The sequence below is a fragment of the Leptospira adleri genome (assembly GCF_002811985.1).
GTDB lineage: Bacteria > Spirochaetota > Leptospiria > Leptospirales > Leptospiraceae > Leptospira > Leptospira adleri.
Genome location: NZ_NPDU01000004.1, coordinates 1 through 57,671, shown reverse-complemented (window position 1 = coordinate 57,671; position 57,671 = coordinate 1). Strand labels below are relative to the sequence as shown.

Below are 57,671 nucleotides of genomic sequence, written 5' to 3'. Positions count from 1 at the left end.
AAAGGCGCGGCCTTACTCGCCTCTTTGAGTCGAGAAGACGAGTTCGGAGTCTGCGATCTCGCCTACAAGGCCGGAGTAAAAACGCCGAGACCTTTTTGGCTGGAAACGGATCGTTCCGTGACGGGAAGTCCGTTCTATTTTATGCAGAAAATTTCCGGTAAGGCGACTGGAAGATATATCGTAAAAGATCCTTCGCTTAACAAAATCCGAAATCAGCTTACGGTTGAACTCGCGGAAAACCTTGCGAAGATCCATTCCGTAAGACCGGAGAACTGCAAGGACGAGAAGTTAAAAAAAGTTCTTTGGATGGGACAGGATCCGAAAGACAAAATGGTCGCGACCGGCTCGATCCATTCTCTTCGGTTGGAATTGGAAAAGAAGGCTGAGAGTTATCCCGCTATGGAAATGATTCTCAACTGGCTCGAAAAAAACGCAAAACCTTCGGAAGACGTTGTTCTGATCCACGGCGATTTTAGAACCGGAAATTTTATGGTAACTCCGGACGGTCTGCAAGGAATCGTCGATTGGGAGTTTGCACACTGGGGAGATCGCCACGAAGATCTTACCTGGCTTTGTATGAGAGATTGGAGATTCGGAAAATTGAATAAGGAAGCGGGCGGTTTTGCAGACCGGTCCTCATTCTACGAAGCCTATGAAAAGGCTTCGGGTATTGCTCTGGATCCCGCGATGATCACTTATTGGGAAGTGATGGGAAATCTTCGGTGGGCGATCGGTTGTATCGGCCAATCCGAAAGACATCTTTCCGGAAAGGATAAAGGAATCGAACTCGCCGCGATCGGAAGACGGGCCTGCGAGATGGAATACGAAGCGATGAGGATCATAGAAAATGCAAGATAAACCGAGTTCGACGGATCTTCTGGAAGCGATTCAGGATTTTCTAATGAAGGAAGTTCTTCCCCAGTTCAAGGATAAGGATCTTTTATCCTATAAAACATTAGTAAGTTGGAATATGCTGGGAGTGATCTCGCGGGAAATCCGTTCGGGAGAAGAATTGCTCGACAAGGAGCTGACCAGGCTTTCCAAACTTCTGAAAAAGGAAGTTTCGTTTCCCGCGACCCTCGATGAAAAAAAGAATCTCGCGAACGTTTGGAACTTCGAACTCCGAGATAAGATCAGAGAGGAAAAGTTATCCATCGAAAACTCGGAATACTGGAATCACGTCAAGGAAACGGTGAGAGAAAAGGTAGAAGTCACCAATCCTAGGTTCACGACGGAAAGTTAAGTAAGAATTCATGTCAGTAGTTTATCTCGTTCGCCACGGTCAGGCAAATTCGCAAGGATCGGATTACGACCTTCTTACCGCGCACGGAAAAAAACAGGCCTTTCAGTTGGGGCGATACATGGCGACTAACGGAGAAATTCCGGATCGAATCATAACCGGAACCATGCGCAGACATTTGGAAACCGGAGAATCTTTTTTGGAAGGCGTGAAATCGGTCGTGGGAGAACAGGAAAAATTCTCCTTGGATTCTTTTCTGCAAAGAGACGCTGGATGGAACGAATTCTCGCCGGAGCTCTGGGCCTCTTATTCCAAGTTGATCGCGTCTCAGAGAGCCGAGTTTGAAAAGACGCTCGTTCAATTCGGTAAAGTCAGACTCAAGGGAGGGATTCGATCCGCGGCGTTGTTCTTCAAATTGACCGAGGAAATTCTCAAGGTATGGAAAGAGGGGAAGGAAACTCCGGACGGAATCGAGACGTATCGGAATTTTGAGAGTAGAGTATTCCATTCTTCTAATATTTGGTTTTCGCCGTCCGATAAGGAAAGAAATTTCATTTTCACTTCGGGAACTCCGATCTCCCTGGTGTTGAACCGTCTCTTGCTTCAGAACGAAGATAGTTTTGCCTGGATGCCCTGGATCTGGAACACTTCGGTCAGTACGTTTCGTTGGGTGAGGGGAAAGTATCTTCCTGTTTCGATCAACGGCGTCCCTCATCTGTTCGAAAAAAGCGACCGCACTCTTTTTTAATTTACAGCCCGCCCAAAACCTTGTTTTGTTTTGTCAAAACGATCAATGCTGCAAGGCTCTGTCCCGGTTTTGGGCCAAAATCTTATATAGAAATCATTCGAGATAGAATTTCCTTTCTATGAGAAAATGGATCGACGTAAAGGGCGCTTAACGTCTATACTGTCTGTCGTTTGTGAGCGATTGATGACAATACAACCAAGTCATTCTCGACCCTCGATTCCCAAAGTCGGAATTTGGACGTTTTGGATCAGTACGGTCCTTGTGTTCGTTTCCTTTGCGGCGAATTATTACTATGAAGATAGAAACACAGATAGACTTATAGACAATATTCATTGGACGATCTCCTATGTTTGCGCCGCCGCACTTGCTTGGATCGGTTATATCGCCGCCGAAGGAGGAATTCACCGTTTTCGGTTTTGGTTCGCGCTCGGCCTTTCCGCGAACGCGCTCGGACAACTTTCCTGGGCGATTCAAGTTTATCTGGATTACTATGTCACTCCGACTCCGAGTGATTATCTTTTTCCTTTGGTCGCTCCTTGTTTTATCACCGGATACTCTATTATCGTTATTGAATGTAATAAGGAAAAAATCAGAGCCGTCGTTCTCGACGCGCTCGGCCTGACCACCGCGATTCTTACTCTTTCCTTGGCCCTGTATCTGCCTCAGAGGGAGGGCGTCAGCATTCCTCAACTTCTTCCTCTGATCAATCACCCGGTTTCGTTTCTTACCGCCGCCGCGTTAGGCGTTCTTTTGATACCGCTTCTTCGGCTTCAACCGGATCGTTACTGGTTTTTGTTTTTATTGGGAACCTGGGGAACCGGTTTTTGTTGGCTTGTATGGAACGCGCTTTTTATATCCGATATTCCGCCGGACGGAACTGCGCTTAACGCTTGTTTTTCCGTTTCCGCTCTTGTGATGGGTTACGGTTCTTTGACTTGGTTTCCGAAGTTCAACGAAAGTCCGATTTGGGAAAGAAGATACGAAGCCGCGCTTCGGCTTTTACCTTTGTTCGAGGTCGTGGCAAGTTCGATAACGATCGTGTTGGCCGGAACTCTTCCCGGTTTTCCTCAAGGCGTTAGAATCGTTGCGTGGACCGGAACCACGATCGTAGTCGTGATTGCGAGCGTGCGGCAGAGTTTTCTGGTAAGCGAAATGACCGAGACCGAACAAAAGATCCGTTCCATCAACGAAGGTTTGGAAGGAATCGTCGCAAAGCGTACGGAAGAATTAAGAACCGTAAACCAATACCTCATTTCTAAGAACGATCAAGTCCTGAACGCGATGGAAGAATTGAGAAACGCGCAGAAACAACTCATTCGCTCCGAAAAGATGGCGGTCCTCGGACAATTGGTCGCCGGGATCGCTCACGAACTCAACACACCGCTCGGTGCGATCGTTTCTTCCAATGAAGGGATTCGTTCCGTGTTGCACAATTCGTGGGAAGGATTGCTGCGAGATTATTCCGGATTTACGGAATCGGAAAAATCGATCTGGGAGAAATTATTTTCCAAAGGAATTTCTCCGAGAGAATTTTACGATACGAAGGAAGAAAGAAGTAAAAGAAAAAAAATCTCCGTTTTGTTAAGCGAACAAGGAATCGGGGAGGCGCTGCGTATCGCGGATATTCTTACCGACTTGGGTTTGAGTCCCGAAGACGTTTCAGAAGTTTCGAAAAGTTTAAACGTAAAGGACAATCTTCTTTTGATCGCTCAAAACGCTCTTTCCCTTTCTAGTTTGGCGAGGGCGAGTTTTACGATCGAAAAAGCGGCCGAAAAAGCCTCTCTCGTGATTCAAGCGCTGAAAGAATACGCGTATAAGGATCGATCGGGAACCGTGATGGCTTCGGTTGATATTCGAAAACAATTGGAGACCGTCCTCACTCTTTATTATTCCAAATACAAAACGGACGTTGAAATCGTAAGAGACATGCCGGAAATTTCGATCGCCTGGGGAAACGCGGAAGCCCTAACCCAAGTATGGACAAACATCATCGGTAACGCCCTCTATGCGATGAATTATAAAGGGAAGATGAAAATTTCGTGCAAGGAAACTCCGACGAGTTGGGTCGTATCGATCTCGGACAGCGGAGGCGGAATCGAAGATACGATTCGTGATCGAATCTTCGAACCTTTTTTTACCACAAAACCTTCCGGTGCGGGGACCGGACTCGGTCTGGATATTTGCAGAAGAATCATAGAAGACCACAACGGAAAAATTTCCTTTGAAACCTCGGAGAAGGGAACCACCTTTCACGTGGTTTTACCGATTCGGAACCAGAGTTCCGAATCGATCTAAATTCTATTTTCCTAATATAGCTTGACCTTTCTTTTTGAGTTCTTCCTCGTCTTTTTTGTATTCCACTTTGTTAGGAATGTCTTTTCCTTTTATAAAAGCGGGGCGTTTCGCCAATTCTTCGTCCCAGCGTTTTAGATTCGGGAATTCATCCAATGAAATTTCAACCCAGTCGTGGACGTTGACCCAGGGCCAGGTCGCAATGTCGGCTATGGAAAGTTCATTTCCGCCGAGGTATTTCGTTTCTCCCAATCTGCGATTTAAAACCGAATAAAGACGTTTTGTTTCGTTTTGATATCTTGCGATCGCGAACGGAATTTTTTCGGGAGCGTATTTTAAAAAGACTCCAGCCTGGCCTTGCATCGGACCGACTCCTCCCATCTGAAACATCAACCATTGGATCGCTACGCTTTTTTCTTTCGGATCCTTCGGCAAAAGTTTGCCCGTTTTTTCGGCGAGATATATAAGAATCGCGCCGGATTCGAAAACCGCGAAGTCTCCGTTGTCCTTATCGATGATTGCGGGGATTCTTCCGTTCGGATTGATCTTTAAAAACCATTCTTCTTTTTGTTCCAATTTTCCGATATCGATGGGATGAACTGTATAAGGAATTCCTAATTCTTCCAACATGATGGAAGCCTTTCTTCCGTTGGGCGTCGAGGCGGTGTATAATTCTATCAATGTTTTTCTCCTTTGTTTTTGGAAATTAGTTCGTGTTGGTATTAGACTCCGGCGAGCGCAGTTGTATTTTAAAAAGTTACAATTCCAAAAAAATCTTCGAATCTTTTTTCAAAGATGCCGTCGTCAACATGGATTGTCCGATCAACAATGACTTGTAACCCGGACTTCCGATCGGAAATTGGAAAGATGGCTTGGATCTATCTCATCGTCGCTTCCGTTTTTGAAATCGGATTCACTACTTGTTTGAAACTTTCGGAAAATTTTTCAAAGCCGTTGTGGACCGTCGGCTTCGGGGTTTCCGCGGTTTTGAGCCTTGCCTTTTTAAATAAGGCGGTTCAGACGATTCCGATGGGAACCGGTTACGCGGTTTGGACCGGGTTGGGCGCGGTAGGAACCGTTTTCGTCGGCATTTTACTTCACGGCGAACCTTTGGATTTTTGGAGAGGCTTTTTTCTTTCCACCCTGATTCTTTCCGTCTTGGGCTTGAAGTTTTTAGTCGCCGAATGACTTATCTTGAACTGTGAACGAATCCGTTTAGAAATATTTGTATTTTAGAATATTCTTAAATTATTAAATTCCCTGGATTTATTCGCCCGTTTACGGCGCTAATCCTGAAACCCAGACGAAGCGGAAACACCGTTGTTTTATGAATTCCGATCTTTGTGTGAGTTCCTACAAATTGGGTCTCATAGGCCTTTCGTAAGATTTCGGATCGTTTCGCATCATTGCAAAAGCGTATGAGTTCCCGCATCTTAGGACAAATTCAAAACAAAACGACCGGCCCTGCTTTTGAAAGCCGGAACTAATCTATCGAGAGATCGTATGCTTTTTTTGAAAATTCCTAAAAGAATCGAATCTGAGTTCTTGCCTAAGAGGAAACGTTATGCGAGATCTGGCTCGGACTTTTATCCGCTCATTCCGATTGTTTGAGTTCCGCGTTCGCTTTTTGACGTTTGAGTCGTTTTCGGATTTCTTTCCCTCGTTTCTGGTTTACTTCCAAAACTTGGAGGAGAGTATCGATCGGAAAAACGGTTCCTTGGAACATTCTTCGCATCGTCCTTTCCGACATATCGTACCAGCGCGCTTTTGAAGAGACTAAGAGTTCTCCCGTCTTAGAAAGATGAATGGTTGATTTTGTATAGAGTCTTCTTCTTCGAACCATCGTCACCCAACAACGGACTTCCACTTCTTCCTGAAGAGGAACCGCTTTGTGATAGCGCATATACAATTGATCCGTCATCACAAAATGACCGAGATGAAAACAGAGAACGCCTTGCGCTTCGTCGAGAAGAGTCGCGAGAACTCCGCCGTGCGCGTAACCGGGTGCGCCTTCGAAGGCTTTTTCTATTTTAAAAGGAAATCGAACCTCTCCGCTTTCTTCGTGAAAAGGAAAACTCGCATGAATTCCCTTCGGATTATCGGGACCACAACCGAAACAGTTCTTATGATGCCAGTCTTGTCCGTTCTGACTGGCTTTGATCTCCCGGTAGATTGTATCAGGTTCCATCTTTTTCCTCCGGAAGGAATTTGGATTCTTTCGATCGATCCGAATTTTACAAAGGATCCGATTCTTCTTCCATGAAAAAATCGGAGGGTTTGGATTCAAGTGAGAAACGATCGGAAATTCCGGAGCGGCCGTTTCCGTTCGTTCGCGGAAGAGGTGGTAGAATTTCGATTCTTTATCAATATACCTTGACTGAGAGCTTTACGATCTTATTCTACGTTGCGTTTCATCAAGGGAGAATTTTTTATGAAAGCCGCAATCTTAGAATCCGGAAAACGAAGTTTAGAGATCCGCGACGTCTCGGTTCCGAACGTCGGTCCCGGACAAGTAAAAGTTAAAATCAAAGCGTGCGGAATTTGCGGATCGGACGTACATCTTGTCGTTCACGGAACTCTCAAGTGCAAACACTTCCCGAGAGTTCCCGGTCACGAATCGTCCGGAGTCGTCGAAGAAGTGGGCGAGAATGTAAGTCGCTTTAAAAAAGGAGACCGAGTCGTGATCGCCGCGGGCACTTCCTGCGGAGTCTGCGCCTATTGCAAAGCGGGTCGTGAGAATCTTTGCAAAGAACTCGGCGTTTTCGGTTTTGATAGAGACGGAAGTTTTGCGGAATACAACGTCGTGGAAGATCGTTATCTTTATCCCTTACCGGATGCGATTCCTTTTGATCAAGGCGCGATTCTCGCCGACGCGGTATCCACTCCCTATCACGCGATTCGATATCGCGGGAATATAGTCGACGGGGACACGGTGGCTATTTTCGGATGCGGAGGTTTGGGGATTCACGCGGTCGCAGTGGCAAGGGCACTTACGAGCGGAAAGGTAATCGCACTCGACGTCGACAAAGGTCCTCTTGAGAACGCGGCGAAATACGGAGCAGACGAAGTGATCAATCTCAAGGAAGTGAGAAATCCGGGCAAGGCTTTGAAGGAAGTCAGTCAAGGCGTGGATCTTCTCGCGGACTTTTCGGGTTATATGTCCAATATCGAAGAATCTCTGAGGGCGATGAATCCGGGCGGGAGAATCGTTCTTGTCGGAATCGGAAGACAACCTCTCAAATTTCAGATCCCTTTTATACTCATCGAGAAAATGATTTCGGTTTCCGGTTCGTACGGTTCGGACAGAAGGGCGATCCCGGAGTTGATCGATCTGTATTTGAAAGGCAAGATCAATCTGACACATTCCATCACTTCGCATCATCCATTAGAAGAATTGAATGAATGTTTGGAGGCCCTGGATGAAAGAAAAGGGAACCCGATTCGATTTATCATCGAGCCGAGTTGAAAAACCTTCGGAATCTTTGGAAGAATCGAATTCATTCGGAATTGCTTGGAAAAGCGGGTTTCTCCGCAACCTGAGCATTTTCTGAAAAGTAGGAACTCCTTCTTTTTTCGGGTTCACGGCCGATGCCTTTATTGTAGCGATCGTTATAAAAATCTTGCTTTTTAAAAATCAGGATCTACGGTGGGAAGAATTCTTCCGTAATATATATCGGTTGTTATTTAAAGGTGATTTTGTGAAAACTCAAATTCGAAAACTCGTTCTTCCGGGCCTCGTCCTCTTTTCCATTCTTCTCGTATTGCCGGTCTTAGGTGCGTTCTCCCTCAAGGATATTCCGCATTCGATCGGACCGGACGGCAGAGAACTTTCCAAACAGTTTCTCGGACTTTTGAGAGGGGCGGCAAAAAAGGTCCAGTATGACGGAAGAGCATTAGAATTTCATAATTATATCGAGGCCTCTCTGGAGAAGTTCGAGTTGAAAAAACTTTATCATTCGGAGTTTCTTCAGAAGGAAGAGGACGGAACTCATTGGGTGAGTTACAAGGGCAAATTTTCGTCGGATGGTTATAAGATCAGCCTGGAAGACAAACGGATGAAGACGATTTCGGTTTCTTCGTTCGGAGATTTCAGCGCCGAATTCGATTTGAAACATAACCCGAAACCTCTTTTTAGCGGAACTTCCTATTCCGGGAATTTGGATCTGACCACTCATTTGGGTCCTTTTACCCACAAACACGCGGTTACGGCGATGGAATCCTCGCTCAAATTTTTGGATCCTCAGAACGTTAGACATATCGACGCGCCGGCCTCGCTTATATTCAAAAAAGTGAATGATCCGGAAGCTCGAAAAGTGTTAAACGACTTGTCCAAATCGTTTCCGGATCTGGCAAAATTCTTAAACTACTACTTCGGCTTGGAATCTCTTCTGGTCTTAAGCGAAGACAAGGCGACTAACGGAGAAGGGGCGATCACTAAATTCAATTTTAAAGGCTCCATTTCCAGAAATATTTCGGACGACTACGAGGAATTGGGGGATTATCTGGATTCCATCAAATATCTGGGCTGGGTTTATATTCGATTGGAGAATCCGAAAGGAAAAACTCTCGCCGAAATTCGCCTCAACTCTAAAACGCCCGATATATCCTTTAAGTTTATCACCAAACACGGAAAAATTCTTCCCTATGATTCGAAAGGAAATTTATTTCCGGAGGATTCTTTTGCGGTCTCCTCCTTGAATCATTTCCCGTTCCAAGTGAAGGTAGCGGTGGAAGCGAATCTCTACGGTCTTTTGCTCGAAAATCCGGAAATCCTTCTTTCGGGCCTTTTTGTAAATCATCCGGAAAACGCTTCTCTTTCCTTTAAGATCGTCAAGATCGAAAAGTTCGACGTCTCGGGAGGTTTTTCCTACGTAATTCCGACTTGGGCGATCAACCTTGTCATTCCTGGGAATTTAGAATCGATCATCCACGAATTCACCGAAACGCTCGTGCACGCCAACGGAGAAAAAGGAACCAAAGTTTCCCTTTCCTGGAACCGAGATTCCGGAAAGACGCTCATGAAAACTCATATCGAATCCGAATTCCTGGATAACTTTTTCATCCGTTTCGGACTTAAAATCTGGAATCACAAGGTCCTTCCCTCCGAAGAAGCCCGCGACGATATCCGAAAGGTCTTTATCCGAGCGATGGATTTGATTATTAAGGATATTTAATGTTTTTTGGTTTCGGATTTCGTTTTCAGCGCGGCAGGGATCGATGCGGAGTCAAGTTATTGCTCAATCTTTAGATCTTCGTTTTCTAAAAAGCGATTCAATAACTTGACTGAAGCGGAGAGCCCGTCCGCCGCCAAAAATCGTATTCCAAATATTTAAAATACTTTTTCGGAATTCGATTTTTTCTTAGAGCCCCGTAATCGTTCCGCAGGTCGTGAGTAGATCCTTTGCGCTCGCATAAGACGCGTCGGATGTCGCCACTCCGAGCGCGAGATTGATCCTGCTTTTGTTGAAGTTGGAGTTCACACAACTTCCTCCGTTGTTCGAACACTTCGCGTTCCCAGGTTTTGTTCCAGAAGCGAGGGTCGTAAGCCAGGTCACAAAATTCGTTCCGCCCGCGCTGACTCCGTACATATCCTCCGAGGTCGTAATCGTATGAACGTCCCCCGGAGCGACGTAGTAGGAATAATTCGTCGCACCTCCGGAGATCGCGTTCATGGAAGTTACGGCCTGTTGCGACCAACCGCAGGTCGCTCCGTCCGTGGAAGCCGGAGTTCCGTCAGGAACCGAACTTCCGTCCGAATCTCCGAATAACGCCGAATAGGTTTTGGAAGAATCATAGGGATCCGTCGTCTTCGAGTCGGAATACGTCGGCGCAGCGTTGATGATGTTCATCACCTTATAGAAGAATCTTTGATTCCCGTCAAACAATGCCGCATACTGTCCCGTCTTGTCCGTAGGATAGAACGTGGACACTTTTGTGAAAAAGTCCTGAATGGAAGGAGCTCCCGTCGTGAGATAGTTTGCGGCGATTCCGGTCACCCAAGTGGGAAGATTCGGATCCGCTCCCCACTGCGTGCTCAAATTTGCGAAGAATCCGTTCGGTACGATTCCGTTAGACGCATCGGAAAGCATATTCACTTTTACGGATGCGTTGAGGCCGCGCACCGTTTCTCTTACGATTGGATAATTCAAAAGCGCTCCGTATCCTCCTGCGCTTTGTCCGGTGACGAATACGTTTTCCACTCCGGGATATTCGGATTGAATGAATTTTAACGTCGCCAAGACGTTGTCGTATCCGCGGTGTTTGATTACCGTCGCGGCTCCCGTATTCGGATTTGTATAAGTCATATCTTTGGAACCGATATGCAGATCCCCCGTACAATATGGAATAAAAACCACGTCGTAATCTTTGAACGGATTGGATGCGTTACCCGCGTTCATCACTCCCTGAAAAGCGATCTTTACGAACTGATCCGGAACCGCGTTGAGCGCGTTGAAGTAAGTGGTCGTGCTGTTTCCAAAACAGTTGTATCCGCTCCAGCAAGCCCCTCCGCCCATAAAGTTGATCAAAAGTTTCTTATTCGAAGTCGCGACTTTTTTTCTATATAAGGAAAACGTTGTATTTCCTTCGGCTCCGGTGCAGGAAGGATTGTAGGAGCGATTTGTATAACCCGCCCCCGCCACGGTTATGGTTCCCGCCGATGGAGTGATCTTTTCGTAAGGTGTGTAGAGAAAATTCGCCACGACCAATCCTAATATCTTCTTATCCTCGTCCTTATCGTCGTTATTCTTGCATGCACCGGACGCGAAAATAAGACAAAATGCCATGGCCCATAGAATTCTTTGATTCATCTCTTGAACTCCTATCCTTTCTCTCGTTTCTGTTTTTTTGAACTGGCCAATTATAAGGTAAGCGGCAGGGAAAGTCAACCGATACATCGAAAACAATACGATGGATGGGAACGTTCAACGTTAGATTGATTGAAGAATTTTCGGAGTGAATTTGAATTTCTTTCGTTTCCGATTTCGACTTTTTTCTTCGAAGGATCCGATCCTTTAAACTCGCGTTTTGTAAATCCGTACATCGCGCTCCCGCATTCGATGAGTTTTGTCCTTTTTGTTTTTTGAAATCGTTAAGAGACATGATCTTTGAAAAAAGCGGCCTCGGTTCTTCACACCATTCTTATCCTAATTTTTTCTTTCCTTTTTTCGATCGGGCCCGTGAAAGTTCGCGCGTTCTTTCTCAAAAAGGAGACGGTCTGTCTCATCTACTCAACGATTTTAGATTGAAATCGGCTCGGATTTTATTTGAGAATCCTTTCCTCTGTAGGAACCTGGACAAATCCGGCATTTGCCGGAACCTTTTAGGGAATAGGAGACCTTTTGGACCCATTAGAGGATTTATCCGGAATCGAGGAGAACCTGATCGTTCCGTTGGATTCGATCTTGCCGCCGGAACTATTTTTGATTCCTATCAAGTCGCGTCCCGTTTTTCCGGGAATCATCACTCCTCTGATCGTTCCCAGCGGGAAATTCGCAAAGGCGGTGGAAGAATCCCTCAAAGGAAATTCCTTCCTCGGTCTTGTCCTTCTCAAGGACGAAGAGAACGAAAAGGAAACTTCCGAAAATATCTATCAGTTCGGTGTCGTCGCAAAGATATTAAAGAAAGTGCATCTGCCCGACGGCGCGGTCAATATTCTAATCAACACTGTACGTCGTTTTAAAATCAATTCCTACACGAGCAACGATCCTTTGATCGCCAAGGTTACGTATCCGGAAGAAGAACCCGGTGCGCCGAAAAACACGATCAAGGCGATGATGAGAACCCTTCTCGTGATGACGCGGGAACTCGCGCAGAACAATCCTCTTTTTACAGAAGAGATGAAACTCACGATGCTCAACGTGAACGAGCCCGGAAAGATGGCGGACTTCGTCTGTTCCATTCTCAACCTCGAAAAAGAAGAGTATCAATCCGTCATCGAATCCAACGTCTTAAAGGAAAGAATCGAAAAGGTTCTTCTCTTTCTCAAAAAAGAGATCGAACTCGTCTCGATCCAACGGGAAATTTCGGATCAGATCCAAGACAAGATCGATAAGCAGCAAAGACAATTTTTTCTCAGGGAACAACTCAAGGCGATTCAGAACGAACTCGGAATCAAGGACGATAAGTTCGAAAAGAAATACGAAAAGTTTTTGGAACGCCTCAAGTCGATCAACGCGGATCCGGAAGTCGTCGAAGAAGTCACGAGAGAACTGGATAAGTTTTCTTATGCCGATCCGAACACGGGCGACTACAACGTTATCCGAAATTACCTCGATATCCTGGAATCCCTTCCGTGGGAATCCGCTCCCTCCAGAGAAATCGATCTAGACAAGGCCAAACGCACCCTGGATCGGGATCACTACAAACTAGAAGACGTAAAGGACCGGATTTTAGAATTCCTCGCGGTCAAAAAACTGAAGGCGGACGAAAAAGGCACGATTCTTCTTCTCGTGGGTCCGCCCGGAGTCGGAAAAACTTCGATTGCCAAGTCGATCGCGGAGGCGATGGGCAGAAAGTTCTTTCGTTTTTCCGTCGGCGGTATGAGGGACGAAGCCGAGATAAAAGGTCACAGAAGGACGTATATCGGCTCCATGCCCGGTAAGATCATCTCCGCTCTTCGCATAACAAAAGAGAAGGATTGTGTGATCCTTTTGGACGAGATCGACAAACTCGCAGTGGGAATTCAAGGCGATCCCGCCTCCGCGCTTTTGGAAGTTCTGGATCCGGAACAGAACAAAAATTTCAGGGATCACTATCTCGATCTTCCATTCGATATTTCTAATGTGTTTTTTATAGCGACGGCGAATACGCTGGATTCCATTTCCAGAATTCTTTTGGATAGGATGGAAATCATCAATCTTTCCGGTTATATCACCGATGAAAAGGTTCAGATCTTTCAGAAGTATCTCTGGAAAAAAGTCCTAGCAAAAAACGGAGTCGCGCCGTACGGAATCGATTTCGAAAAAAAGGCGATCGTAGCTCTGATCGATTCTTATTCCCGAGAATCGGGAGTCCGGGGTTTGGAAAAGGTGACCGACAAACTCGTCCGCAAGATCGCGATGAGAATCGTCAAAAAGGAACCGTTTCCGAAAGTGATCCACGAAAAAGATCTCGAAACCTTTTTAGGAGTTCCGAAATTTACGGACGAAAGAATGGTCAAACCTCTCGTTCCCGGAACGGCTCTGGGTCTCGCATGGACCTCGGTCGGCGGAGCCACTCTTTTGATCGAAGCCCTTTTTATCAAAGGGAAAGGCGGAATTCTTCTGACCGGAATGATCGGAAAAACGATGGAAGAATCTTCGAGCATCGCTCTGAGTTATATTCAAAATTTCTTACATAGGGACGACCTATTCTCGGAAAAAACCGTTCACTTGCACGTTCCCGACGGGGCCACTCCGAAGGACGGACCTTCCGCCGGTATCACGATGGCGACCGCCATTCTTTCCCTCGCTCTGAATACTCGGGTCAAACCCGGTTTCGGTATGACGGGCGAGATCACTCTTACGGGCGAGGTACTCGCGATCGGAGGTCTTCGGGAAAAGATCGTCGCCGCGAAACGGGTCGGAGTTCATAAGATCATCTATCCAAAAGACAATCTTCAGCATCTGGAAGAGATTCCGGATTACGTAAAGAAGGGGATGTCCTTTTTTCCTGTGAGCCGATTCGAAGAAGTCGCCAAATTGATGTTCGACGAAAAAATTCTTCTGAAAACGAATCCGTCTCTGAAAGACGCGCTGAACGGCGAGAACGACATTCCCCGCAAAGACGTTCAAAAGAAAAAGGCCGCATCGAAGAATTCTTCCCGCAAAAAGAAGACCGGCGTTAAAAAGAAGAAGTAGTATTTTAGAATATTCTTAAATATAAATTAAAAAAAAGTAGGAGGCCTAATGGGCGTTCCATTTATCGATATCAAAAGGTTTGAACCGGGACTACTGGAAGAATGGGAAGAGAAAGTAAAGGTTCTGAGTAAGAACGCGAGTTTTATCGGAGGAGAGGAAGTTTCCCTTCTCGAAAAGAATCTTGCGGCTTACGCTCAGACGAAGTTTTCCGTCGCTTGCGCGAACGGAACCGATGCGCTTCAATTGGCGTTGAGAGCCTTGGGAGTGGGAAAGGGCGACGCGGTTTTACTTCCAGATTCCACGTTCTGGGCGACTTTTGAAGCGGTCGTGAACGTCGGGGCCGATCCTTATACGGTCGATACGAATCCGGACGACCTTCAGATGGATTTCGCCGAATTTGAAAAGGCGGTCGAAAAAGTGAAACCGAAGGCTGCGATGATCGTTCACCTCTACGGTTGGGGTTCTTCCAGAATCGAAGACTTTCGCAAACTCTGCAAATCCAAAGGGATTCCTCTTTTGGAAGACGGCGCGCAGTGTTTCGGAGTAAAATACAAAGGTGCATCTCTTTATAAGGACGCTGCGATCAGTACCACTTCCTTTTATCCCGCGAAGGTGTTAGGCGGAGCCGGAGACGGAGGCGCGGTTTTTACGAACGACGAAGAATTGGCGAACAAGGTAAGAATGCTTTCCAATCACGGAAGAATTTCTCATTACGCCTACGGCGACGTCGGTTGGAATTCGAGACTGGACACTCTTCAGGCCGCATTCCTAAACATCAGTCTCAAACATCTGGAAGCGAGAATCAAATCGCGCAGAGTTGCCGCACAAAAATATTATGAAATACTCCCAAACCTCGGGATTCAAGTGATTCAACCTCCGAAGGACTACGAAGAGAACGGTTACTGTAACGTGACGCTTTCGACTCCGGAAGAAAGACCGAACGTTCAGGAAGTGCTCAAAGAAAAGGGAATCGGTTTCGGAAACATCTATCCCGGCGCGATGAGCGATCAACCCGGAGCGAAACCTTATATCAAAGGTAAGTTCGGAGAAAAACATCTCACCGGAAGAATCTGTGCGTCCGTCCTCAACTATCCGCTCTTTCCTTATATGAAAAACGAAGAACTGGAAGAAGTGTTCGCGGCGATCAAAGAATACAACTCTCGAAAAAAATAAATTCTCAATCCTTAAGGGGCGGACTTCTCCGCTCCTTAAATCTTTTAAAAAACACTTGTCATTCAAATCCGATTTTTTAAAATTTCTGCATTCTAAAAGTAGGATCTGGATTTAAGGAATCACGAGGATTTTTCTTGTCCTTTCCTGCATTAGGTCTAATATGATATAGGGGGATCTGACAATGAATATTGATATTGGAATTTCCGAAAAAAATCGAGATACGATCAACACAGGATTGCAAAAACTTTTAGCCGATACTTACATTCTTTACTTTAAAACTCACAGTTATCACTGGAATGTGACCGGTCCGCAATTCAATACTCTTCATCTCATGTTTCAAACACAGTACAACGAACTTTGGCTTTCGATCGATCTGATCGCGGAAAGAATCCGCTCTTTGGGTTTTTTCGCGCCGAGTTCCTCGCACCAACTCGGAAAGCTGACTTCGATTCACGAAGAAGGCGGAGTTCCGAACGCGGAGGATATGATCCGTCATCTTGTTTCCGGACACGAAACCGTGATTCGAACCGCGAGATCGCTTCTACCGGTCGCGGACGAAGGAGGCGACGAAGTAACTCTCGACCTTCTAACACAAAGATTGGAAGTGCACGAAAAAACCGCGTGGATGTTAAGAAGTATGCTGGAAGTAAGAAATACTTGATTTCCGTTTAAACCGACATCGCAAAAGGGCGTCTTCGTTTCGGCGAACGCGCCCTTTTTTATTTCAAAACATTTCCATCCTTTTTTAGAAGATTCTAAACTTAGAATTTCGGTTCAGAGTAATATTTTCTACTTTAGCAAAGTCTGATTCATTTACGAACTCGGGACGAATTAGAACGAAATTCTTCGTTTTATTTTTACCTTTCCTTAGGTAATAATTTCTTGAAAAAGAAGTAAAACCGGTTCCACTCTTCTCCTTCAAGGAATTGAAACCGTGATACAAAAAATCTACAATCTTTCTCTTCTGAAAAAACTCACCTTGGTGATTCTTCCCACTCTCATTCCGCTCCTTTTATCCAGTTTTTTCTTTCTCAAAGAATTTTCCGATAAGAGCGAGTTTACGAAGAGAGAAGTCGGCGGTATCGATTTTTTCTTCGGAGCGATCGAACTCTATTCCAAACTCGTGGATCGAAGGAAGGATTTCTTTTATTCCATGAAAGGTAAAACTTCCGTCGAAGTATTAAAAAAAAGTAATCAAGCAATGGAGGATCAGCTTATCAAATTGGAGAATTTGGAAAAAGAGATCGGCTTTATGGAACGTTCTCCCGAATTTCTTGCGATTTTGAGGAAGGAATGGAACGGACTCCATAAAATTCCGGATTCGGATCTGGATATAAACGCGGTCCTCAAATCCCACGAACCGATTTTCAAATCCTTGATGGAATATCAGGAATACATCGCTCAGGATTCCAATTTGATTCTGGATTCCCACCCCGAAACTTTTTACGTCCTTTCGGTTAATATTCTGTATATTCCAAACATCATCAGCGACTTGGCGATCATTCGAGGAACCGGTTATCAATTGCTGGAACAGAAGAAGCCGGACTTTTTTTCCAAAGAAGCGATTCAGATTCTGAATAAGATTCATCATATTGAAAGTAATCAGAAGGAAGTAAGCGCGCTTCTTAAGAGGTCCGTGGATCAGAACGGAATCATCAAAAATAAATTCGAACAAAGAATTCTAAACTTGGATAAGAACGTAAAATCCAACTTGGATCTTTGCAAAAAAACTTTTACGGGAGAATCCGTCGAAACCCCGGACGTTTTTCTGAAACGTATGATCGCTTTCGTGGAAGAATATAAGGTTCTTGAAAGGGATCTTCTTCTGACGACTCAGGAATTGCTCAAGGAAAGATTGAAGGCGGATCGTTTGAGAATCGTGTTCGCACTTTCCGGTTTGTTTATTTTGCTTTTGGCGACTACGGTTTTTTGTTATATAGTGATTCGTTCCATCATCGATCCGGTTCATAAGATCACCCTCGGACTGAAACAGGCGATGGGAGAACGAGACCTTACGATTCAGATCGACGCGGTCTATCAAAATGAAATCGGTGAGATCACGGTTACAGCGAACGAATTCTTAAATTACCTCGCCTCTTTGTTTCAGAATCTATCGAGAATGGCTCAGAATTCCAATCAGATCGTAAACCAACTAACAGACTCTATACGAAACCTGAATCAATCGGCGCAATCGCAAGCCGCCGGCACCGAAGAGTCTTCCGCAGCTCTGGAGGAAATCGCAGCGTCCTTACAAAACGTTTTGCATTCGGTCGAAGGGGAAGCCCGGGACGCGCAGGATCTGAGCGTTCGATCCGGAGAACTGAAAACGTCCATGGGACTCGCAGGCGAAAAGCTGGTGAGTTTGAGCGATTCCGTAGGAAGGACGGCAACGGCCGCCGTCGAAGGGAAGGACACGATTCTTCAAGCGACGAAAGCGATCGATGAGATTCGGGAGATGGCGAAACAGATCAATTCGATTACTTCGTTGATCACCGGTATTTCAGATCAAACAAACCTGTTGTCCTTGAACGCGGCGATAGAAGCCGCAAGAGCCGGTGAAGCAGGAAGAGGATTTGCGGTGGTCGCCGAGGAAATTTCGAAACTCGCGGAACGTTCCGTCGCAAGCGTTAGAGATATCGAAAGACTTGTTTCCAATACGCACGAGGCCGTGACCAAAGGTTCGAATAACGTGAATACCGTGGTTACTTTCCTTTTGGAGTTGATTGAAAATACGAATCGATATCAACAAGAGGTCGTGGATCTCGTTAACAACGTAAAAGATAATACGACTCGGATCGACAGAATCGCTGACACGATCTTAAAAGTTTCTTCCGAGTCTTTGCAGATTGAAACGGCGACCAAGGAACAAAAATTATCCACGGATCAGATCGCCGATACGATCCAATTGATCACGACCGAATCGCAGGCGATCGCTACGAATTCGGACGAGGTTTCCATGGTCTCGGAGAAAATTCAACACCAAGCAAACGAATTGAATTCGATCCTATCTCAGTTTAGATTTTCCTAGGATTCTTATTTACAAAACTGTGCGGACTTGCAACATGAAACGTGCACTACTCGGAAGAATTCGCAAAGAAAGGTTATACTCTTTTTAGGAATTTTTTTTCGAAAGATGAACTTGCATCCGTTTCCAAGATCGTATTCGAAGCAGATCGAAATTGGCGCGAAGAATACAACTTTCCGGAGAACGTAAACAGCGCCTATTTGACGAGCGATAAGTTTTCGCCCGCCTTTATCGATCGGGAACGACTGTTTGAGTTTATATCCGATCCTAAACTTGTTTCCGTCGCGACGTCTCTCGTAAAATTTAAGGTATTCTTTTTGAATACTCAGCTTTTCTTCAATCCTCAATCTGCTTTAAAAAAACCGTATTGGCACCGCGACGTTCAATACTTGGGTGTCGAAGAGGAAAAACAAAAGGACATCGTCAAGACGGACGCGGTATTGCATTTCAGAATTCCGTTTCAAGACGATCCCGGGATGGAATTTATTCCGGGGTCTCATCTGCGTTGGGATACGGAGTTGGAAAGAAATACAAGATTGGAATTAAACTCAAGGCGTAATTTTGACGAGTTGCCGAGTTCGATTAGGATTCCGCATAAACCCGGCGATCTACTCGTTTTCTCGGCGCATTTGATTCATAGAGGAGTTTACGAACTTGACCGAAGTTCATTCGATATTCTTTATACTTCTTTTCCGAGTTCGGAACTCGAAGTTCAAAAGACGGGGCATTTTCCGAATTCAGGTTCCGCATTTTTCGGGAATCCGATTTTTGATACGACCTAGTCTTCCATCGATAACGGATCGTTTTCGTTTTAATAAACGGCCGAACGGGCGAGGCTATTTACGATTGGTCAAACGGTTTTCCAAAAAGTCGACGACCAATGCTTGTCTTGCCGATTCTTGCGTGAAGTCGTCGAGTCCGATCGTATCATCCGGATCCGAAAAAGGAGTTCCAAATCGAATCCTTTCATCGGGCTTGAACAGCCAGATCGGCCAGATAAAATAGTTCCAAAACGATTTTTCCATTCCTCCTCGATAGCGTATAACGTAGGCGGCGTATTTGTCTTCGCCTATAGGTTCATTTTTGAAAGTGGAACTCGCGGACACGCTTGAATTCAAACTTAAAAAACCGAGCGAAAAGACATTGAACATCCACCCCAAGCCGTAGCCTAAACTTCGGTTCGAATGATCTATGTTGAATTGAATCTTCCCTTCCGCTAATAGAACCGCCTCTTTACGGCTGATATCTACGATCAGTTCGTACTTTGGAATTCGAACGCAGGTTTCCGAAAATTTAGATCGTATTATATTTTTTGAATTTTCCTTTCCGATCCTTTGACAGAGATGCGGTTTTTTATTCTGCATCTCCGCGTATTTGTCGAGTTGGAATTTCCAACGGACATCGTCCAGATGAACGGGTTCCTCGGTCTCGACGGTGGTACAATAGTCGGATTTGAATAGGACGTTCGGAACCGCGTTTTTGATCAAAGTTCGGAGTTTATCCGAAGGTTTTCCGTTGAACATCTCGTTTCTATCGTAGATATCGAAGGCCGAAATTTTATCTCGACCGTTTTCACTCATACAATCCAGAGAACCGATTTTATCTCCGACGATCTGCGTATCTCCGTCGGAAATTCGGATCAGAATCGGTTTATAAACGACGCTTTCGCCGGACTGGAAAATTTTTTCCTTGAGCGGGATTTGTTGCGTATCCGAAGTCAACCAAATGCAGGAAATAAAGGGAAACAAACTTGGAATTAAAAACAACCGAAGAGAAGAAATCCAAAAGATTCTCGGTGACATCAAACTTTCTCATTTTCAAAAAACCGATCGTATTCGTCGATTTTTCTTTTTAGCCTTCCCGCTATAAACGGATCCGCGTCTTTCAGTTCTTCATAAATGAAAAGAGCTTCTCTTTGATACGCTCTTTTTTTCTCGTTATCCCAATAAAACGGAGGCGCGAATAGATTCGTAATTCGATCCGCCATCTTTACGATCCAAATTTCTCTCGGTTGTCTTTTAATTCTTTCGACGCTGTCGATCATTTTCGTTTTTTTATCGGGAATGGTTTCGTCCTTTGAAAGAGCCGAAACGCCGTCCGCGACGTTCTTTCCGAATCTGGTTTTCACTTCCTCGTATTTTAGACCCGTATCCTCTATCGTATCGTGAAGGATCGCACAAAGCATTGTCAATTCCGCGTCGATCGTCTCATCGAACTGCAAAGCGTTCGAGATCTCCAATACTACGCTCCCGATATGATTCAGATATTCCACTTTTTCGTTAGGCTGCGAGCCACCGTATTTTTGTCCGTCGTGCAAACGGGAAGCCAATTCCCACGCTTCCTGGATCCGATCAATCGACCATTGTTTCATTCTATTCTGACAACAAATACCATTCAAAAAATTGAATAAACTTTTCGAAGTAAGCAGAAGCGTAAATTCTTATCGATCGGAATGTACGAGGAATAATCGCCGACGAAGAAAAAAATTCTTTATCCCGTTATCAGATCCGGAACCACTTCTTTTTCTACTCTAAAGTTTCTAACAAGAGAGTTTAGAATCGCAGCGAGCTGTTTTAGAAAATCTCCGGTGGCGGTCAATTCCTCGGACTGAGCCGAAATTTCGTGAAAGGCCATACTCACGAATTCGATGGATTCGTAAAGTCCTTTGATTTCAGTCGACCGATCCACGATGTTGCTCAAGATGATTTCGCTCTGATCCGCGACGGAAACGTTCAGTCGATTCAGACTTTCTATAAGATTGGAATAGTGCGCGCTTTTTTCACGGATCGTGATCTGAGTCTGAGCGAGAGTTCGAAATTCTTCCGTGAGATTTTTAAAAAAGTCGACCGTCGTTGAAACAGTGGATCTTCCGCGATACACGGCCGATTGGATTTCTCCCAAGACCTCGGACGCTTTTTTTGTGCTCTCCTGCGTGCTCGAAGCGAGTTTGTTGATTTCCTCAGCCACAACTCCGAAACCTTTTCCGGAACTGCCCGAACGCGCGGCTTCGATGGACGCGTTGATCGAAAGCATTCCCAGCTTTGCCGAGATGTCGTTTAACAATTTAACGAGGCTCTCCACTTTTTTAGCGGAAGTTCCTATGTCGTTGATATCGGATTCGAGATGATTCAATTCTTTCGTGCTCAGGTCTATATTTTTCACGGAACGTTCCGATCGTTCCGAACTCTCCTTTAAATCCAGATCGAATTGTTGAAAACCTAAGACCAATTCGTTTAACATTTTTTTCGCTTTCGTTTCGATCGTTTTTTGTTCCGTCGCTGAGTTGGAGATCTTTTGAAAGGAATCCCGGAAAGAATCGAATATGGCCGTAACCTCTTCCAAACTCGCGGCTTGTTCTTGAATGTTCTGACTCATGTGTCCCCAAGCGGACGAGATCTCGGACGCGGAATTTTCAAGTTCACCCGATTTTTCCTTAATCGTGAAGATCATTTCGCCGAGATTCGAAAGATATCGGTTCATTAGGAACGCGATCGCTCCCGCTTCGGTTCCGGAATCGACGTGAATTTTGCGCGTTAGATCTCCTCCGCCTTTGGAAAGATCTTTTAAAGAATGGATCAGATCGATCCAGCTTGAACCGGATCCGTGTTCGCTGATGTTTAAACCTTTTTCCTCGAAGTCGCCGCTGACCCTGATTCCGATCGAAATTTTCAGAATCCAAAAAAGGAACAAGCCTAGTCCGAAGGCCCAAAGCGCACAAGTGACGACTCCTATCAACTGAGGGAATATTCGAATATCTTGATTATCTGATAGAATGGGAAGAAGAAGTGTGCCGATCATTCCGCAAACTCCGTGAACGGGAAACGCTCCGACCACGTCGTCGAGTTTCAGAATTTTTTCTAAGAACCAAGCGGCGAGAACGACCGAAATTCCGGCGATCGCTCCCAAAAGAAGAGAGGCCGAAGGAGCGAGAGTGTGACAACCCGCCGTGATCGCTACGAGACCGCCCAAGACGCCGTTCATACAATCTTCCACGGAAGCCACTTTATACAAGATCCAAGAAACGGAAATTGCGAGAATTCCTCCGGCGCTCGCCGCAAGACTCGTATTTAGAATTATCAGAGGAACTTCTTCCGAAAAAGAAAGAGTGCTTCCTCCGTTAAAACCGAACCAGCCGAACCAAAGGATAAAAACTCCCAAGACCGAAAACGTAAGATTGTGTCCGTGAATTTTTCTAGGAGAACCGTCCTCTTTGAATTTGTCTTTTCTCGCCCCGAGTACGATCACTCCTGCGAGAGAAATCCAACCGCCTAAGGAATGTACGACGGTGGAACCGGCAAAGTCGACAAATCCTAGTTTGGCGATCCATCCGCCTCCCCAAGTCCAGTGTCCGAAGGTGGGATAGATAAAAACCGAAACTAAAACAGAAACCACTAAATATGCAGAAAACTTAATGCGTTCCGCGACGGCTCCGGAAACGATCGTCGCCGCCGTTCCCATAAACGCAACTTGGAAGAGGAAGAAGGCGAATTCTTTTCCCGATTTAAGCCCTTCTAAAAAGAAATGATTGGTTCCGATCCAACCGTCGTTCGAATAACCGAACATAAGACCGAAGCCGATGCAAAAAAAGGCAACGGTGCCGACGATGTAATCCATCAAATTTTTGACGGCGACGTTGATCGTGTTTTTGAGTCGGGAAAGCCCGGTTTCCAACATCAAAAAACCGGCCTGCATAAAAAAGACCAAGGCCGCGCAGATGATCAGCCAGATCGGATCCGCGGATTTCGAAAGTTCCTGCGCTGGAGAATCCGCAAAGACGGGGATCTGAATTCCCGTTAAAAAGAATAGAAGTAGAAATATTTTTTTCAAATGATTCTTGGTTTTTTTCATAGATTCTAACTGTTTTATCTTTCGCTCGAAATCGGAAGCGATCTTGGAACTGAACGTTACCGGAGTCGGGAAGATACTTTATAATATTTTTTCAATCACTCGTTTCAAATGGACGTTCGCGAATCATGTTCGATTCATAGATGGAAGTGATTGAAACCGAAGTTCCGATCCGTTAGTCGCGTCTTTTGAAAGAATTCTTCCAAGGATGCGACCTTAGGATTTTTTTTATCAAACAAATGGGAAGAGGCGGATCGCCCCTCTTAATAAGGAAAGAATTTGGGGGGATTTTGCGATCAATGATTTATTCGGACGACCGTAAAATTTTGTTAGGCGATGTCGTACATACCGGATTTTTTACCGATCGATGCTGTATAACGTGTGATCGTAGACATTCCTTTCGGCCCTTAATTATAAATTAGGAACGGGGCCGGAGGAGGAAGTTGAAAGAAAGAAATAACGGTTCTAATGATGACTTTCCGATGGCAAAAAAAATCAGGGCTGAAACGCGCTAAAGAGAAGAATCCAATCGTTGCTCAAGCGTTCATGCCAATTCTCTTCGGGAAAAAAAGATCCGCCGGCGAGTTCTAAAACTGTTTTCATATACGGTTCACCGGGATCGAAATCTTTTCCGTCCAGATGAATCGATCCCCCCCATTTCTTTTTCGCCTGCGTATGGGAATAGACCCCTCTCAGCGATTCCACTCTTTCGTTGCTCAGAGGGATTTTAAATTTTTCAGAAAGTTCTTTAACCAGTCGAACGACAGCGTCGGTTTGTTCCTTGTTTGCAAGAAGCATTTCGGTATCCTTGCCAACGATTTCCACTTGGAAACAATTCGCGTTCGTTCCGGTCGCGGCCGCCGCTGTGTCCAGAATGGAATCGAGAAGCTGATGGATTTTTCCGTCCTTATCCGCTAAGAAGGTCGCGGATAGATTCCGTTTTTCTAATACTTCCAAAGTCTTTTGATAATCGGGAATTGCGGTGTAGTGTAATACGATGCAGTCGGGTCGGATCGTTCCGCGATGATTGTAACGAAGCCTTTTGTCTTCGAATGCTTTCCCTTCCGTCGTCTTCTCGATGGAATTTAGTTCGATCGAAGGAGCCGGAGTCGCGCCTCGTCCGTGAGAATACGTCTGAACGATTTTTTTTCCGGTCGCATCGACGAATTTTTCCTTTCGAATCACCCAACCCTGGATAAAACGATCCTTCCATTCCGTTTCAGGATAGAATTTTCCTTGGATGCGGGAAAACACCGCGGAAAGAATTTTTTCCCCGCCGCAATCGCCCGTATCGATAAATCTTCCGAATTTCTTTTTACTCTGAGAATGCGTAAAGACGCCTTTTCCGGAAGCGATGTCGAAGTTGTTTAGAGGAATTGAATATTCATTGGAGAGACTACGAATCAAATCGCTCAGGGCTTTGAGTTGCGATTCGTTTTTTAAAATGGATTCTCCGGAACCTTCCCAAGAAACGTGGATCGCAGAATCGTCCATCCCCGGCGCGGCCCTATAAAGAACTTTGGCCGGATCTTCCACACCGTAAACCGCCCCGTTTTCCAAAACTAGAAAATGCACCATCCAGCCGGAGGATCTACTCTTCTCTAAATATTCTTCCGCTTTGAGGGAATTCGTATGATGAAGAAGAATCGACTTCACTCGAAAGGACCAGCGTTTTTTTCCAACGGAAGTTAATGATTCTTGATCCAATCCCAAAGTAAAAAAAGGAAGAATCGGATTTTTGCCCTGAGTCGGAGTCGGTTCCTTAACGGCGGACGCGCAGCCGAGAAATACAAAAGAAAAAACGAATAGGAATTTAATAAGTGAAACGTTCATGCGGCTGAAACCTTCTCTCTGAGACGGGTCAAATCTTCCCGTAATTTTTCCAAAGATCTGGAAAGTTTTCTGTGGCGATTGATCAAATCTGAATATTCGGAAATTCTAAAATTCTTTCCGTTCTTCTTATCGTCCGCTTCCTCCGGAGCCAACGGAATGGCGCTGAAAATCTCGGAAGAAGAATCGAACTCAGTCTTGAGTTTTTGATATTCCGCGGAGCAGGAAGAATAGAATTCCGGAGGAAATTTCGGCTTTGAGGATTCCAATTGTTTTTCGAGACCGTCTTTTGCGGTTTTAAGAAACGAAAAAAGAGATTGGTTGTCTTGGACGACTTCGTTTAACGATTCCTGAAGATGGGCGACCGTCTTACTTTTGGAATGAAGAATGCCTTTTTTCGCTTTGAAATAGATCAGATAAATGAGTATGGCTGAAACGATAAAGATGAGGGAAAAAAGAAAAAAAGTCCGCTTTTCGTAGATCCATTCGAGCGTTTCCCATTGAAACAAATCGGGGTCATAGGCGGCCGTCGCCAATCCGGAAAGAAAAATAAGAAGAATCGAAAAAAAGACCGTTCGAAATGCCATTCGGATTCATGACAGTTTGTTCGCCTGACTTTGTCAAGGAAACCTTCTGATCGAAAGAAAACCGTTTCGGGAGTTTAAGATCCGCTCCGGTCAAATCCGATATTCTAAGAGATGGAAGGATCTACTCCTAAAGCGGTTTCTCAGTCCAAAGTGGTTAACTTCGGACTTTATAAGATAAAAAAAACTCTCAGAGAAGAGGGCTTTGAAGTGGTGGAAAAGCCGGATGGAAAGATCACCCTCGTAATCCGAGTCGGAAAGGAAAAACAAAGTTAGACAAACTTTGCCAATCCGAGAAGAAAACTTCCGACTCCTAACATTCCCACCAAAATCCAACGAGTTTGAATGGAAATCGTTTTGTGGATTTCCGAGATCTCCGTTTTCAATTCCACCTTAAGTTCGTTGAAATCGGAACGAAGTTCGTTCTGGCGACTGAACACCTCTTCTCGAAATTTACTCTGAGAATCTTGAATCTCGGAACGGAATAAATAAAACTCTCGAGCGGTTTCCAACTTCCACTGGTTCAATTCCCCCCGAAGAAGATGAATTTCTTCTTGGGTTTGCGATTGCATGCCGCGAACGTCCTTGTGAAGTTCTTTTATGTCTTTTTTGAAAGTGATAGTTTCCTTCTTTAGTCTTCTGTCAAAACGGCCCGAGGAAAAACCAAGAACTTCTTTTCGGAATTCATCCAGAGTCCGATTCAGAAATTTACGAAATTGTCGTGATCCGTCCAAACCCAAAACTTCCTCAAGTTTGCTTGGAATATTGTGTACCGATATTGTCATAGGATTAGAATCAGCTTTGATCGAAGTCTGCTCAAGCATATTTTTTCACCTCTTAAACGGAACGTTTCCGAGGGAGTGCGCGAGGAAATGGTTTCAGGAATATTTTTTTCTAATTTTCTAAAAAAAAATTATAAAATTCTCATATGGTTTTCTCATCAAAGGAATTGATTCTTTAGAGAAAGAATGTAGAGAATGATTTCTTTTCTGAAGAGTAAAATACTCTGTAAGGAGTTGGATTGGGAAAAAAATCGCGAACCTTTCATACGATTCCCGATCGTCCTGGAAACGGTTTTCTAGGTTAGAGCGATCGTTTTACGAGAGCTTATTCTTAGGCCTCGGAAACTAGAAACTCCAAATCCGAATTTTACAAAAAACAAATCCGTTGAAAAGTTTACAAACGCACAAAAAAGCATAATCTGCGGGAACTCCCGCGTTGTTTGAATGTCGGAGACGATTTCTTTCCAGGTCCTTTGTAGTCTTCGAATCAATAAAAAAAATATAATTTATGAAATTATCATATTTCTCAAATTAAAAAGAATCCGGATCCGTATCCGGAAGTTCCACTTCTTCTTTTTTAGGTTCCGGTTTTAGAAAGTCCGGACATTTTTCCTGGAGCCGTTCGTGGACTTTCCATTTATCGCCTGCAAGAGGCATAACGCGTAAATAGATTCTGTAATTTCGGACCGAACCTTTGCAATATCCGCCTTTCAGATAAAGATTCCCCAAAAGTTTTCTCGCACCCGGATGAGCCGGCTCCAATTCGATGACTTGATTGGCGAGACGCACCGCTTTGTCCGGATTGTTCGCTGCGAGTTTTCTCGCTTCTTCCCAAGCGGGTACTGTTTCTTTTTCATACCGTCTATATAGATCGACGTTTCCCATCTGAAACAATCGGAATATGATCGCGTCTTCCTTCCCGTTTTGGCAGATTCCATACCAAACGTCTTCTTCTCTTTCCGTGATTCGATTCGCGCGGATCCCCGCGAGTTTGGAACCGTCCACACAACCGGTTGCTTCAAAAAGATCTTTCATCGCTTGGGGAGAAGTTGCAAGAATTCTTCTCGCGCCGTTTTCAAACGTTGCGATCTCGTCCTCCGGAAGCGAATCTTCCGGATTGGGAACGTCCAAGAGGCCGGATAATACCCGGAGCTTGATGGAAGATTCTAAAACCCATTCCGGAAGATTTAAGGATTTTAAAAAGACGTCTTCTTTCTGAAAGATTCTTCTATAAACGGAACAATCGATCAAGGTTAGAATCAGAGACGAAAATAAGAAGAAACGTATGGAATGGGAGAAAAACGATCCTGAGAGGACTTTTTGATTTGCCACAATAGGTAACATGTGATTTCTCAACAATAGAATCAATCAGGAATCTATGATCCAAGAACTGAAAGCAGATCTAAACGGCAAGGGACAAAAACACTGCGTGATTGTTTCCCGCTTTAATGAATTCATCACCGAAAGCCTTTTGAAAGGCGCTCTTGAATCCTTCCGGATGCACGGAGTCAAAGAGGAAGATATCACCGTGGTCAGAGTTCCCGGAGCTTATGAAATGCCCGTGGTCGTCGCGAAGGCGGCGGCTTCCAAAAAATTCAACTCGATCATCTGTTTGGGCGCGGTGATTCGGGGAGCGACCGCTCACTTTGATTTCGTCGCGGGAGAATCAGCAAAGATCGGTTCGATCGGCGTTCAACATTCCATTCCGGTTGTGTTCGGAGTTTTGACCACGGACACAATCGAACAAGCGATCGAAAGAGCAGGGACCAAGGCCGGAAACAAGGGCGCTGAATCGGCTGCCACGGCGATCGAAATGGTCAATCTGCTTTCCCTTCTCTAAATGTCAGCCAGACGTACTTCCCGTGAAATCGCCGTTATGGCGCTCTATCAATTGGAACTCACCAAACCTCCGCTCAAGGAGGTTTTGAAATTCAAGTGGTACGATAAAAAAACAGAACAAGAAGAAAGGGATTTCGCCATTTCCATCGTAAATGGGGTTGTGAAAAATCAGGAACAGATCGATACTCTGATAAAGAAGTATTCCAAGAACTGGGACTTTTCCAGGATCAGCGTCGTGAATAAGGCGATTCTACGTTTGTCTGTTTACGCGTTGTTGTACACGTGGGAAGTTCCGAAGAACGTTACGATCGACGAAGCGGTGGAACTCACGAAAGAATTTGAAAGTGAAGAATCCGCCCGGTTTGTAAATGGAATCTTAGACGCAGTTCTCAAAAACGAAATCAAATCCGATGGATGAAAAAGAAATCCGAAAAAACAGGCTGTTCTTAGAAGGGATAGATGAAAAAGAACTCTATTTCCCGGAAGATAGGGAGCCTGTTCGGATTCGTAGATCGTATAATAAACTTTTAATATTCTGGATTCTTCTCGGAGCCGTGGTTTTGGGCGGACTCGGTTTCGCGGTTTACTATCAATTCTTCCGTTCTCCGTCTCCAGGTTCCGAATTCGCGGGCGGATTCAACAAGGATCTCGTACAGAATAAATCCGATATCAACCGTCTTTTGGAAAGACCGTATCTGCCGGACGGAAACGCAAATCCCGCGCTCACAAAGTGCATCAACCTTTATAAGGAAAGATTCACGAGACAGGCATTCGATTATTGTAATGAGTTTTTGGATTCGACCGGGACTCAAGAGGAAAAGTCGATCGCACTTACCGTGTTAGGCGTGATCCACGACGAAAGCGGACGTTACCCGCAAGCGATCGAACGTCTTCAAAAAGCGGTTCAATTCGATCCTAAGAATTTTTACGCTTACTATAATCTCACTCTCGCATACAAACACGCGGGAAGATTCGCGGACGCGAGAATGGCGGCTCTCAAAGCGAAGGAGATCGCTCCGAACGATCCGAGAATTTCCCTGCTCGCAGGAAATCTTTTCAACGAGTTGAACGATCCCGACTCGGCGATCGACGCTTACAAGGAAGGACTTGCGCAATCTCCGGACGATATGTATCTCACTTACAATTTGGCGGTGAGTTATTTTAAAAAAGGCGAGATCCCTCAGGCGGAAGAAGAATTTAAGAAAGTCGTAATGAAGTCTCCTTCCGGAAGATTGGCCGCTCTTTCCCATTCTTATCTTGGAAACATCGCTTACAATAAACAGGATTATCAAAGCGCCGAATATCATTTCCGTCAAGCGAGCGCTCTTTCTCCGAACGAAGCCAAGTATCTCTACAACCTCGCGGTGGTGCTTCAGAAGAATGGAAAAAAAGAAGAAGCGCTGAAATATTTGGAACTTGCACGGGACGCGGGCGCCAACGATCCGGAAATCTACCGTTTGATCGCGGAAGGCTTCTCCAATTTGAATCAAGGAGAGATGTCCATCTCCGCACTTCAGAAAAGTTTAAAATACAATCCGACCGATTTGGATTCTCTCTTCCAACTCGCGGAGGCGTATTACAATAAAGGCGATCTTCTTTCGGCGGAAGAAACATACAGAAGAATCGTGTCCTCCACTCCCGGAGACAGTTTTACCGAAACCGCATTGATCAATCTCGGAGTCGTTCTGGATCAGATGGAACGTTATGGGGAAGCTATCACCGCATTGAATCGAGTTCTGGAGCTCAATCCTAAAAACGCAAAGGCTTATCATACGTTGGGACTCGTTTATAAACATTCCGGAAACGGAACTCTGGCGATCGAGAACTGGAGAAAGTCCGCAGCGCTCGAGCCCGAAAACGTACAAAGCAGGGAAGCTCTGGGAGACTATCTTTTGGAGAATAAGTTCTTCAGAGAAGCGGTCGAAGAATATACGGGCGTAGTTAAACACAAAGAAGACGCCTACAAGGTTTATCTTAAGATGGCCGAAGCCTATATGGGGATGCAGGACGATTCCAACGCGGAGAAAATACTATTAAAAGTTTTGAATACTTCGCGGGACGGGGGCGATCTAAAGAACGCACACAAAAAACTCGCTCTTCTTTATAACAAGTCCAAGGATCCCGATCTGAAAAACCGAGCCAAGGACGAGGCGTTTCGTTCGGCGCACATGGATCCGGAAGATATGGAAGGGCGTCTTGTACTTGCAAAAATTCTAATAGACTCCAATTCTATTTTGGATCGCGAGAAAGCGATCGACGAACTCACTGCGATCGTACGTTCGGATGTGAGACCGAAAACCGCTGCAACCGCTTATAATTATCTCGGGATTTGTTATTACAAAAACGGAGAATACAAAAGGGCGGTGCGTTCGTTTCAGAGTTCGATCGACTTGGATCCGTCGCTTTCCGAAGCCTACGAAAACAAACGCGCAGCTTCCGCCGCTCTGGAAGAATCCACCCGCAGGGAGGGATTTTTCTGAGGCACATTTTCACAAACGTCTTCCTTGTAATTGCACTCACCCTCCCGATCGCGGCTGCGGAAACTCCTAAAGACGAATTCAGAGAAAAAGTAACGAGCCCGGGAAAATCGCAGGCGGCGGCGATTTCCGAAATCCGTTCTCGAAATCGATTGGATCTCGTCAAAGAATTACCTTCGATATTTCAAGCCGATTCCTCGGATGAGAAAGTCCAGTCCGCGATCCTAAAATTGTTCGGCGAAATAGAAGACTTGGACGGTCTTGCGCCAAATTGGGTGAACGTTTTGGATTCTTCGTTTCAGAAGACGGCTAACGTAACTCTGAAAAAAGAAATTCTTCTTTTAGCCGAAAAGAAAAAAGAAAAACGGCTGATCTATTCCGTCATCGCTGCGTTCAGCGATCCCGAAACGGAAGTAAGAATGTTGAGCTACAAACTTATGCAGCTTTTGAAGGACGATCGTGCGCTTCCGATTCTTTTAGACATGTCCCTTTCCAAAGATCCGGTCCAGAGGTTGTATTTTTTAGAATCGTCTTTGATCATTAAGGACGAAAGAATTCAGAATCAGATTCATAAACTGGCGAACGACGAAAGCGCGGGAGTAAGAAAAAAATATCTCATCGCGCTCAACCGTCTCGGGATGACGGAAAAATTCTCCCAATTTCAAAAATCGGCTACGAGCGATTCCGACGACGACGTTCGACTTGTGGCGCTCGAGATTCTAAAAAACAAAAGGAACCGTCAGAACATTTCCCTTTTTTACAAGGGTTTGAACGACGTTAATCCAGATATAAGAAGAGTTTCTTTGGAAGCGCTTCTGATCTTTCAAGATAAACAAGGCGCAAAAGCGATCTCGGAACAATTGACGAAGGAAGACACGCTCTTTCTCAAAGCGAGAATGATCGATCTTTTACTGGATCTCGGAAACAACGGCGGAGGCCAGGGGATTCTCGCCGTGCTTACTAACGGCGAAGAGACTGAACTTAGAACCAAGGCGGCGTATGCGGTCGGAAAGTTAGGCGCTAATACCGGCGCAGTCGAACTTACCAAAATTCTTTCCGAAGAAAAAGAGAACATGGTCAAATGGCAGTTGATCCATTCTTTGGGGGAACTCAAAGATAAGAACGCAGTTCCTGCGTTACTCGTCCTTGCAAGAAATCCGAGAGAAAAATTGAATCTACGTTTGGAAGCCGTCGTAACGATCCGAACGATCAACGATCCGGAAAGCCTTCCTTCCTTGTTCGAAGCCTATGTTTCCGAAACGGAAAAATCTCTTCGTGTGGAGTTGGAAAATGCGATGAGAGAAATATTGAATCTCAAGTTCCCTCCCCGATTGCCTTAGTATAGGCGCCGATTGAAAAATCTTTTCGAAAAACGCACCCTATTCATTTTATAACTTGAAAATGACTGAATTTCCTTGAAATTAGTCATTTTGCCGACGTTAAACGTCATTGACAGAAAAATAACCTTTTTAGTAATAAGAGTAAACTTATAAGGATCCTCTAATGAAAAAATATTTTCTGTTATTTACAGTTGCTGCAATCGTTCATTGTTCACCTTCCACAATGGTAAAAATCAATACGGAACCTTCCGGCCTTGATGTTTATTACCAAGGTATGAAAATCGGTAAATCCCCCGTCGACGTTGAGATGTCCAATTTAGTTTTCGAAAAACATATCGTGGAAATTAGAAAGGATAAAAAGATTTTAAGAACATTGCCCGTAGTAACGGAGATTAAGGCCGTTAACTTGATCGGAGGAATTTGTCTTTGGGTACCTTTTATTTGGATCGCTGGACCTAAGTCTTATCAGAATTATACGATTGACGAAGCGCTTTCAGATTTCACGACGAAAGACGATTCCGCTCTGGTCGTTTCTCATCTTCCTCAAGGTGTGACAATGATGGTGGGCTCTCAAGTTCTAAGAAGCGAAGACTACGCCTATTTGGACGGTAAGGAACATGAAATCAAATTGTGCGATTCCGAATCCTGTAAAAGTATCGGTTCTCACCGATTCGAAAAAGAAAAAAGTTATTTCTATCAGCTGAACGCTAATCAACTCTAAGTTCCCGTTTGAAGGACGGAAATTCTCTCGGAAACTGATCGACGGTCTTATCTTCGATCAGTTTCCCTCTATGTCGAACGAAGGTCGTTCTATGGAATTTACCGTCATGTATAAATCGGTTTTCAATCCAGAGCAGACGATTTAATGAAAGTAGAACGGCGAGGATAAAATTTCGGCTTTCAAATTCTTCCTTAACGAAATCGGAACAGGAAGGCTCCATCGGGCAAGCTACATTTTGAAACTTACGATCTCGGGTTTGATGCTCTTCGATCTTAGAAAGAACAAAGCGGGTCAAAAAGAAACGATCCTCGTTCTTTTCGGATTTTGAAAGCGTGCCGCAGGATATATAAAATGAAATCATTATATACGTCAGCGCTTTTTTTCTTATTTTCATTTTCTTTGTTTCCATCCGGTTCGGAAGAAATCTGCAATTCCTTGGAAACCAAACACACAACCTTTCGGAATGCCATTCAATATTACAAGTCCGAAAAATATTTGGAATCCGAAATCGAGTTAAGTCGACTTTTATTAGAAGCGGACTGCGATTCGATTCGAATCTTCAAAATTTTTTCATTGTTAAGGCAAGGAAAAGAATCGGGGGACGTTTTTAGAAAATCCGATTTTGCGGATATACGGTTTCGAGTTCTTTATGAATTTACCAATCTAATTCAAAACAGATACGATCCGGTTCAAATCGAGCGCAGCTCTTCTTGTTTTTTTCCGGATTGCAAATTGGAAAGTTTAGAGCGATCGATTTTATTTTTGAGTTCGATCCAGTCCTTTGACGAATTGCATTCCTCCAAGAAGAGCGCAGGTGAAACGGAGGTCGCGGATTTCGATCGATTGCAAAAACTTTTAGAGGAAGAAGGAATTCAAATTCAGGAAAAAAGCAAGAATCCTTATGCAGCTGCGATACTATCCGGCATTGTTCCCGGAAGCGGACAAGTCTACAGCAATCAGACGGCGGAGGGTGTGACTTCGGCTTTTGTGAACTTCGTAATGATATCCGCCTCTTACGCGGTTTACACGATCAATCCGATGAGCCTTGTGTTTTATCTCCTCACGGGATCCACCTTGATGATTTATTCTTCGAACGTGGTCGGGGCTTACGCCGCTGCGAATCGGAATAACAACTTTTGGAAATATCGGGCTGTGGACAGAATTAAAAAAGAGATAATCAGTCTAAAAATCTTGGAGCAAGAGATTTTGTACAAAACCGGTTCTTTCTGAACCGTGATAGAGTGATATCCGAAGATCGGGTTTGAGAATATAAAACATTCTGAATGTTCTTATTCGTATTTTCGTTCCGCGGTTCTTTGTCCTCTTGTCCTCTTGACTTCGCGGATTTCTGGAACTTCATCCGAGCCGATTCTTAGAAACCGAATTCTCATTCGAAAAAAAAAGAACGCTTTTTATGAAAAAGAACTCGTACGGGATTTTTATATTTGGAGCCAGAAAATCCTATTCAATTTGATTTTTCTAAAAAAGACGAACCGCAAGAGACGTATCGGGGAATTTCGAAACGTTAAAAATCAAACGAAGCGGATCGTCGTCAAAAAAAGCACGCAGGATGTCCTACGTGCGAGCAGTTTGAGTATTGGAGTAAAAGGAAAGAGTGGAGGCGATATCTTTTGAAGATTTCGCATTCTTTCTAGAACTTGGTCTACGCCGGGCAACTTGTCCAAAATATCCTTTTTAGAGAATATTCAAAATTCTTAAATTACTCCAAACGTTTGTAATACCCGAGGGAAACGTTCGCGAAAAACCCTTGTTCGTGCGCCCTATGAAGGCCCAAAAGTCCGTATTGATTTTCAAATGCGACCGGATTCGGCGAATCGGTCCAAGCGTTCGGCCAAAAGCGGAGCGAGGGTTCTATCATAAAACCTTCGCTTCCACCGAACGGAAAAAATCGATAGTAGAGACCGAATCCGACCGAGCGTGTTCTGTAGTGATGAGTGGAACCCGGAGTCACATATTTGGCGCCGTATAAGAATTCCGATTCGATCGCCTTTCGAACCGTGAGGTTCAGAAAATCCTCCGTAGAGGAAATAGGAGGAACCCAGTTTTCAAAACCGTTTCCTTGGATGGGCAGATCGGAACGGATTCCTAACGTTTGGGAAAGATAGAGTTCGTCCGGGCCGACGTCGGAATGAACCCGATAGTAGTGTTCTTTGACTTCGAGACGGATATCGAAATTAGGAGTGAAAAGATAGCCGATCCCGAAGCCGGTCGTATAAGGAAGGTTGACTCTGAGATCCTGTTTACGTTCGCTTTCGTTTAAGCCGGCGCCTCCCGCAGCGTCGAAGTTAAGATTGGAGCCGTGAGAATATTCAAACACGAATCTCTTCCCGTAATAAGTTCCCGCAACGTTCCAACCTCCCAAGACCGGCTGCGAAAGTCCCCCTTGAAGAGAAATACCTTCCGCACTCAAAGAAGAGAGATACGGTAATAAAAAAATGAAAATGAGGGTTTTGATTAAGATCCTTGACATACGCTTCCTCCGAATGGAGACTACTTTACCTTAGAATCAAGGTCCGGTCGCCCCGCCCCATGGGGTGGAACCCGTTTTTTAAGGAGAAAAAGATGAATTTGGATTTCGGATCCTTTGTGATCGGCGGAGGGCTGCTTCAATCCATTCTTCTGTCCTTATTCTTTTTTCGTCTGAAGCAAAGGGGTAACGATAGTCGATATCTAGGATGGGCCTTTCTTCATTTATCCTTCTTGTTTATGATCGGCTTGGGATTTCATACGGGTTGGGCACTTGAGTTTCCGCATCTTTCCCGAATCGGATTTCCTCTGGGAGCACTCGCCGCACCGATCTTTGCGATCGCTCTGCAAAAATACTTCGGATATCCCAAAGATAAAATCTGGACCCGACTGTCTTTTGCGGCGCCTTTGATTCTTTTCTTCTATTCGATTCCGCATTACCTTCTGAGTCCCGAAGAGAAATTAAAATATATCATAGAGGATAGAATTTCTCCTCATGCGGAATGTATTCGAATGAGTCTTGTGACTCTTTTATCCAACATCGTAATTTTCGGGAGAATCTATGTTCGTCTCGGGCAATTGGGAAAGGAATTTCCGGCTTCGGTCTTTAGGGAGATTTTCGTATTTAGAAAATTTGTGATCCTATGCGTGGGTCTTCTTTGTGTTTCCTTTTTTCTTTTTTCAATCGATTCCAGATTCAGGGTCGAAACCTTATCCAACGCGGCGCTTTCTTTTTGGGTGATTGGCTTCGCGTGGTTCAGGGTCTACGCGGAAAGTTCCGAAGCGGAGCGTTCGAATTCGGACGAAAAGGAAGAATTCAAATACAAGAAATCATTGTTAAGCGAAGTGAGCGTTCAAGAGATCGGCGCTAAAATTTTTCAGATTCTCAACTCCGAAGAATCTTATCTGGATCCCGAATTTGATCTTGGAAGTTTGGCTAAGAATCTCGGAATTTCCACGCATACCGTATCACAGGTAATCGGAAGATATTTTCAAAAAAGTTTTTTAGAACTTTGCAGAGAATTTAGAATTCGAAAAGCGAAGGAACTCCTCGAACAAACGGATCATCCCGTATTGAGAGTAGGTTTGGACGCGGGTTTCAATTCAAAGACTAGTTTTTTGAGGGCTTTTAAGGAAGAGGAATGGATGACTCCGAGTGAATACAGAGAAAAGTTTCGATAAGTTTTCCTTTCACCCGATCTGTTTCTTTTCAAAGAAGAAGCAAAAAAAATACAATCCCGCTTTTGGGAAACGGATCGAACAAACTCTTAATTCCATTGATTTCTAAGTCCATCGTAATAGTTTCAATATAAAACTATTACGATGAAATTTGGAAAGAATCATTCCGGATTTCAAATTCGACATTCGTCTTCTCAAAAAAAGAATTCACTTCCCAGAGCGCTTTCTGTTTTTCTGAAGGCTATGTCAGAAACAAGAAACCAAACCTCGACCGAGCATTATAGAAAGCTGGAAAACATGTATCAAGGCGCTCCGGTGAACGTATATTTCAAACCTTCGCTTACGATCGGAAAGGGAACCTCCGAACTCAAGATAGAAATCAGAGAAGATTTTTTTCACGCAGCCGGAGCCACACACGGAGTCGTTTATTTCAAAGCCGCGGATGACGCCGCTTTTTTTGCGGCCAATTCTCTCGTAAAAGGAAACTTCGTTTTGACTTCCACGTTTCACCTAACACTTCTTAGGCCGATACAATCGGGGGTATTGACCGCAAAAGGATCCGTGATCCAAAACGCGACTCATCAGATCATCGCTGAGTCCATACTTGTCGACGAAAAAGGAAGAGAGATCGGAAGGGGAATCGGAAACTTTGCGAAGAGTACGATTCCGCTGACTCCCGAGATCGGTTATCGGCTCTAAATATTTTTACTTTTCATTCAGTAAGTGGTGACGCAACGGGTAAAAAGAAAACTGGATTTGTCGTTCGTACCTAAGGAGCCGGTGGTGAAGTCGATCAAATGGGCGGAGCTTTTTACGTTATCGAACGTAGTGGAAGTCCAGTAAAGACCGATCTCCGTGTTCGGGAAAAAAGCATTGGGAATTGCGAGTCCGGGCGTCGTATAATCGACAATGCTCAAGAGTTCGTTCACATTCGGAAGTCTCCAGGTTCTTCCATCCAGAGCGAGGTTATTGCAATCGTTTATGGCCTGATTCCAATCCAAAGTATTGGAGACGCCCGTGCAAGCCGTAACGGTAAGACCGGATGTGCACTTTTGCCAGAGAAGTCCCGTGTTTAGATCTCGGATCGTTCCATCGCCCCTATCCAAGAAAGAAAAGGCGGGAATCGAATTTCCCGAAACACAACGAAGATTGTTTGGGCTATTTTTTGCAACGGGTAGAATACTCAACCCCGCCACGCTGAAATTGATGGACCAGTTTCCGGCAGGATTGGCCGAGTCGGACGTAGCCGCTAAATAATTACCTCCAGTGAATGTGTTCGGAAACGAAGAAGTTTCTATATACGGATTGTTTGCGTAGTTGATCAAAGACGCCAGTTCTTTTACCGAAGGAATTCTCCAGTTCGTTTTTTCCGCGTAGCCGTTTCCGCCATTCATTGTATTGAGGCTCATACAACTTCCGGCCAATCCTGCGTTTGCGTCGGTCCAGCTGATCGGAGCGATCGCCCCCGCGGAACAATTGCTCCCGGTCAAACCTTCCGCGCAAGTTTTCCAGACGAGTCCATGGAGTCGATCCAGTGTTGTGTAATCCGACGAGTACGTGTTATTCTGCATCGGAGTTCCGAAAGATCTTTGCCGAGGAGTATCGATAAATGCTCCGTCGTGACCGGTTCCAGGACATCCTCCTATCACCGCAATTCCCGCGCCGTTCCAACATCCAATTTGTCCCGTGTCAAAGATCGCAGCTAAATCGAATATCAGATTGGATGAGTTTCCGTTCGTATTGTTTGAATTCTTGGAAGAATCGTTGATCTTGAGTAGATATTGCATGAGCGAAAAAGAAGTTTCCGGTTTATCGGGAGCATGCACGCAGGCAAGTTGTATCGAAAAAATCAAACTTAGAATCAAAACTTGAAACATAAAAAACCTCGTTCGGAAATGGAGAATTCAGAATTCTGAAAACGCGGCGGCGTTGTTTTGAATTTGAGAATTATCTCTTTTGCTTAAGAAATACAATCTTGTGAAGTTCTATTTTCAGAATGAAGTTTTCAGGTTATATTATGAATTCATGTTGGACTATTGTTTGGAGGATTAGGTTTGAGGATTAAATTTTTTCTTTAAACTATTCCAGTGCCAGTTCCTAAAGCCCAAAGAAGAAAAAGAATTCTGTTTTATAGAAATCGATTTTTTATGGGAGTTCCTACGATTTGCAGATTATCAAACTTTCTTTGCGGATTTTGGATCTTCTGTGCATTCTAAGAAAGTATGAGTTCCTACTTTTTGGTTTTAAGGAGGTTCTTTGATTCAAGAGGAACGCTAACGTGAATTCAAGGCGCTACGAAAAAAATAAAGGAACGATTTGGGGAAGAATTCGGATGAACCCGAATTGCGGAAAAATTCGGATCGGGCGGCACTTGGTTCCGTCGACTGCAAAGTTCCGGGTCGGATTCTTATCGAATGAGAATGAATTGCAAGCTCAGCTCTGAGCTTGCAATTCTAAGGTTTGAATCGGTCTTCTTTCCTGAAGCAATTTGAATCTTAGTTCTTTTGGAGAGTTTTCCTCGAACTTAAGGCAGGCTCTTCGAAAAGAAGATGGAGAATTGAATCCGCAAGCCAAGGCTATTTCCAAAAGATTCATTTCCTGATTCATCAAAATCATTTCCTTCGCGGTTTGCAATCGATGATAGTTGAGAAAATCGGAAAAACTCAATTTCTTATAATTGTTCAGATAATAGGAAGCCTGATGCACCGATAGACCGACGTAAGCCGAAAAATCTGGTAAACGAATTTCTTCGTCTAAAAATTCACGATTCAAAACGAATCGTTCGATCTTAGATTCGAGAATGTTTATATCAAGACCTTCTATTAAATTTCTGGAATTTGTCTGGGAAATATTTTGCGTTTCTTGGATGCCGATTTCCGTATCAACCGTCCCCGATTCTTCCTTTGGGGCGGAGTCGATAGAAAGATGTCTTTTCCAAAATTCAGGAAAATTGTATTCTAACACAAAAAAGTAAATCACGAAAAATCCGGGAACCGCAACAGAAATCAAAATCAGACTCGGCGCTCCGATCCAAAGCCCGACGGTATGCGTTAGGATCGCCAGAGCAACGCAGAAATATTGAATCGGATAATTATAAAGGATAGGCTTCAATTGATTCTTTTTTATATAAGAAGCCAGCCAAATGCCCGAGACCATCTGCATCAGAAACACAAGAATCTTTCCAAAATAAATGAGGGAATGTAAGTTCTCAACAAAAGAAGAAAGAAGCAGAATTATCGGAAAACCGAGAAAGGTGAAAAGACAATTCCGAAGCGGATCCTTCAGATATCCGATGATATTGAGAACATAAAACACGGAGGAAAGGGTGGCGCAGACCGCAAACCCAAAAAAATACGAATAGAAAATTCTATGTTCGTTATTAAGCGAAGTCCCGATCGGTGAAGTGACGTAAGTAAAAGCGCGTCCCTGACCTAAGATGCAAAAAAATACGCTCAATAGAAAAATCCCGCGCACTAAGTTCAATCGATCCGATTTAGCTTTATAGATTCCGGATACGCCGGTTAAAAAACTAATGGCAATGCTCGTTATATAAAAATATTCTAAATATCGATTGATCCCGCCGTTTAACGAACCGAGATAATTCAAAAAATCCAAATCCGGAAAAAAACCCATCGTAGCCACTCCTGTTCTTATCTTTCCTTTGCTTCCAAGTATTCGGAGGCGGAGAAAGTTTCTTCTTCACAGTTTTTTAAAAATAAAAAAATTACTTTATAAAAAACCAAAACTCAAGTCGTTCAAACTCATTCTTCTTTTTTTTGTTTGAGAATGAATTGGAAGAACCGAGTTTCTTTGATAAACTTACAAGTATTCGCAACAAAAATCCTTTCAGTATATAAACTGAAGAACTATTCTGAATCACGTAGTTCAGTTCTTTATAAAAATGTTTTCTTTCTTTGGTATTTCAAAGTCACAAATTGTTAAGCGAAGTGAAGTGATAGCAAAGAAGCCCAGAAATGGATGTGTTTATGTCAAAGATAAGAAAAAGTCGGGTTCAATTCTTAGAAGGTTTTTCAAAAGAAGGAGTTCCTACTTTTTCAGTTCTACTGGAATTCTATACAAACATCCTCTTTTTACAGTTCTTTTTTTGACGCTTTCCGGTAAAATAATTTTCGAGTTTTTAAAACGTTCTCTCTTTGAAATTCCCTGAGAATCCATCAAAAATTTCATGTCTGAATGACATGGTTTTTAAAAGGATAAAATGGAAGCTAAAATCAAACTCCGATGGGTATCCTATCGCTTGTTCTACGAAATATTTTTCGGCTCAGAATGCTTTTGGGAAAAATACATTATGGATTTATAATATATTTTTAGACAAAGGCTTCTCTTCGGGTCGAAGGCGAATTTTCTCCCTTGTTTTTTAAACCGAAATTGGGATTGGCTTTATTCTTTCAGTAATATCGGATTCTTTTCCTAAACTAAAACGTTCGTTATACAACGTTTGCTCCCGTGTTTGGAAGGCGAAAAAGAGATTGCACTTTCTTATCAATTCGTATAGAACAAATTCACTTTTGGTGTTCTTTGTTTTTACGCTTTATTTTGTTTGCAGTGATTTTTGAGTGCTCGGGGTAGTTTTTTTGAGATAGCATTTTGCTGTGGTGAGCGGTTGCTGTCGCTCATCTTAGCTTCGCTAAGAGCCAGCGCTTTGCTTCGCAGCTTTTGGCTATCTCGCTCCCTATGGGTCGCTCGATAGGAGTGTTTATGAAAAACAAATGGGTTGTGGTCGCAAATCGATCCGAAGCAAAAATTTACGAATACAAAGGTTCTCGAAACGGTCTTGAACTTTTGGAAAGTATTAAAAATCCGAAAGGAAGAATGAAGAACCGGGAGCTCATCCTCCAGTCTTCCGGTCCCGGCAAAAGCGCGAAGGCACAAAGAGTCGCCTTTGACAACGAATCCGTTCAAGAGCCGAAACGAAGAGTCGCTGAAACCTTCGCGAGTCAGATTTCGGATCGGATTTCGCAAGGAAGAAAGTCCAATCGTTTTCTCAGCCTCGTCCTTGTTTCCGAACCTCGTTTTCTCGGAATGCTCATGGATAAGTTGGATCGCAAATCCCAATCGATGATTTTCCATAAAATGACAAAAGATCTCGCGGCTTCCGATAATCGTGGAATTCTATCTCACCTAAGGGGAATCTTGGCTTAGAAAGAAATATCTTTCTTTTTTTGGAATTCGATTTCGATCCTAAGGATGGGAAATTCGATTTTTAAGATCGATTCGAATTTCTGCCGGCCCCGTTTGCGGTGACGCGGTTTTCTTTTTATCACGCGGAATGACGGAGATTTCCTTTTTTTGAGAATGAAATCCTTCTTCTTTGTCTTTCCATTTTCACAAAAAACATAGACAGAATCTTCTGCCTTCGATTATCTATTTTTTTGATTTCGTTTTATCTTCTCGAATTCTTCTTTTGTGAGAGAGATGCGGATTCTTCTTTTTTTATATATCAAGAATATTTCGGAGAATTGAATGACCAGTCCAAAGGGAAAATACGTCCTTTCTATTGATAGCGGAGGAAGCGGGATTCGAGCCTTTTTACTCGACCGTAAGGGAACAATCGTCGAGAGACAGTATGAAAAAACTCCTCCGAATATTCCGGCTCCGGGCGGCCTCGAACACGATCCGGAAGTCCTTTGGAAAGCGCTCCTTTCCCTTTTGAAAAAGATTCAAAAAAAGAAAAACCTCGCGAAAGAAATTGCAGTATTAGGAATTTGTAATCAACGGGGTTCCTTTCTCCTCTGGGAGAAATCTTCGGGAAAACCCCTCACACCTTTGATTAGCTGGGCGGATGTCCGTTCTTATAAAACCGCAGATACGATGAACGGAAATTTTGTTTGGCGTTTCATCCGAGTCGTATCGACCGTGATCGGCAATCTCACAAACCATCCGATGATGATCGCGACCTCGATGCTTCGTTTCACGACCGATCACGCGACTTGTCGTCTGAAATGGGTCTTAGATGAAAATCCGGAACTCAAAAAAAGATGTAAAAAAGGAGAGGTCCTCTTCGGAACCTTGGACACTTGGTTTATCTATAAACTCACCGGCGGCAAGAATCACCTTACGGATTCGTCTAACGCGGTCGCGACGGGAATGTTCAACCCTTTTCAGCTGATCTGGAACAAACCGATCTTCTCCATTTTTGGAATTCCCGCGAATCTCTTTCCGGAAGTAAAGGATAGCAACGGTGATTTCGGTCACAGCCTTCCCGAGTTTCTCGGGGGGAATTCGGTTCCGATCCGGGCTTCGATCGGAGATCAGATGGCCGCTCTTTTCGGTCAGTGTTGTTTCGAACCCGGGGAAGTGAAAATTTCCCAAGGTTCGGGAGCCTTTGTGGACATCAACATCGGACCTAAGGCGAAACTTTCCAAGAGAGGTCTTTTCCCGATGATCGCTTGGAGACTCAACGGACAAACGACTTATATGCTTGAAGGTTTTGTCGCGACCGCTGGAACTCTGATCGATTGGTTGGGAAAGGGGATCGGACTTTCGGATACGCCAAAGGTTTTGAACGAGCTCGCGGCTCAAGCGGAAGATACGGAAGGGGTAGTTTTTATTCCTTATCCGACCGGCGCTCGTTTCCCTTATTTTAATCCGAGGGCGAAGGCTTCGATCAGCGGTCTTTCTCTTGCAACTCACAGAAGACATATCGCGAGAGCCGTTTTGGAAGGAATCGCTCTGAGTCTCTTCGAAGTCTTGGAAGGAATTCAAAAAGACACGAAGGTTAAAATCAAGGAGATCAAAGTCGACGGAGGAGTTTCACAATCCGATATTCTTCTTCAATGTCTTGCGGACTTTTCCAACATGAGAGTCAACCGCGCTCCGGAACCGGATATGACCGCGACGGGCGCCGCTTATCTCGCGGGGCTTGCGATCGGATTTTGGAAAGACACCGAAGAACTCAAGTCCTTACAAAAAGGATATAAGACCTTTGAACCGAAGATGGATCCGACGAAAAGGACTCAGAAGCTGCAGCGTTGGAAAAAAGCCGTTGCGGCGACTCTTGCGATCGAGTGAGTTGATGTTAGTCTGCCGAGCCTGAGTTTCCGTTCGCCGTTCGGGAACTCGGGTTTTATAAGATTTCCTTTGGAAGCGTTCGTTCCCTTTTAAAAATGTTTCTAAAAACGGACAAATAAAAATCCGAAAAGTATTTGGAAGAGATCCTGGAATGGGTTGGTTCGATAGTATATTCAAAAAATTGAATTTATCAAGGAATCCGGAGAAAGAATTTACCGTAATTCTCACGAACGAATTCGTCCGAGTAGAACATCCGAAAAGAAAAACGGAGCGGATCCGTTGGGACGAAATCGAAGAAATCCGATTGATCAATACGGATTCAGGGCCGTATGAGCCTGATGTTTGGCTTGCGTTGATCGGAAAGGACGGAGGATGTCTGATACCAAACGGTTGCGAAGGTTACGATCGAGTGTATGCTATCGTTTCCGAATATAAGGATTTCAACTTTCGGAACGTCATTCAATCGATGGGAACGACGGATAACGCGCAATTTCTTCTCTGGAAAAAATGAATTTCTACTGCGCAAAACGAATCGAACTGATGACGGTGGTCAGTTCCTTTACGAGATATTCCGCGGGCACCTCATCGCTGTTATAGGTGAGTAGGATCATTCTTTTCTTATTGGAGATCATATAAACCATCCAGAATCTGTCCGCCTTGACAAACTCGCAAGCCATGATCTTGCTTCCTTCTTCGTTTTCGAAATCGGCGACTTTGTCCTCTTCGAAATCGATTTCGTGGGTTTTCAGATATCGTTCCAATTCTTCTTTGAGAATATAACTTCCGACTTTGTTTTCAAACGCGTAGACTTGGAGGGCGCCGCTTCCGTTTTCCTCGAAAAACGCGGGGATTCCTTCGATGACCATCTGAACCCAGTGCGCCGGAACCACCATGGAATACCAGCCGTTCGGCGATTTGTAAAGTTTGTATTCTGGGCCTTGAGACATGAGGAACTCGGATGGATTCTACCAGAATCTTTTCTTGGAATTTTCGGGCAAGCAGCTTCTAATTCTTGACAATTCGGAATTTTGATTATTTTTAACTCTGTGCTCGCGATCTTAAAGAATCGTAGAAGTCCTTTCTACTTAGCCACCACTTTTCTCATTCTTCTGTTGTTCGCGCTTCTCGCTTCCACGCTTGCGTTTATCTTCACCGGCGTGCTGATCTTAATTCTTCTTATCCATCCTTTGCTTCTGAATTGGATCGGTAAGTTGTACGGACAAGAGGATATCGCGGACGAGGTTCACTTTGCCAAGACGAAGGACGGTTGGAATTTGGCGCTTCACAGACATATTCCTCCGCAACCGAATCGTCACCTTGCTCCCGTTCTTGTGGTTCACGGAATCGCAACGAACAAATACGTGGTCGATCTGGATAGAAGACATTCTCTTCCTTATTATCTGAAACTTCGCGGTTACGAAGTATTCGCGGTTTCTCTGCGAGGCTGCGGAAGATCGTATCACGAAAGTCCGACTCGTTACGAAGACTTTACTTTCGACGATATCGTAAAATACGACGTCCCCGCCATGATCGATAAAGTGAAGAAGATCACGGGCTCGGATCGTATCTCCTATGTGGGTCATTCCATGGGAGCGATGATTCTATATTCTCATTTTTGCATATCCGAATCGAAGGATACAAAAGACATAGCCGCTTTCGTTTCTTTGGGAGGTCCGGGAAATCTAAATCATATCGGAATCACTTTGATCGGTCTTCTTTCGAGATTTCCCCGCGCGAGAAAGATGTTGGATCTGAAATTCGGGGCTTCGATCCTCGCGCCCTTAGCCGGAGAACTTTATACTCCGATCGATGAAATTCTTTATAACCCGAAAGTCACTTCCTCTAAAACCGTGAAGAAGATCATGAAGAACGCGATCGAGAATATCAGCGACGGAGTGACCGAACAATTCATGCGTTGGATCGAAACCAAAGAGATGCATTCTCTCAACGGCTTTTACGATTACGTTCGTCTTCAAAAAAAGATCAACGTTCCCTCTTTGTTTATAGCGGGTGAAAAGGACGTGATCGCGACTCCGGAATCGGTTCGTTCCGTTTTTGAAAATGCGGGAACTAAGAAAAAAGAATTTAGAGTGATCTCCAAGGCAAACGGTTCTTCGGACGACTACGGACACGCTTGTCTCGTGATGGGAGACCGAGCCGACGACGACGTCTTTCAATACGTGGAATCCTTTCTCCACAAATACGGAACGAAGGCTCAACCGGGTTTTGCAAATAAGATTAAGGAAGGATTTTTGTCCGTCTTTTCTAAATTTCGCAAACCTTCTCTTTCTTAATTCTGCTGTACTTTTACGTAATATGAATTATGTCATGCCCATTTTGTAGGCATATTTTTGCCTCGGGCCTTTTTAGTATTCGTTATTTATAAAAAGAAGGCAGAATTTCCCCACTTTTTAGGCTGGTACGCTTCTTGCAATAGAATTGTAAAGAGAAGCGAATTCAAGGAGCGAATCCTTTCCTTGGAGTGTGCGGGATATGATAGATCTAAAATTTGGTCAACGTAAGGTAGTAAGTTTCCGGGGAAACCACAAGGTCGTAGGTGGTTTGACCGAAAAAAATAAAATCGACATTCTCCTTTATATCAGCAAGGAGTTTGCATCGGTTGATAAACACGACGAACTCTATAACTCGGTCACGAACATTTGCAAGGATATCTTCGAATGTGATAACACTACGCTCAGGATCTGGAAAGACGGGCTTTTAATTCCTGTTCGTTATCTTCGAGAGACCACCCCTCCTCGCAGGAGCGTCAACGTGAACGAAGGTTATTCCGGTCATACGTTTAAGACGAAGACGTCTCTTCTCGTACAGAATCTCGCGTATCATCCGGAATATATCGACGAAGGAGAATCCACTCTTTCCGTCATGTGCGTTCCCATCCTTTATAAGGACGAGGTTCTCGGGACGATCGCGGTAGAATCGGAACACAGTTTTTTTTACATCGAAGACGATATCGAAATTCTCGAAGCTCTGGCTTCGCAGTTGGCGCTCGCCCTTACTTCCGTTCGTTTGATCGAGGGTCTTGTGGAAGCAAATCAGAGAGAGGCCGGAATTCTCAAACAACTCGAATTCGATATGAAGATGGGGCGCAACGTCCAGAGCCAGATCATCAATACGAATATCGCTCCTTGGAACGGAATTCACTTCGGAACGTATTACGAACCGATGACCGAGGTTTCGGGCGATTATTTCGACGTTGTGCGACACGGCAACGCGGTCACGGTAATTATCGCCGACGTTTCCGGTCACGGAATTCCCGCGGCGCTCGTTACGATGTCGATTCATTATCAATTCAGAAGATGCACTTCTCTCGGTCTCGGTCTTACCGAAATTCTTACGGAGCTGGGAGAATCGATCCGTCCTCAACTTCCGGACGGAACTTACTTCACCGCGTTTATTTTAAGAATCTACGGAGACTATTCTTATTCTTACGTGAACGGCGCGCATCAAAAGCTGATTCATTTTAGAAACGATACCGGAACGATCGACGAACTCGATTCGAACGGGGTTCCTATGGGAATTTTCGAAGTAAGCCGGGGTAACTTTGAAGAGAAACACGGGCGTATCAATCCGGGAGACATCCTGATTCTTACCTCGGACGGAATCGTGGAACAAAAAAATCCGGAACGCCAGGAACTCGGGAACGCACGATTTCTGGATTGGGTGAGACAGGAAAAACGAACCCTCGAAGAACAAAGGGATCGTATTTATGTCGGAGACCTTGTGGATTCTTTGATTTCCAGATTCAAACGATACAAAGGAGAAGCGAGAAACGGTGACGATATCTCGATCATGGCTCTTCAGTGTAATCCGCTTTTGAACAAAGCGAAGTCGATGATGAACGTCGCAAAAACCGCGGCTCGAGAGAAAAACGATTCTCTTGCGTACGACAAGGCACTGGACGTTTATTCTTTGGACGATTCGATCAAGGACAGTCTTCTTCTTCTCGGAAGAATGTATTACAGGGATCGTAATTTTCCGAAGGCGATTCAGTTCTTGGATAAGTTCGTCAAGACTTCCGGAGAGGATTCCGCTTACATTCACTATTTGATCGGAAGAGCTTACTACGAAACCGAAAACATTCCCGAAGCGAAACGTTCCCTCAAACGTTCTCTTGCGATCGATCACACGTACTCAAAGGCGAGTCTGCGTTTGGCCCGGTGTTATCTGAAAGACAATCAAAGTCCGAAGGCGATCAAAGTTCTTCAACAAGGAATCAAGAGCGCTCCGACGAACGAGTATCTTAAAATTTCTCTCAAAAAGTTGGAAGATTTGATGCGTAAAAAGGAAGATCCTTCTCTTCTCGGAGAAGACGACGATACAAAACTGGCTGTTTGACCGGAATGATTTGAATAAAAAAAAGGAGATAAGTTATACTATGCGTTGGTATTTTGTTTTAATCCTCGCTCTGTTGTCTACAGGAGTTTTTGCCCAAGACGCTCCCATAACGGAAGCCGCGGCCGCCGTTCCCGATCCTGCGATCAAAGCGGTGAACGACGAGTTGGCCACCCTGAGGTCCGAGACGAATTGGCTCTGGACTTGTATCGCTGCGTTTTTGGTTTTTTTCATGCAAGCGGGTTTTGCTTACGTGGAAGCGGGTTTCACTCGAGCTAAGAACGTTGTGAACATCTTGATGAAGAACTTCATCGATTTCTGTTTCGGTTCCATCTTTTTTTGGCTGATCGGATTTTCGATCATGTTCGGTCCTCAATTGTTTCCCGGTTTCGGAATCGGTATTCCGGGGCTTGCGGATTCTTTGATCGTTAAGGAAGGAACTCCGGACAAATGGGGATTCGCATTCTTAATCTTCCAGATGGTTTTTGCTGCGACCGCGGCGACGATCGTTTCGGGAGCGATGGCCGAAAGAACGAAGTTCGTTTCGTATATTATCTTTTCTGCATTGATTACCGCGTTTATTTATCCGATGTTCGGGAGTCTTGCATGGGCGGGACTTTGGGGTTTGGGAAAAGGATTTTTAGAACAACAGGGTTTTATCGACTTCGCCGGTTCCACGGTGGTTCACTCGGTCGGGGGTTGGGCCGGTCTTGCAGGAGCTCTGATTCTCGGACCAAGGATCGGAAAGTATCAGGACGGAAAACTGTTTCCGATTCTCGGACACAACATGTCCATGGCCGCTTTGGGAGTTTTTATACTTTGGTTCGGTTGGTTCGGATTCAACCCGGGTTCCACGACTTCGGTGAGCGGCGGAAATTTTGCGGTGATCGCGGTGACTACGAATATGTCCGCGGCGGCCGGCGCTTTGGCCGCGATGATCATTACTTGGATCATGTTTAAGAAGCCGGACATAGGTCTTTCTTTGAATGGGGCGCTCGCCGGTCTTGTCGCGATTACTTCTCCATGTGCGAACGTGAGCATTTCTTCGGCGGTGATCATCGGTCTGGTTGCCGGAATTCTCGTGGTTTTGAGCGTTCTATTCTTCGATCGAATTCATATCGACGATCCTGTGGGAGCCGTTTCGGTTCACGGGGTTTGCGGCGCTTGGGGAACTTTGGCTGCCGGGCTTTTTGCGCAAGAAGCCTATGGCGGAGTGAACGGTCTTTTTTTCGGAGGGGAATTGTCGGTGGTTCTCGTTCAGCTTACGGGGATCGGGATCGCGTTTGTTTGGTCTTTCGGGGCGAGTTCGATCATTTTTCTCGGGCTGAAATATACGGTCGGACTTCGCGTTTCCGAAGACGAAGAAATCACAGGTTTGGACATTCTGGAACACGGGAACGAGGCTTACCCGATTTCGAAATAGTTCCGAACTTTTTGGTCTTTCGGAAGAATGGTTGTGATCGTGCGGGCTGACGTTGCTCCGGATTGCTTCCTTAAGGCGGCGGCTCTTGTAAGAGGCCGCCGTTTTTTTGTATGAGTTCCTACATTTCTTGTTCAAACGGAGAAATCTCCGTGGAACGGAGTCCGATTAGGAGTTCCCGCAAATCGAAGTTTTACTCTAAGTCGCGTAATTTGCAGGAGTTCCTACATTTTGCACGATTTGACTTTGCCTGTGAGTGACGAGGGCGGGGGAGTTCCTACAAAAAGAATCTTTTCGATTGCGCAGGAGTTCCTACCTGGGACCGCGAAGAGCGAAACTCTAAGGCGGCCTTACTCAAGTTGTCCAAATTAGAATCTCCACATCGAACCGGAATCTTTTAAAAATGAATCGGGCTTCTCCAACGATGTGCGATCGCAGTGCAGGATAAGTCATTGGAAAAAAATTCTTTCCAATGCGAGAACCAACTTTCGCGAAACGAAGTTTCATTCCATTTTTCCGAAGCGGTTTCCTTGATCGTAAACTCTAAAGAATAATTACATCCCTGCGGACATTCTTTCGGATTCCATTCATGAAACGTATTTTTCCGATGCGCTTTGGAGACGTGCAGAATCCAATCGTCCGATTCCGCGATTGCCCATTCGTTTTCGTTTTCCGAATCGAATTCAAAGGAATCCGTATTCCATTCTTTTAGTTCGTTCTCGATTTCAGCGCAGAATTTTTTCAGGGAAATTTTCGAATATAGATAATAGCGATCGATCAGTCGAACTGCGATGTGGGTTTCGAACGTTCTCAGAATTTTTTGCCATTCTTTCAATCGAAGATTCGATTGATCCGGCGTTGGCATCGGATCGCGCTCGATAAAACTAGTTTTCAAATTGAGGAAAGTTTCGCGATTCGGATCGAATTCGGTTTGTTCAAGTTTGATTTCAACGGTTGTCGATCGAAGAACGGCCGTGTTTCCAAGAATTTGCGAATCCTTCCATTCGGTGAAATCGGCGATTTGTTCCCAAATTTCATGTAAAGAAAGAGATGTACGAATAGACTGAATGAATTGCATTCTTTCCTGAAATTTTGAGAATTCCGTCCAAAGAGTCGAGAAGTAAATTTCATCGCTCGGCGTCTCGGCATCGCATGGATTGTTTGCCGATCGTCGTTTCATTCAACTCGACGTCTCGCTTCCTATGGGGCGCTCGACAGGATTTACGTTGACGGAATCCTTTTCCGTCCCAAATTTGATGCATGAGCCTTTTTTACGGCCGATTGTCCAAGTTTTTATTCTTCTTTTTTATCCTTTTGTTTTTTGCAAACTGTTTCGATTACGAGGAAACGGTCACGATCAACCATGATTTTACGGGAACATTAGAGGTTTCTTATGTTGTTCCGACGCGTAGGAACTCGGATGAATCCTTGATTAAGTTTCTTCCGACTCGAAAGGATGAGATTTCGAATCGGCTCAACAAAGGTTTTTTTTCCAAGAACGTGATTCTTAAAGATTATTCTTTCCAAAAGATCGTGACTCCGGAAACGGACCCGAGTTTGTTCCGTGAAAAAGCCAAGGTCTATTACAAAGTGGAATTTCAAGATCTTTCACAGATCGAGGACGCGATGCTTGGAAAGGTTCAGGTCCGGAAAAAAGGAAATACGATCTACGTAAAAAGAGAAATTCCGACCATCAGCAGAGGGCCCGAAACTCTCAAAAAGGACGGAGAAAAGAAAATTTATTCGGAAACACTTCGTCTCCTTCGAACGAGTTCGATTCTTTTTAAGGTGAATTTTCCGATCGCGTCAGTTTGTCGTTCCAATCGCGGCGACGTGAACCTGGGAAAACTGAGTTATCGTCTTCCGTTAGCCGAAACCATCGAGAAAACCGGGAACAATTCCTGGGATTATAGAATCACCGTGATCTACTGAAAAGTATGAGTTCCTACTTTTCCTAAAGTTTCACCGCAGGATCGTGTCGAGATAAGAATCTAACGCAAATCTCCGAAAAAGTCGGTCGTCTTTTCCCGCAAGACCTGATTTGTTTCGAGAAAAAAGTTCGCCTTCGTGAAAAGGATTTTGATAACGATGGCCCGCTATTTTATCGGAAAACGGACTTTAAGGCCGTTGTAATTCTTTTTCAGGAAAGTTTTTTGTCGGAACTCCGGCCGAAAGGAAGGCGAGGGCAAAAGAATTCAGATCGGCTCCGAAGAATGAAAAACAGGAATCCACTTTAGAAAAGCTGCAAGTTCCGGATCGATTTTTTTGAGGCTTCCGGATCTCGAATCCACACAAGCATAAACGAGTTGTCCGGAACAGAGGAGTTCCTCCTTTCGAAAGACCGCGAGATCCCAAAACACTTTTACGCCGGAAAAATTACCCTTCGCGTAAATCCGGATTTCTTCGTCGAAACGGGCCGGGGCCTTGAAGTCGATCTCGCAATGAACCACGTGAAAGTCCGTCTGAAATTTGGAATCGAGTTCGCCGTAGGGCAATCCGCACCATCGAAAGTATTCCGTGATTGCAACGTCGAAGTATGCGAGGTAATTCGCGTTGAATACGATTCCCTGCGGATCCGATTCCGCATAACGCACTCTCAACGAATGGAAGAATTCGAATTCTTCTTTTTTGATTTTTTTCCCCATCTTCCCCCGCGCCGCTCGGCTCTCGAATTCTTTTTTATTCGTTTGATTTCGGTAACTTTATGGAAACGGAACCGGCGCTTTTCAAACGGATCTTTTTTCAATCCTACAAGAGATCGAGATCTCGGCACTTTTCACCGAATAGAATAAAACCTTTTCGATCCTCGTCCGTAACCTTGTAGTGAAGTTCTTTTGTGAGATATTCCCTCACCACCGTTTCCGGAAGACGGGATTCCTGCGAAATGATCTCCTCGATGTTGGAAATTCCATATTCCAAAGATTGAATGAACAAGGATTCTTCTACTTGAAGCGGCTTTTTGCTGGCCCAGAGGGCGAAGATAAATCCGAGACCCGTTATTTGATTCCACCACTGCGCCAGGTCGCGCACTTCGTAAAAATCAGGATTCCATTTTGCTAATAGAGCATTGTCTCCGAAGAGCATGTGCGATCCGATTCCGTTTTCTATTTTTTCCTGAATGATTTTAGAATCGGTCGGTATTACGTCCGGAATCTTTCCGGTTTCTTCCTGAACCAGAACCCGGACCAAAGCCATGCTCGTTTTGGAACCGCTGTCCGTAAGAATCGTCTTAGGAGGATATTCTTCCTTTAAATTCTTAAAAAAAAGAATCGATCGAACTTTTTCTTTAGCGCAAACGCCGGTCGTTCGATAGGAGTTGAGAACGTCCTGATTTCGAATACATTCTATGGAGGAAATGAGTCCTATGTCGATCTCTCCGTTCAACAGATAGTCTTTTAGTAGTGCGGGGTTGTCCGGAACGATTTGATTCTGCGAATCTTTTTCGAATCCCCATGTCAAGGGTCTTGCGTTTAAATGTTTAACGATTCCTATTTTCAATGATTCTCTCTTTCTAAAAACTCTTTCAAGATCGGATAGTCTTGATCCATTAGATAAACGATCGCGGAGTGGCTCGCGGCCGGAACGGCGGCGCCTTCCAGGAAAAATAATTCCTCTCCGGTAACAAAGTAATGGATGCCGTTCGCGTCCAAAAACGATTTCACGATGGAAAGTAAGATCGGATCCGAAGTCTCAAATCTGGCCGAAAATCCGTCCGAATCGTCTTGTTCTTTTTCAAAGGGTTCCATTTTTCTCGCAAAAAATATTAGGGTTGAATTCTATTTTTTATATCGTCTAATTTCATCAATGGTTTTCAATGAGAAAGTTTACATATCTTTAAAATTGAACGACCTAACTTTGGAACACGAGGAATTTAGAAATTATCTCAATTCCTTTTTGGAAAAGAATCCGACCTGCGTCGTTCTTGACTTTTCCAATATCGAAGTCATTTCTTCGGTGGCCTTGGGAGTTCTCGTGAGCTTTGCAAATCGCGTCCGCAGTTTGGGAGTCGACGTGGAAACCGTGAACGTTTCCAATCGTCTGAAACAGATTCTTAAACTTGTATCTCTTGACAGAGTATTCGGTGCTTTATAAAACATCTTTACCATGACAGATATTCAGTCCGGCCTGAACACGATTACCGACGAGGAATTTCAATTCGTAAAATCCCTTATGTACAAAGAGACCGGAATCTTTTTAGCGGATCATAAAAAGATCATGGTCCAGTCCCGGCTCAACGGACGCGCGAGACATTTCGGTCTAAAATCGGTATCCGAATACATCGGGAAACTCCGCGCGGACCATACGTTTTTCAGCAGCGAACTCACCGAACTCATAAACAGAATCACGACGAACAAGACCGATTTTTATCGGGAAAATCATCACTTCGAATTCTTAAAGGACACTTTCTTTCCTTCCGTGGAGGAGAAAGCGGCGAAGAACGGGAAAAAAATTCTAAGAATTTGGTCTAGCGCGTGTTCTACGGGAGAGGAACCCTACACGATCGCGATGACCTGTCTCGACTATTTCGCTTTTAAACCCGGATGGGACATCAAAATTTACGCGTCCGATATCGATACAAACGTGATCAATACCGCCAAAGAAGGGATTTATAAGGAAGAAAGACTTCTTCCGGTGGATGAAAAGTTAAAGAACAAATATTTTATAAAGGTCAAAGATCCGGAGCGAGGCGAAGTTTCATACCAGGCAAAACCGGAACTTAAGGCCCTAATCGATTTTAGAAAGGTGAATCTTTTGGAGACTCCGTATCCGATTCCGGATAAGATGGATTGCGTCTTTTGCAGAAACGTAATCATCTACTTTGATAAACCGACCCAGAAGAAAATTTTCGAAAACTTCGAGAAGGTCCTCAAAGACAGGGGACTTTTGATCATAGGACATTCGGAAACGTTATTCGGCATTTCAGAGAGTTATAAATTTTTAGGTCATACGATCTATCAAAAGAAGCCGGTCGTTTGATCTCAATTCTTAGTTAAGAAAATTCTTTCCAGATCCGGATCCATTCCTTCTGCATCTCATAGGGTTCGTAGATTACAATTCTTGAATTTGCTAATACGTCTAAAAAGCCGGCCTCGTTCGGAAATCTGGGAACGATATGCTGGTGGATATGAGGGATCGAGCCGCCCGCGTTTTTCCCGATATTGTAACCGAGATTGAATCCCTGTACGTTCCAAAGTTTTTTAAGAATCCGAATCGCCTTGGAAGCGCCCTCGTGAATTTCAAGGGCTTCTTGCGCGGTCAATTCCTCGTACGCGAGAATATGTCTTTTCGGAAAAATCATAAGATGTCCCGGATTGTAAGGATATAAATTTACCGAGACGATTGTGAGATCGGTTTCAGAAACCGTAAGATTGGGAACGTCCGGATCCTTTCTGCAAATTCCGCAGAGAATACAATCAACTTCCGGCCTTTTTCCCCGAGCGTAATCCAGTTTGTGAATGGAAAAAAGATTTTTCCTCGGTTCGTCCCACTGGGTAGAATTGGATTCTTCCATTGACCCTAAATTATACCGGTCGTCCGCGCTGTCAAAAAATTAGCGCGGCGGATCGCAAGGAAAAGTGATCGTATCCTTGTTCCAAAATTCAGTTTGGGAGAATCCAAGCTGATTCCTTGGAGGATAAAACTCTTCAAAAAATAGATTTGCGGATCGGAAAGTAAGGGTTTCTTCGATTTTTGGATGAGACATTTTGCGCGATCCGAGGAAACTCGATTCTAAAACGGTCGGAAAACTCGAATCGACGCGGTGCGATTGCAAAAGGAAGGAAGTGATGAACCATCAAATTAAAAATCGAAAAGTATTTTTGATAAAACGGAAATCGATGTTTTCGATTCTGATCCTCGGATTGATCTTTCAGATTTTCTGTGCAAAGACAAAAGAACAAGCCAATAAAAACCAAGTCGGAGAATGGATTTCCGGGAACGCGCTCGTCGTCGACGTTCGTACTCCGCAGGAATTCGAAAGCGGTCATTATACAAACGCGGTGAATATTCCTTTGGATCAGATTTCGTCCCGTCTTGAAGAATTCGGTCCTTCGGATCGTAAGATCGTTTTGTATTGTCGTTCGGGTCGCCGCAGTGAGGAAGCCCTCAAGACGCTTCGATCCAAAGGTTATTCGAATGCGATCAACGCAGGCGGCTTGACGGATCTGCCTTAGAATCTCCTTGCAGGACCGGATCTTCAAAAAAGGATGGAGAGACATTGGAACCGGTGCACTATTCAGTCCAAGGAAAGGATATTCTCCGAATCTTTCGCGAGAATTTTTCGAAAGAAGAATCCGTTCTTTTCCTAGACGGAACCGCCGGTGAAGGCGGACACAGTCTTCTCTTTCTGCAGGAATTTCCAAATTCCAAAGTGATTCTCTGCGATCGGGATCCGGTCTTATTATCTCGTGCGAGCGCTCGTCTTTCCGAATTTAAGGAAAGAGTTGTCCCGATTGTAACTAACTTTTCGGCGATCGACGCTGAACTTTTAAAGGCGCACGGCGTGGAAGAGGCGCCCCAAGGAATTCTTCTCGATCTCGGAATTTCCACGTTCCATCTTTTTCATTCCGGAAGAGGTTTTAGTTTTCGGGAATCCGAACCGCTTGACATGAGACTTTCTCCCGAAACCGGTTTGAGCGCGGAAGACGTTCTCAATACATATCCGAAAGACAAACTCTTAAACATCTTCTACACTTACGGAGAAGAACGTTGGTCCAAAAAAATCGCCGAGGTGATAGTCGATCGAAGGAAACACAATCCGATCACGACTTCGGGCGAGCTGGCCGAACTCATTTCTAAAATTATTCCCCGCAAGTTTTGGCCTCCGGGAAGACATCCCGCGACTCGGATCTTTCAAGCGCTTCGTATCGAAGTCAATCAGGAGCTCGCGCATATCGAAACCGGTCTGAAGTCTCTTCTCGATCTTTTAAAAAAAGACGGAGTGATTCAAGTGATCTCCTTTCATTCCCTCGAAGATCGTATCGTAAAAAACGCGCTTCGTGATTATGCGAAGGAAAACGGTTATACTCTTCTCACAAAAAAACCGATCCTTCCATCCGAAGACGAGACAAGGGAGAACCCGGCTTCTCGTTCCGCAAAATTGAGAGTGCTCAAAAAAACGAAATCGGTCGATAAAAAATACAGAAAGGAAGATTTCGAGGAAGAGGAAGAATCGGATGTCTAAGATCGGCGCCTTGTTGGAAAGTCCAGTTTGGAAGGATCTCTGGATTCTTTTTTTCAATTTGGGAAAGGTGATCCTTTTTCTAAGCCTTTTTTTTCTCTACGTCTGGCAGAACGTTCAGGTCGCGAGACTCAACCGGGAGATCAGCATCGCAACCGGCGAAAAAATCAAACAGATCAAAAAGAACGACGATCTAAAAATCGGAGTCGCCACTTATACTTCCGCAAGAAGAATCGAAACGTTATACAGAAAAACATACAACTATCTTCCCATCACCGTGGGAGATAGAATCATCACCTTGAACTTACCTCCCGAAAAAAATGAAGACGAGAATGAACCTAATCCATCTTCTCCGTGAATTTCCAGAACTCGAACTTAAGTCCGTTCCCAAAGGCAAATCGCCCGACGGAATCGAGATCGCTTATATCCAATCCGATTCCCGAAGGACGAACGCCGAAGACATCTTCTGCGTTTCCGATTCTCTAAATTCCAAAAAAGAAGAATATATTTCCAGCACCAAGGCTTCCGTGATTCTGATTCGGAATTCTTCCTCGATCGTTGTTCCGGATTCTAAGATCGTTTTGGAAACGAAGATCGATCCGGAGCAACTCCAAGGAAGGATCGCGTCCTTTCTTCTCGGTCATCCTTCGAAAGAATTGGAGATCGTCGCGGTAACGGGAACGAACGGAAAAACTTCGCTTACGAACATTCTTTTCGCATTAGCAAAAGATCAGGGACGCAACTGCGGTTTGATCGGGACGATCGGTGTAAAATTCGGAGATCTACTGATCGATACGGGTTATACAACACCGGACGCGTCCTCTCTCAATCTGATTCTCAAAGAGATGAAAGACAACGGAGTAGACACGGTTTTTATGGAAGCGAGTTCTCACGGTCTCAAGCTCGGAAGAATCAACGGTATTTCCGTCAAGGCCGGCGTTTTCACCAATCTTACTCAGGATCATCTCGACTTTCATCCGGACATGGAAGATTACTTTGAAAGCAAGTTTCGTCTTTTTGAAATTTTGGATTCTTCTAAATCTCCGTTTGCGGTTTTGGATTACACTTCTCCGGGCGGAAAAAAACTTTTGGAAAGAATTCGATCGCGCCTTCCGAATTTGAGAGTGAGCGCGTTAGACGGCCCTCAAGGAGAATGGAAGGTCGCTGATTCCTCTTTGAATCTTCAAGGAACTTCCTACACCTTAACCGGGGAAGGCGCGAGTCGTTCGATCCATACCAATCTTCTCGGTTCGTTTAACGTTCGTAATACGGCGCTCGCTTGGAT

53 protein-coding genes and 1 pseudogene (1 of these 54 running past the window's edge) are annotated in these 57,671 nt (G+C 44.5%); 34 read left to right on the top strand and 20 right to left on the bottom strand.

Going from position 1 to position 57,671, the window contains the following annotated elements; genetic code table 11:
• The 4 genes from CH376_RS02565 to CH376_RS02550 all read left to right on the top strand — a co-directional run.
• Positions 1-858: the 3' portion of a phosphotransferase family protein gene (locus tag CH376_RS02565; RefSeq protein WP_100786670.1), read on the top strand. The gene continues 183 nt to the left of window position 1, outside the view; the window shows 858 of its 1,041 coding nt (coding positions 184-1,041); its start codon lies off the left edge, out of view; it ends in the stop codon at positions 856-858.
• A complete protein-coding gene (locus tag CH376_RS02560; RefSeq protein ID WP_100786669.1) occupies positions 848-1,243 on the top strand; it encodes a DUF6285 domain-containing protein in 396 nt (131 codons plus the stop codon). The genes CH376_RS02565 and CH376_RS02560 overlap by 11 nt, the downstream gene beginning before the upstream one ends.
• Before the next feature lie 10 nt (positions 1,244-1,253).
• Positions 1,254-1,988 (top strand): histidine phosphatase family protein, encoded by a 735-nt coding sequence (locus CH376_RS02555; protein WP_100786668.1) that lies wholly within the window; start codon positions 1,254-1,256, stop codon positions 1,986-1,988.
• A gap of 183 nt (positions 1,989-2,171) precedes the next feature.
• Positions 2,172-4,283, top strand: a complete 2,112-nt coding sequence (locus CH376_RS02550) for a sensor histidine kinase (protein WP_100786667.1) — start codon at positions 2,172-2,174, stop codon at positions 4,281-4,283.
• Positions 4,284-4,286: 3 nt separating this feature from the next.
• On the opposite strand, the gene CH376_RS02545 is transcribed toward CH376_RS02550, so the two are convergent.
• On the bottom strand, positions 4,287-4,961 hold the full coding sequence (locus CH376_RS02545; RefSeq protein ID WP_100786666.1) for a glutathione S-transferase family protein: 675 nt from the start codon (positions 4,959-4,961) through the stop codon (positions 4,287-4,289).
• Between the two features lie 186 nt (positions 4,962-5,147).
• Between CH376_RS02545 and CH376_RS02540 the strand changes: the two genes are divergently transcribed.
• Complete coding sequence (locus tag CH376_RS02540) at positions 5,148-5,468, top strand: DMT family transporter (RefSeq protein WP_100786665.1); 321 nt, start codon at positions 5,148-5,150, stop codon at positions 5,466-5,468.
• 406 nt (positions 5,469-5,874) lie between these two features.
• Here the strand turns inward: CH376_RS02540 and CH376_RS02535 are convergent, their stop codons facing one another.
• A complete protein-coding gene (locus CH376_RS02535; protein WP_100786734.1) occupies positions 5,875-6,468 on the bottom strand; it encodes a PaaI family thioesterase in 594 nt (197 codons plus the stop codon).
• 243 nt (positions 6,469-6,711) lie between these two features.
• Here CH376_RS02535 and CH376_RS02530 point away from each other — a divergent pair, with 243 nt between their 5' ends.
• Both CH376_RS02530 and CH376_RS02525 read left to right on the top strand, forming a co-directional pair.
• Entirely contained in the window at positions 6,712-7,746 is a 1,035-nt protein-coding gene (locus tag CH376_RS02530) for a zinc-binding dehydrogenase (protein ID WP_100786733.1), read from the top strand.
• 232 nt (positions 7,747-7,978) lie between these two features.
• On the top strand, positions 7,979-9,454 hold the full coding sequence (locus CH376_RS02525; RefSeq protein WP_243394776.1) for a hypothetical protein: 1,476 nt from the start codon (positions 7,979-7,981) through the stop codon (positions 9,452-9,454).
• A 186-nt stretch (positions 9,455-9,640) separates the two neighbouring features.
• Here the strand turns inward: CH376_RS02525 and CH376_RS02520 are convergent, their stop codons facing one another.
• Positions 9,641-11,089, bottom strand: a complete 1,449-nt coding sequence (locus CH376_RS02520; RefSeq protein ID WP_100786664.1) for a pectin acetylesterase-family hydrolase — start codon at positions 11,087-11,089, stop codon at positions 9,641-9,643.
• A 531-nt stretch (positions 11,090-11,620) separates the two neighbouring features.
• Here CH376_RS02520 and lon point away from each other — a divergent pair.
• The 5 genes from lon to CH376_RS02490 all read left to right on the top strand — a co-directional run bounded on the left by lon (position 11,621) and on the right by CH376_RS02490 (position 19,099).
• Complete coding sequence (gene lon / locus CH376_RS02515; protein WP_100786663.1) at positions 11,621-14,119, top strand: endopeptidase La; 2,499 nt, start codon at positions 11,621-11,623, stop codon at positions 14,117-14,119.
• Between the two features lie 48 nt (positions 14,120-14,167).
• The gene (locus tag CH376_RS02510; protein WP_100786662.1) at positions 14,168-15,292 is read left to right on the top strand and encodes a DegT/DnrJ/EryC1/StrS aminotransferase family protein; all 1,125 of its coding nucleotides are present in this window, start codon (positions 14,168-14,170) and stop codon (positions 15,290-15,292) included.
• Positions 15,293-15,473: 181 nt separating this feature from the next.
• Positions 15,474-15,953, top strand: coding sequence for a Dps family protein (locus CH376_RS02505; RefSeq protein WP_100786661.1), 480 nt, complete (start codon positions 15,474-15,476; stop codon positions 15,951-15,953).
• A gap of 273 nt (positions 15,954-16,226) precedes the next feature.
• Entirely contained in the window at positions 16,227-18,320 is a 2,094-nt protein-coding gene (locus CH376_RS02495; RefSeq protein ID WP_100786659.1) for a methyl-accepting chemotaxis protein, read from the top strand.
• A 41-nt stretch (positions 18,321-18,361) separates the two neighbouring features.
• Positions 18,362-19,099 (top strand): phytanoyl-CoA dioxygenase family protein, encoded by a 738-nt coding sequence (locus CH376_RS02490; RefSeq protein ID WP_100786658.1) that lies wholly within the window; start codon positions 18,362-18,364, stop codon positions 19,097-19,099.
• Between the two features lie 54 nt (positions 19,100-19,153).
• Here CH376_RS02490 and CH376_RS02485 read toward each other — a convergent pair whose 3' ends face one another.
• From CH376_RS02485 to CH376_RS02465, 5 genes are all read right to left on the bottom strand, one after another.
• Complete coding sequence (locus CH376_RS02485) at positions 19,154-20,119, bottom strand: hypothetical protein (RefSeq protein WP_100786657.1); 966 nt, start codon at positions 20,117-20,119, stop codon at positions 19,154-19,156.
• Complete coding sequence (locus CH376_RS02480; RefSeq protein ID WP_100786656.1) at positions 20,119-20,688, bottom strand: HD domain-containing protein; 570 nt, start codon at positions 20,686-20,688, stop codon at positions 20,119-20,121. Before CH376_RS02480 ends, CH376_RS02485 begins: the two co-directional genes overlap by 1 nt.
• 119 nt (positions 20,689-20,807) lie before the next feature.
• A complete protein-coding gene (gene amt / locus CH376_RS02475) occupies positions 20,808-23,165 on the bottom strand; it encodes an ammonium transporter (RefSeq protein ID WP_100786655.1) in 2,358 nt (785 codons plus the stop codon).
• A 492-nt stretch (positions 23,166-23,657) separates the two neighbouring features.
• On the bottom strand, positions 23,658-24,995 hold the full coding sequence (locus tag CH376_RS02470; protein ID WP_100786654.1) for a peptidoglycan recognition protein family protein: 1,338 nt from the start codon (positions 24,993-24,995) through the stop codon (positions 23,658-23,660).
• On the bottom strand, positions 24,992-25,579 hold the full coding sequence (locus tag CH376_RS02465) for a hypothetical protein (protein ID WP_100786653.1): 588 nt from the start codon (positions 25,577-25,579) through the stop codon (positions 24,992-24,994). The genes CH376_RS02470 and CH376_RS02465 overlap by 4 nt, the downstream gene beginning before the upstream one ends.
• 111 nt (positions 25,580-25,690) lie before the next feature.
• On the opposite strand from CH376_RS02465, the gene CH376_RS24150 reads away from it, so the two are divergent.
• Complete coding sequence (locus CH376_RS24150) at positions 25,691-25,852, top strand: hypothetical protein (protein ID WP_165781790.1); 162 nt, start codon at positions 25,691-25,693, stop codon at positions 25,850-25,852.
• On the opposite strand, the gene CH376_RS02460 is transcribed toward CH376_RS24150, so the two are convergent.
• Both CH376_RS02460 and CH376_RS02455 read right to left on the bottom strand, forming a co-directional pair.
• Positions 25,849-26,400 carry an LA_3696 family protein gene (locus CH376_RS02460; protein WP_100786652.1) on the bottom strand — a complete coding sequence of 184 codons (552 nt, stop codon included), beginning with the start codon at positions 26,398-26,400 and terminating at the stop codon, positions 25,849-25,851. The genes CH376_RS24150 and CH376_RS02460 overlap by 4 nt on opposite strands.
• A gap of 489 nt (positions 26,401-26,889) precedes the next feature.
• Positions 26,890-27,702 carry a tetratricopeptide repeat protein gene (locus CH376_RS02455; RefSeq protein WP_100786651.1) on the bottom strand — a complete coding sequence of 271 codons (813 nt, stop codon included), beginning with the start codon at positions 27,700-27,702 and terminating at the stop codon, positions 26,890-26,892.
• 34 nt (positions 27,703-27,736) lie between these two features.
• On the opposite strand from CH376_RS02455, the gene ribH reads away from it, so the two are divergent.
• From ribH to CH376_RS02430, 5 genes are all read left to right on the top strand, one after another.
• Positions 27,737-28,198, top strand: coding sequence for a 6,7-dimethyl-8-ribityllumazine synthase (ribH, locus tag CH376_RS02450; protein WP_100786650.1), 462 nt, complete (start codon positions 27,737-27,739; stop codon positions 28,196-28,198).
• Positions 28,199-28,615 carry a transcription antitermination factor NusB gene (gene nusB, locus CH376_RS02445; RefSeq protein WP_100786649.1) on the top strand — a complete coding sequence of 139 codons (417 nt, stop codon included), beginning with the start codon at positions 28,199-28,201 and terminating at the stop codon, positions 28,613-28,615.
• The gene (locus CH376_RS02440; RefSeq protein ID WP_100786648.1) at positions 28,608-30,677 is read left to right on the top strand and encodes a tetratricopeptide repeat protein; all 2,070 of its coding nucleotides are present in this window, start codon (positions 28,608-28,610) and stop codon (positions 30,675-30,677) included. Before nusB ends, CH376_RS02440 begins: the two co-directional genes overlap by 8 nt.
• A gap of 47 nt (positions 30,678-30,724) precedes the next feature.
• Positions 30,725-32,014 carry a HEAT repeat domain-containing protein gene (locus CH376_RS02435; RefSeq protein ID WP_243394777.1) on the top strand — a complete coding sequence of 430 codons (1,290 nt, stop codon included), beginning with the start codon at positions 30,725-30,727 and terminating at the stop codon, positions 32,012-32,014.
• 163 nt (positions 32,015-32,177) lie between these two features.
• The gene (locus tag CH376_RS02430) at positions 32,178-32,735 is read left to right on the top strand and encodes a hypothetical protein (protein ID WP_100786647.1); all 558 of its coding nucleotides are present in this window, start codon (positions 32,178-32,180) and stop codon (positions 32,733-32,735) included.
• On the opposite strand, the gene CH376_RS02425 is transcribed toward CH376_RS02430, so the two are convergent.
• Positions 32,722-33,096, bottom strand: coding sequence for a hypothetical protein (locus CH376_RS02425; protein WP_125231953.1), 375 nt, complete (start codon positions 33,094-33,096; stop codon positions 32,722-32,724). The two genes, CH376_RS02430 and CH376_RS02425, sit on opposite strands and share 14 nt — an antisense overlap.
• Between CH376_RS02425 and CH376_RS02420 the strand changes: the two genes are divergently transcribed.
• Complete coding sequence (locus CH376_RS02420) at positions 33,087-33,965, top strand: hypothetical protein (protein WP_100786645.1); 879 nt, start codon at positions 33,087-33,089, stop codon at positions 33,963-33,965. The genes CH376_RS02425 and CH376_RS02420 overlap by 10 nt on opposite strands.
• A gap of 490 nt (positions 33,966-34,455) precedes the next feature.
• On the opposite strand, the gene CH376_RS02410 is transcribed toward CH376_RS02420, so the two are convergent.
• Positions 34,456-35,226, bottom strand: coding sequence for a hypothetical protein (locus tag CH376_RS02410; RefSeq protein WP_100786643.1), 771 nt, complete (start codon positions 35,224-35,226; stop codon positions 34,456-34,458).
• 92 nt (positions 35,227-35,318) lie between these two features.
• Here CH376_RS02410 and CH376_RS02405 point away from each other — a divergent pair, with 92 nt between their 5' ends.
• Both CH376_RS02405 and CH376_RS02400 read left to right on the top strand, forming a co-directional pair.
• Positions 35,319-36,404, top strand: coding sequence for an AraC family transcriptional regulator (locus CH376_RS02405; protein WP_100786642.1), 1,086 nt, complete (start codon positions 35,319-35,321; stop codon positions 36,402-36,404).
• Positions 36,405-36,644: 240 nt separating this feature from the next.
• On the top strand, positions 36,645-37,100 hold the full coding sequence (locus CH376_RS02400; protein WP_100786730.1) for a PaaI family thioesterase: 456 nt from the start codon (positions 36,645-36,647) through the stop codon (positions 37,098-37,100).
• Positions 37,101-37,117: 17 nt separating this feature from the next.
• Here the strand turns inward: CH376_RS02400 and CH376_RS02395 are convergent, their stop codons facing one another.
• Positions 37,118-38,278: an Lcl C-terminal domain-containing protein gene (locus CH376_RS02395; RefSeq protein ID WP_100786641.1), complete on the bottom strand. Its 1,161-nt coding sequence runs from the start codon at positions 38,276-38,278 to the stop codon at positions 37,118-37,120.
• Positions 38,279-38,834: 556 nt separating this feature from the next.
• Positions 38,835-40,034 (bottom strand): AraC family transcriptional regulator, encoded by a 1,200-nt coding sequence (locus CH376_RS02390; protein ID WP_100787918.1) that lies wholly within the window; start codon positions 40,032-40,034, stop codon positions 38,835-38,837.
• A gap of 1,086 nt (positions 40,035-41,120) precedes the next feature.
• Here CH376_RS02390 and CH376_RS02385 point away from each other — a divergent pair.
• The 3 genes from CH376_RS02385 (at position 41,121) to CH376_RS02375 (ending at position 43,944) form a co-directional block, all read left to right on the top strand.
• Positions 41,121-41,564, top strand: a complete 444-nt coding sequence (locus tag CH376_RS02385) for a host attachment protein (protein ID WP_100786639.1) — start codon at positions 41,121-41,123, stop codon at positions 41,562-41,564.
• 321 nt (positions 41,565-41,885) lie between these two features.
• The gene (locus CH376_RS02380) at positions 41,886-43,433 is read left to right on the top strand and encodes a glycerol kinase 5 (protein WP_100786638.1); all 1,548 of its coding nucleotides are present in this window, start codon (positions 41,886-41,888) and stop codon (positions 43,431-43,433) included.
• Between the two features lie 151 nt (positions 43,434-43,584).
• Positions 43,585-43,944: a hypothetical protein gene (locus CH376_RS02375; RefSeq protein WP_100786637.1), complete on the top strand. Its 360-nt coding sequence runs from the start codon at positions 43,585-43,587 to the stop codon at positions 43,942-43,944.
• Between the two features lie 4 nt (positions 43,945-43,948).
• Here CH376_RS02375 and CH376_RS02370 read toward each other — a convergent pair.
• Positions 43,949-44,466: pseudogene (locus CH376_RS02370) on the bottom strand (hypothetical protein).
• Between the two features lie 13 nt (positions 44,467-44,479).
• On the opposite strand from CH376_RS02370, the gene CH376_RS02365 reads away from it, so the two are divergent.
• The 3 genes from CH376_RS02365 (at position 44,480) to CH376_RS02355 (ending at position 49,209) form a co-directional block, all read left to right on the top strand.
• Entirely contained in the window at positions 44,480-45,727 is a 1,248-nt protein-coding gene (locus CH376_RS02365) for an alpha/beta hydrolase (protein WP_100786636.1), read from the top strand.
• Positions 45,728-45,926: 199 nt separating this feature from the next.
• Positions 45,927-47,789 carry a SpoIIE family protein phosphatase gene (locus tag CH376_RS02360; protein ID WP_100786635.1) on the top strand — a complete coding sequence of 621 codons (1,863 nt, stop codon included), beginning with the start codon at positions 45,927-45,929 and terminating at the stop codon, positions 47,787-47,789.
• A gap of 40 nt (positions 47,790-47,829) precedes the next feature.
• The gene (locus CH376_RS02355) at positions 47,830-49,209 is read left to right on the top strand and encodes an ammonium transporter (RefSeq protein WP_100786634.1); all 1,380 of its coding nucleotides are present in this window, start codon (positions 47,830-47,832) and stop codon (positions 49,207-49,209) included.
• Positions 49,210-49,603: 394 nt separating this feature from the next.
• On the opposite strand, the gene CH376_RS02350 is transcribed toward CH376_RS02355, so the two are convergent.
• Positions 49,604-50,284: a hypothetical protein gene (locus tag CH376_RS02350; RefSeq protein ID WP_100787917.1), complete on the bottom strand. Its 681-nt coding sequence runs from the start codon at positions 50,282-50,284 to the stop codon at positions 49,604-49,606.
• A 182-nt stretch (positions 50,285-50,466) separates the two neighbouring features.
• Between CH376_RS02350 and CH376_RS02345 the strand changes: the two genes are divergently transcribed.
• A complete protein-coding gene (locus CH376_RS02345; RefSeq protein ID WP_100786632.1) occupies positions 50,467-51,138 on the top strand; it encodes an LIC11874 family lipoprotein in 672 nt (223 codons plus the stop codon).
• Between the two features lie 263 nt (positions 51,139-51,401).
• Here CH376_RS02345 and CH376_RS02340 read toward each other — a convergent pair whose 3' ends face one another.
• The 3 genes from CH376_RS02340 to CH376_RS02330 all read right to left on the bottom strand — a co-directional run bounded on the left by CH376_RS02340 (position 51,402) and on the right by CH376_RS02330 (position 52,952).
• Positions 51,402-51,851, bottom strand: a complete 450-nt coding sequence (locus CH376_RS02340) for an acyl-CoA thioesterase (RefSeq protein ID WP_100786631.1) — start codon at positions 51,849-51,851, stop codon at positions 51,402-51,404.
• 103 nt (positions 51,852-51,954) lie between these two features.
• Positions 51,955-52,704 carry a menaquinone biosynthetic enzyme MqnA/MqnD family protein gene (locus tag CH376_RS02335; RefSeq protein ID WP_100786630.1) on the bottom strand — a complete coding sequence of 250 codons (750 nt, stop codon included), beginning with the start codon at positions 52,702-52,704 and terminating at the stop codon, positions 51,955-51,957.
• Positions 52,701-52,952 carry a putative signal transducing protein gene (locus tag CH376_RS02330; protein ID WP_100786629.1) on the bottom strand — a complete coding sequence of 84 codons (252 nt, stop codon included), beginning with the start codon at positions 52,950-52,952 and terminating at the stop codon, positions 52,701-52,703. Before CH376_RS02330 ends, CH376_RS02335 begins: the two co-directional genes overlap by 4 nt.
• Before the next feature lie 109 nt (positions 52,953-53,061).
• Between CH376_RS02330 and CH376_RS02325 the strand changes: the two genes are divergently transcribed.
• The gene (locus CH376_RS02325) at positions 53,062-53,298 is read left to right on the top strand and encodes an STAS domain-containing protein (protein WP_338063564.1); all 237 of its coding nucleotides are present in this window, start codon (positions 53,062-53,064) and stop codon (positions 53,296-53,298) included.
• A gap of 12 nt (positions 53,299-53,310) precedes the next feature.
• Positions 53,311-54,183 (top strand): CheR family methyltransferase, encoded by an 873-nt coding sequence (locus tag CH376_RS02320; protein ID WP_100786627.1) that lies wholly within the window; start codon positions 53,311-53,313, stop codon positions 54,181-54,183.
• Between the two features lie 13 nt (positions 54,184-54,196).
• Here CH376_RS02320 and CH376_RS02315 read toward each other — a convergent pair whose 3' ends face one another.
• Positions 54,197-54,718 (bottom strand): HIT family protein, encoded by a 522-nt coding sequence (locus tag CH376_RS02315; protein WP_100786626.1) that lies wholly within the window; start codon positions 54,716-54,718, stop codon positions 54,197-54,199.
• A 274-nt stretch (positions 54,719-54,992) separates the two neighbouring features.
• On the opposite strand from CH376_RS02315, the gene CH376_RS02310 reads away from it, so the two are divergent.
• From CH376_RS02310 to CH376_RS02295, 4 genes are all read left to right on the top strand, one after another.
• The gene (locus CH376_RS02310; RefSeq protein WP_243394775.1) at positions 54,993-55,379 is read left to right on the top strand and encodes a rhodanese-like domain-containing protein; all 387 of its coding nucleotides are present in this window, start codon (positions 54,993-54,995) and stop codon (positions 55,377-55,379) included.
• Between the two features lie 44 nt (positions 55,380-55,423).
• On the top strand, positions 55,424-56,389 hold the full coding sequence (gene rsmH, locus CH376_RS02305) for a 16S rRNA (cytosine(1402)-N(4))-methyltransferase RsmH (RefSeq protein ID WP_100786625.1): 966 nt from the start codon (positions 55,424-55,426) through the stop codon (positions 56,387-56,389).
• Positions 56,382-56,744, top strand: coding sequence for a hypothetical protein (locus tag CH376_RS02300; protein WP_100786624.1), 363 nt, complete (start codon positions 56,382-56,384; stop codon positions 56,742-56,744). Before rsmH ends, CH376_RS02300 begins: the two co-directional genes overlap by 8 nt.
• The coding region (locus CH376_RS02295) for a Mur ligase family protein (RefSeq protein ID WP_243398231.1) at positions 56,719-57,671 on the top strand (953 nt) is incomplete at its 3' end. The genes CH376_RS02300 and CH376_RS02295, both read left to right, overlap by 26 nt.

Coding starts and splice junctions, on each gene's coding strand:
- CH376_RS02560 (WP_100786669.1), top strand. CDS start 848: ATGCAAGATAAACCGAGTTCGACGGATCTTCTGGAAGCGATTCAGGAT.
- CH376_RS02555 (WP_100786668.1), top strand. CDS start 1,254: ATGTCAGTAGTTTATCTCGTTCGCCACGGTCAGGCAAATTCGCAAGGA.
- CH376_RS02550 (WP_100786667.1), top strand. CDS start 2,172: ATGACAATACAACCAAGTCATTCTCGACCCTCGATTCCCAAAGTCGGA.
- CH376_RS02540 (WP_100786665.1), top strand. CDS start 5,148: ATGGCTTGGATCTATCTCATCGTCGCTTCCGTTTTTGAAATCGGATTC.
- CH376_RS02535 (WP_100786734.1), bottom strand. CDS start 6,468: ATGGAACCTGATACAATCTACCGGGAGATCAAAGCCAGTCAGAACGGA.
- CH376_RS02530 (WP_100786733.1), top strand. CDS start 6,712: ATGAAAGCCGCAATCTTAGAATCCGGAAAACGAAGTTTAGAGATCCGC.
- CH376_RS02520 (WP_100786664.1), bottom strand. CDS start 11,089: ATGAATCAAAGAATTCTATGGGCCATGGCATTTTGTCTTATTTTCGCG.
- CH376_RS02510 (WP_100786662.1), top strand. CDS start 14,168: ATGGGCGTTCCATTTATCGATATCAAAAGGTTTGAACCGGGACTACTG.
- CH376_RS02505 (WP_100786661.1), top strand. CDS start 15,474: ATGAATATTGATATTGGAATTTCCGAAAAAAATCGAGATACGATCAAC.
- CH376_RS02485 (WP_100786657.1), bottom strand. CDS start 20,119: ATGTCACCGAGAATCTTTTGGATTTCTTCTCTTCGGTTGTTTTTAATT.
- CH376_RS02480 (WP_100786656.1), bottom strand. CDS start 20,688: ATGAAACAATGGTCGATTGATCGGATCCAGGAAGCGTGGGAATTGGCT.
- amt (WP_100786655.1), bottom strand. CDS start 23,165: ATGAAAAAAACCAAGAATCATTTGAAAAAAATATTTCTACTTCTATTC.
- CH376_RS02470 (WP_100786654.1), bottom strand. CDS start 24,995: ATGAACGTTTCACTTATTAAATTCCTATTCGTTTTTTCTTTTGTATTT.
- CH376_RS02465 (WP_100786653.1), bottom strand. CDS start 25,579: ATGGCATTTCGAACGGTCTTTTTTTCGATTCTTCTTATTTTTCTTTCC.
- CH376_RS24150 (WP_165781790.1), top strand. CDS start 25,691: ATGGAAGGATCTACTCCTAAAGCGGTTTCTCAGTCCAAAGTGGTTAAC.
- CH376_RS02460 (WP_100786652.1), bottom strand. CDS start 26,400: ATGCTTGAGCAGACTTCGATCAAAGCTGATTCTAATCCTATGACAATA.
- CH376_RS02455 (WP_100786651.1), bottom strand. CDS start 27,702: ATGTTACCTATTGTGGCAAATCAAAAAGTCCTCTCAGGATCGTTTTTC.
- ribH (WP_100786650.1), top strand. CDS start 27,737: ATGATCCAAGAACTGAAAGCAGATCTAAACGGCAAGGGACAAAAACAC.
- nusB (WP_100786649.1), top strand. CDS start 28,199: ATGTCAGCCAGACGTACTTCCCGTGAAATCGCCGTTATGGCGCTCTAT.
- CH376_RS02440 (WP_100786648.1), top strand. CDS start 28,608: ATGGATGAAAAAGAAATCCGAAAAAACAGGCTGTTCTTAGAAGGGATA.
- CH376_RS02430 (WP_100786647.1), top strand. CDS start 32,178: ATGAAAAAATATTTTCTGTTATTTACAGTTGCTGCAATCGTTCATTGT.
- CH376_RS02420 (WP_100786645.1), top strand. CDS start 33,087: ATGAAATCATTATATACGTCAGCGCTTTTTTTCTTATTTTCATTTTCT.
- CH376_RS02425 (WP_125231953.1), bottom strand. CDS start 33,096: ATGATTTCATTTTATATATCCTGCGGCACGCTTTCAAAATCCGAAAAG.
- CH376_RS02410 (WP_100786643.1), bottom strand. CDS start 35,226: ATGTCAAGGATCTTAATCAAAACCCTCATTTTCATTTTTTTATTACCG.
- CH376_RS02405 (WP_100786642.1), top strand. CDS start 35,319: ATGAATTTGGATTTCGGATCCTTTGTGATCGGCGGAGGGCTGCTTCAA.
- CH376_RS02400 (WP_100786730.1), top strand. CDS start 36,645: ATGTCAGAAACAAGAAACCAAACCTCGACCGAGCATTATAGAAAGCTG.
- CH376_RS02395 (WP_100786641.1), bottom strand. CDS start 38,278: ATGTTTCAAGTTTTGATTCTAAGTTTGATTTTTTCGATACAACTTGCC.
- CH376_RS02390 (WP_100787918.1), bottom strand. CDS start 40,034: ATGGGTTTTTTTCCGGATTTGGATTTTTTGAATTATCTCGGTTCGTTA.
- CH376_RS02385 (WP_100786639.1), top strand. CDS start 41,121: ATGAAAAACAAATGGGTTGTGGTCGCAAATCGATCCGAAGCAAAAATT.
- CH376_RS02380 (WP_100786638.1), top strand. CDS start 41,886: ATGACCAGTCCAAAGGGAAAATACGTCCTTTCTATTGATAGCGGAGGA.
- CH376_RS02375 (WP_100786637.1), top strand. CDS start 43,585: ATGGGTTGGTTCGATAGTATATTCAAAAAATTGAATTTATCAAGGAAT.
- CH376_RS02360 (WP_100786635.1), top strand. CDS start 45,927: ATGATAGATCTAAAATTTGGTCAACGTAAGGTAGTAAGTTTCCGGGGA.
- CH376_RS02355 (WP_100786634.1), top strand. CDS start 47,830: ATGCGTTGGTATTTTGTTTTAATCCTCGCTCTGTTGTCTACAGGAGTT.
- CH376_RS02350 (WP_100787917.1), bottom strand. CDS start 50,284: ATGCAATTCATTCAGTCTATTCGTACATCTCTTTCTTTACATGAAATT.
- CH376_RS02345 (WP_100786632.1), top strand. CDS start 50,467: ATGAGCCTTTTTTACGGCCGATTGTCCAAGTTTTTATTCTTCTTTTTT.
- CH376_RS02340 (WP_100786631.1), bottom strand. CDS start 51,851: ATGGGGAAAAAAATCAAAAAAGAAGAATTCGAATTCTTCCATTCGTTG.
- CH376_RS02330 (WP_100786629.1), bottom strand. CDS start 52,952: ATGGAACCCTTTGAAAAAGAACAAGACGATTCGGACGGATTTTCGGCC.
- CH376_RS02320 (WP_100786627.1), top strand. CDS start 53,311: ATGACAGATATTCAGTCCGGCCTGAACACGATTACCGACGAGGAATTT.
- CH376_RS02315 (WP_100786626.1), bottom strand. CDS start 54,718: ATGGAAGAATCCAATTCTACCCAGTGGGACGAACCGAGGAAAAATCTT.
- CH376_RS02310 (WP_243394775.1), top strand. CDS start 54,993: ATGAACCATCAAATTAAAAATCGAAAAGTATTTTTGATAAAACGGAAA.
- CH376_RS02300 (WP_100786624.1), top strand. CDS start 56,382: ATGTCTAAGATCGGCGCCTTGTTGGAAAGTCCAGTTTGGAAGGATCTC.